This is a genomic window from Streptococcus sp. WB01_FAA12, assembly GCF_012843315.1.
Classification (GTDB): Bacteria; Bacillota; Bacilli; order Lactobacillales; family Streptococcaceae; genus Streptococcus.
On the sequence record NZ_JABAEX010000004.1, the window covers coordinates 54725 to 110412 of the forward strand.

The 55688-nt window shown below is 40.9% G+C and carries 74 protein-coding genes (2 of these 74 running past the window's edge); 69 read left to right on the plus strand and 5 right to left on the minus strand.

Going from position 1 to position 55688, the window contains the following annotated elements; all coding sequences use genetic code 11:
- The 3 genes from HF881_RS06360 to HF881_RS06370 all read right to left on the minus strand — a co-directional run.
- Nucleotides 1-179, minus strand: partial view of a site-specific integrase gene (locus tag HF881_RS06360; RefSeq protein WP_169446810.1) — the start only. The gene continues 967 nt to the left of window position 1, outside the view; 179 of the gene's 1146 nt are visible here — the first part of the coding sequence; the start codon lies at nt 177-179; the stop codon falls past the left edge of the window.
- Between the two features lie 351 nt (nt 180-530).
- Nucleotides 531-1304, minus strand: coding sequence for a hypothetical protein (locus tag HF881_RS06365; RefSeq protein ID WP_169446811.1), 774 nt, complete (start codon nt 1302-1304; stop codon nt 531-533).
- A 15-nt stretch (nt 1305-1319) separates the two neighbouring features.
- Nucleotides 1320-2075, minus strand: coding sequence for an XRE family transcriptional regulator (locus HF881_RS06370; protein ID WP_169446812.1), 756 nt, complete (start codon nt 2073-2075; stop codon nt 1320-1322).
- Nucleotides 2076-2249: 174 nt separating this feature from the next.
- Between HF881_RS06370 and HF881_RS06375 the strand changes: the two genes are divergently transcribed.
- The 46 genes from HF881_RS06375 (at nt 2250) to HF881_RS06595 (ending at nt 35256) form a co-directional block, all read left to right on the plus strand.
- A complete protein-coding gene (locus HF881_RS06375) occupies nt 2250-2456 on the plus strand; it encodes a helix-turn-helix transcriptional regulator (protein WP_169446813.1) in 207 nt (68 codons plus the stop codon).
- A gap of 81 nt (nt 2457-2537) precedes the next feature.
- Nucleotides 2538-2798: a hypothetical protein gene (locus HF881_RS06380; protein ID WP_169446814.1), complete on the plus strand. Its 261-nt coding sequence runs from the start codon at nt 2538-2540 to the stop codon at nt 2796-2798.
- A 47-nt stretch (nt 2799-2845) separates the two neighbouring features.
- Nucleotides 2846-3553 (plus strand): ORF6C domain-containing protein, encoded by a 708-nt coding sequence (locus HF881_RS06385; protein WP_169446815.1) that lies wholly within the window; start codon nt 2846-2848, stop codon nt 3551-3553.
- Nucleotides 3554-3651: 98 nt separating this feature from the next.
- Nucleotides 3652-3942 carry a hypothetical protein gene (locus tag HF881_RS06390; protein WP_169446816.1) on the plus strand — a complete coding sequence of 97 codons (291 nt, stop codon included), beginning with the start codon at nt 3652-3654 and terminating at the stop codon, nt 3940-3942.
- A 10-nt stretch (nt 3943-3952) separates the two neighbouring features.
- Nucleotides 3953-4381 (plus strand): hypothetical protein, encoded by a 429-nt coding sequence (locus HF881_RS06395; RefSeq protein ID WP_169446817.1) that lies wholly within the window; start codon nt 3953-3955, stop codon nt 4379-4381.
- Nucleotides 4378-4716: a hypothetical protein gene (locus tag HF881_RS06400; RefSeq protein ID WP_036756819.1), complete on the plus strand. Its 339-nt coding sequence runs from the start codon at nt 4378-4380 to the stop codon at nt 4714-4716. Before HF881_RS06395 ends, HF881_RS06400 begins: the two co-directional genes overlap by 4 nt.
- Nucleotides 4713-6047 (plus strand): replicative DNA helicase, encoded by a 1335-nt coding sequence (gene dnaB, locus HF881_RS06405; protein WP_169446818.1) that lies wholly within the window; start codon nt 4713-4715, stop codon nt 6045-6047. Before HF881_RS06400 ends, dnaB begins: the two co-directional genes overlap by 4 nt.
- A 3-nt stretch (nt 6048-6050) precedes the next feature.
- Nucleotides 6051-6788 (plus strand): conserved phage C-terminal domain-containing protein, encoded by a 738-nt coding sequence (locus tag HF881_RS06410; protein WP_169446819.1) that lies wholly within the window; start codon nt 6051-6053, stop codon nt 6786-6788.
- A complete protein-coding gene (locus HF881_RS06415; protein WP_169446820.1) occupies nt 6789-7610 on the plus strand; it encodes an ATP-binding protein in 822 nt (273 codons plus the stop codon).
- A complete protein-coding gene (locus HF881_RS06420; protein WP_143989128.1) occupies nt 7610-8284 on the plus strand; it encodes a DNA methyltransferase in 675 nt (224 codons plus the stop codon). Before HF881_RS06415 ends, HF881_RS06420 begins: the two co-directional genes overlap by 1 nt.
- A gap of 6 nt (nt 8285-8290) precedes the next feature.
- Nucleotides 8291-9082 (plus strand): DNA methyltransferase, encoded by a 792-nt coding sequence (locus HF881_RS06425; protein ID WP_169446821.1) that lies wholly within the window; start codon nt 8291-8293, stop codon nt 9080-9082.
- Nucleotides 9075-9302 (plus strand): hypothetical protein, encoded by a 228-nt coding sequence (locus tag HF881_RS10510; RefSeq protein ID WP_240956789.1) that lies wholly within the window; start codon nt 9075-9077, stop codon nt 9300-9302. The genes HF881_RS06425 and HF881_RS10510 overlap by 8 nt, the downstream gene beginning before the upstream one ends.
- A 220-nt stretch (nt 9303-9522) precedes the next feature.
- Entirely contained in the window at nt 9523-10044 is a 522-nt protein-coding gene (locus HF881_RS06430; RefSeq protein WP_169446822.1) for a DUF1642 domain-containing protein, read from the plus strand.
- Nucleotides 10045-10228: 184 nt separating this feature from the next.
- Nucleotides 10229-10567, plus strand: coding sequence for a hypothetical protein (locus HF881_RS06435; RefSeq protein WP_169446823.1), 339 nt, complete (start codon nt 10229-10231; stop codon nt 10565-10567).
- 150 nt (nt 10568-10717) lie between these two features.
- The gene (locus tag HF881_RS06440) at nt 10718-10855 is read left to right on the plus strand and encodes a hypothetical protein (RefSeq protein WP_006154920.1); all 138 of its coding nucleotides are present in this window, start codon (nt 10718-10720) and stop codon (nt 10853-10855) included.
- A gap of 17 nt (nt 10856-10872) precedes the next feature.
- Nucleotides 10873-11100, plus strand: a complete 228-nt coding sequence (locus HF881_RS06445) for a hypothetical protein (RefSeq protein WP_169446824.1) — start codon at nt 10873-10875, stop codon at nt 11098-11100.
- Nucleotides 11097-11501 carry a YopX family protein gene (locus tag HF881_RS06450; protein WP_169446825.1) on the plus strand — a complete coding sequence of 135 codons (405 nt, stop codon included), beginning with the start codon at nt 11097-11099 and terminating at the stop codon, nt 11499-11501. The genes HF881_RS06445 and HF881_RS06450 overlap by 4 nt, the downstream gene beginning before the upstream one ends.
- Nucleotides 11498-11746, plus strand: a complete 249-nt coding sequence (locus HF881_RS06455; protein WP_169446826.1) for a DUF1372 family protein — start codon at nt 11498-11500, stop codon at nt 11744-11746. Before HF881_RS06450 ends, HF881_RS06455 begins: the two co-directional genes overlap by 4 nt.
- Nucleotides 11743-12144 carry a hypothetical protein gene (locus HF881_RS06460; RefSeq protein ID WP_169446827.1) on the plus strand — a complete coding sequence of 134 codons (402 nt, stop codon included), beginning with the start codon at nt 11743-11745 and terminating at the stop codon, nt 12142-12144. Before HF881_RS06455 ends, HF881_RS06460 begins: the two co-directional genes overlap by 4 nt.
- A 9-nt stretch (nt 12145-12153) precedes the next feature.
- Nucleotides 12154-12660, plus strand: a complete 507-nt coding sequence (locus HF881_RS06465) for a MazG-like family protein (protein WP_169446828.1) — start codon at nt 12154-12156, stop codon at nt 12658-12660.
- Nucleotides 12644-13054 (plus strand): YopX family protein, encoded by a 411-nt coding sequence (locus HF881_RS10515; RefSeq protein ID WP_240956790.1) that lies wholly within the window; start codon nt 12644-12646, stop codon nt 13052-13054. The genes HF881_RS06465 and HF881_RS10515 overlap by 17 nt, the downstream gene beginning before the upstream one ends.
- On the plus strand, nt 13044-13208 hold the full coding sequence (locus tag HF881_RS06475) for a hypothetical protein (protein WP_169446829.1): 165 nt from the start codon (nt 13044-13046) through the stop codon (nt 13206-13208). The genes HF881_RS10515 and HF881_RS06475 overlap by 11 nt, the downstream gene beginning before the upstream one ends.
- A gap of 22 nt (nt 13209-13230) precedes the next feature.
- Nucleotides 13231-13584, plus strand: a complete 354-nt coding sequence (locus HF881_RS06480) for a helix-turn-helix transcriptional regulator (RefSeq protein ID WP_169446830.1) — start codon at nt 13231-13233, stop codon at nt 13582-13584.
- Nucleotides 13566-14030, plus strand: coding sequence for a hypothetical protein (locus HF881_RS06485; RefSeq protein WP_033585811.1), 465 nt, complete (start codon nt 13566-13568; stop codon nt 14028-14030). The genes HF881_RS06480 and HF881_RS06485 overlap by 19 nt, the downstream gene beginning before the upstream one ends.
- A gap of 115 nt (nt 14031-14145) precedes the next feature.
- The gene (locus HF881_RS06490; RefSeq protein ID WP_169446831.1) at nt 14146-14712 is read left to right on the plus strand and encodes a tyrosine-type recombinase/integrase; all 567 of its coding nucleotides are present in this window, start codon (nt 14146-14148) and stop codon (nt 14710-14712) included.
- Between the two features lie 341 nt (nt 14713-15053).
- Complete coding sequence (locus HF881_RS06495; RefSeq protein WP_169446832.1) at nt 15054-15371, plus strand: HNH endonuclease signature motif containing protein; 318 nt, start codon at nt 15054-15056, stop codon at nt 15369-15371.
- Between the two features lie 107 nt (nt 15372-15478).
- A complete protein-coding gene (locus HF881_RS06500) occupies nt 15479-15817 on the plus strand; it encodes a hypothetical protein (protein WP_007519093.1) in 339 nt (112 codons plus the stop codon).
- On the plus strand, nt 15814-17454 hold the full coding sequence (locus tag HF881_RS06505; RefSeq protein ID WP_169446833.1) for a terminase TerL endonuclease subunit: 1641 nt from the start codon (nt 15814-15816) through the stop codon (nt 17452-17454). The genes HF881_RS06500 and HF881_RS06505 overlap by 4 nt, the downstream gene beginning before the upstream one ends.
- Before the next feature lie 58 nt (nt 17455-17512).
- Entirely contained in the window at nt 17513-18664 is a 1152-nt protein-coding gene (locus HF881_RS06510) for a phage portal protein (RefSeq protein WP_169446834.1), read from the plus strand.
- Nucleotides 18645-19427, plus strand: a complete 783-nt coding sequence (locus HF881_RS06515) for a head maturation protease, ClpP-related (protein WP_169446835.1) — start codon at nt 18645-18647, stop codon at nt 19425-19427. Before HF881_RS06510 ends, HF881_RS06515 begins: the two co-directional genes overlap by 20 nt.
- 16 nt (nt 19428-19443) lie before the next feature.
- Nucleotides 19444-20565, plus strand: coding sequence for a phage major capsid protein (locus HF881_RS06520; RefSeq protein ID WP_169446836.1), 1122 nt, complete (start codon nt 19444-19446; stop codon nt 20563-20565).
- Between the two features lie 15 nt (nt 20566-20580).
- Nucleotides 20581-20871, plus strand: a complete 291-nt coding sequence (locus tag HF881_RS06525) for a phage gp6-like head-tail connector protein (RefSeq protein WP_169446837.1) — start codon at nt 20581-20583, stop codon at nt 20869-20871.
- On the plus strand, nt 20864-21040 hold the full coding sequence (locus HF881_RS06530) for a hypothetical protein (RefSeq protein WP_169446838.1): 177 nt from the start codon (nt 20864-20866) through the stop codon (nt 21038-21040). The genes HF881_RS06525 and HF881_RS06530 overlap by 8 nt, the downstream gene beginning before the upstream one ends.
- Nucleotides 21024-21416: a phage head-tail adapter protein gene (locus HF881_RS06535; protein WP_169446839.1), complete on the plus strand. Its 393-nt coding sequence runs from the start codon at nt 21024-21026 to the stop codon at nt 21414-21416. The genes HF881_RS06530 and HF881_RS06535 overlap by 17 nt, the downstream gene beginning before the upstream one ends.
- The gene (locus HF881_RS06540) at nt 21409-21810 is read left to right on the plus strand and encodes a hypothetical protein (RefSeq protein WP_169446840.1); all 402 of its coding nucleotides are present in this window, start codon (nt 21409-21411) and stop codon (nt 21808-21810) included. Before HF881_RS06535 ends, HF881_RS06540 begins: the two co-directional genes overlap by 8 nt.
- On the plus strand, nt 21811-22191 hold the full coding sequence (locus HF881_RS06545) for a hypothetical protein (protein WP_169446841.1): 381 nt from the start codon (nt 21811-21813) through the stop codon (nt 22189-22191).
- A 22-nt stretch (nt 22192-22213) separates the two neighbouring features.
- Nucleotides 22214-22798, plus strand: coding sequence for a major tail protein (locus HF881_RS06550; RefSeq protein WP_169446842.1), 585 nt, complete (start codon nt 22214-22216; stop codon nt 22796-22798).
- Between the two features lie 50 nt (nt 22799-22848).
- Nucleotides 22849-23142, plus strand: a complete 294-nt coding sequence (locus HF881_RS06555) for a hypothetical protein (RefSeq protein ID WP_007519106.1) — start codon at nt 22849-22851, stop codon at nt 23140-23142.
- 199 nt (nt 23143-23341) lie between these two features.
- Entirely contained in the window at nt 23342-27592 is a 4251-nt protein-coding gene (locus tag HF881_RS06560; protein ID WP_169446843.1) for a phage tail tape measure protein, read from the plus strand.
- The gene (locus HF881_RS06565) at nt 27592-28287 is read left to right on the plus strand and encodes a phage tail protein (protein WP_169446844.1); all 696 of its coding nucleotides are present in this window, start codon (nt 27592-27594) and stop codon (nt 28285-28287) included. The genes HF881_RS06560 and HF881_RS06565 overlap by 1 nt, the downstream gene beginning before the upstream one ends.
- Nucleotides 28284-32714, plus strand: coding sequence for a phage tail spike protein (locus tag HF881_RS06570; protein WP_169446845.1), 4431 nt, complete (start codon nt 28284-28286; stop codon nt 32712-32714). Before HF881_RS06565 ends, HF881_RS06570 begins: the two co-directional genes overlap by 4 nt.
- On the plus strand, nt 32711-32920 hold the full coding sequence (locus HF881_RS06575; RefSeq protein ID WP_169446846.1) for a hypothetical protein: 210 nt from the start codon (nt 32711-32713) through the stop codon (nt 32918-32920). Before HF881_RS06570 ends, HF881_RS06575 begins: the two co-directional genes overlap by 4 nt.
- A complete protein-coding gene (locus HF881_RS06580; RefSeq protein ID WP_169446847.1) occupies nt 32910-33557 on the plus strand; it encodes a hypothetical protein in 648 nt (215 codons plus the stop codon). The genes HF881_RS06575 and HF881_RS06580 overlap by 11 nt, the downstream gene beginning before the upstream one ends.
- Before the next feature lie 16 nt (nt 33558-33573).
- Nucleotides 33574-33990 carry a hypothetical protein gene (locus tag HF881_RS06585; protein WP_169446848.1) on the plus strand — a complete coding sequence of 139 codons (417 nt, stop codon included), beginning with the start codon at nt 33574-33576 and terminating at the stop codon, nt 33988-33990.
- A complete protein-coding gene (locus HF881_RS06590) occupies nt 33977-34309 on the plus strand; it encodes a phage holin (protein WP_169446849.1) in 333 nt (110 codons plus the stop codon). Before HF881_RS06585 ends, HF881_RS06590 begins: the two co-directional genes overlap by 14 nt.
- Before the next feature lie 2 nt (nt 34310-34311).
- On the plus strand, nt 34312-35256 hold the full coding sequence (locus HF881_RS06595) for an N-acetylmuramoyl-L-alanine amidase family protein (RefSeq protein ID WP_169446850.1): 945 nt from the start codon (nt 34312-34314) through the stop codon (nt 35254-35256).
- Nucleotides 35257-35361: 105 nt separating this feature from the next.
- Here the strand turns inward: HF881_RS06595 and HF881_RS06600 are convergent, their stop codons facing one another.
- Nucleotides 35362-35541 (minus strand): hypothetical protein, encoded by a 180-nt coding sequence (locus HF881_RS06600; RefSeq protein WP_169446851.1) that lies wholly within the window; start codon nt 35539-35541, stop codon nt 35362-35364.
- Between the two features lie 141 nt (nt 35542-35682).
- The gene (locus HF881_RS06605) at nt 35683-35832 is read right to left on the minus strand and encodes a hypothetical protein (RefSeq protein WP_169446852.1); all 150 of its coding nucleotides are present in this window, start codon (nt 35830-35832) and stop codon (nt 35683-35685) included.
- Between the two features lie 611 nt (nt 35833-36443).
- On the opposite strand from HF881_RS06605, the gene tgt reads away from it, so the two are divergent.
- The 23 genes from tgt to adhE form a co-directional block, all read left to right on the plus strand.
- Nucleotides 36444-37586 (plus strand): tRNA guanosine(34) transglycosylase Tgt, encoded by a 1143-nt coding sequence (tgt, locus tag HF881_RS06610; protein WP_169446853.1) that lies wholly within the window; start codon nt 36444-36446, stop codon nt 37584-37586.
- Nucleotides 37587-37685: 99 nt separating this feature from the next.
- Nucleotides 37686-39503: an acyltransferase family protein gene (locus HF881_RS06615; RefSeq protein ID WP_169446854.1), complete on the plus strand. Its 1818-nt coding sequence runs from the start codon at nt 37686-37688 to the stop codon at nt 39501-39503.
- Between the two features lie 140 nt (nt 39504-39643).
- Nucleotides 39644-40795, plus strand: coding sequence for an N-acetylglucosamine-6-phosphate deacetylase (gene nagA, locus HF881_RS06620; RefSeq protein ID WP_169446855.1), 1152 nt, complete (start codon nt 39644-39646; stop codon nt 40793-40795).
- Between the two features lie 148 nt (nt 40796-40943).
- Nucleotides 40944-41309 carry a DUF1033 family protein gene (locus HF881_RS06625; RefSeq protein ID WP_169446856.1) on the plus strand — a complete coding sequence of 122 codons (366 nt, stop codon included), beginning with the start codon at nt 40944-40946 and terminating at the stop codon, nt 41307-41309.
- Between the two features lie 62 nt (nt 41310-41371).
- Nucleotides 41372-42313: a competence type IV pilus ATPase ComGA gene (comGA, locus tag HF881_RS06630; protein WP_169446857.1), complete on the plus strand. Its 942-nt coding sequence runs from the start codon at nt 41372-41374 to the stop codon at nt 42311-42313.
- Complete coding sequence (comGB, locus tag HF881_RS06635; RefSeq protein ID WP_169446873.1) at nt 42261-43277, plus strand: competence type IV pilus assembly protein ComGB; 1017 nt, start codon at nt 42261-42263, stop codon at nt 43275-43277. The genes comGA and comGB overlap by 53 nt, the downstream gene beginning before the upstream one ends.
- 1 nt (nt 43278) lies before the next feature.
- Entirely contained in the window at nt 43279-43602 is a 324-nt protein-coding gene (gene comGC / locus HF881_RS06640) for a competence type IV pilus major pilin ComGC (RefSeq protein WP_169446858.1), read from the plus strand.
- Nucleotides 43565-43999 (plus strand): competence type IV pilus minor pilin ComGD, encoded by a 435-nt coding sequence (comGD, locus tag HF881_RS06645; protein WP_169446859.1) that lies wholly within the window; start codon nt 43565-43567, stop codon nt 43997-43999. The genes comGC and comGD overlap by 38 nt, the downstream gene beginning before the upstream one ends.
- The gene (comGE, locus tag HF881_RS06650) at nt 43962-44264 is read left to right on the plus strand and encodes a competence type IV pilus minor pilin ComGE (protein ID WP_169446860.1); all 303 of its coding nucleotides are present in this window, start codon (nt 43962-43964) and stop codon (nt 44262-44264) included. The genes comGD and comGE overlap by 38 nt, the downstream gene beginning before the upstream one ends.
- Nucleotides 44227-44688: a competence type IV pilus minor pilin ComGF gene (gene comGF, locus HF881_RS06655; RefSeq protein ID WP_169446861.1), complete on the plus strand. Its 462-nt coding sequence runs from the start codon at nt 44227-44229 to the stop codon at nt 44686-44688. Before comGE ends, comGF begins: the two co-directional genes overlap by 38 nt.
- A complete protein-coding gene (comGG, locus tag HF881_RS06660; RefSeq protein ID WP_169446862.1) occupies nt 44666-45079 on the plus strand; it encodes a competence type IV pilus minor pilin ComGG in 414 nt (137 codons plus the stop codon). Before comGF ends, comGG begins: the two co-directional genes overlap by 23 nt.
- A 32-nt stretch (nt 45080-45111) precedes the next feature.
- Nucleotides 45112-45702 carry a class I SAM-dependent methyltransferase gene (locus HF881_RS06665; RefSeq protein ID WP_169446863.1) on the plus strand — a complete coding sequence of 197 codons (591 nt, stop codon included), beginning with the start codon at nt 45112-45114 and terminating at the stop codon, nt 45700-45702.
- Nucleotides 45703-45760: 58 nt separating this feature from the next.
- On the plus strand, nt 45761-46714 hold the full coding sequence (locus HF881_RS06670) for a class I SAM-dependent methyltransferase (protein ID WP_093587061.1): 954 nt from the start codon (nt 45761-45763) through the stop codon (nt 46712-46714).
- Between the two features lie 50 nt (nt 46715-46764).
- Nucleotides 46765-47955, plus strand: a complete 1191-nt coding sequence (locus tag HF881_RS06675; RefSeq protein WP_093587063.1) for an acetate kinase — start codon at nt 46765-46767, stop codon at nt 47953-47955.
- Between the two features lie 159 nt (nt 47956-48114).
- Nucleotides 48115-48486: a ribonuclease P protein component gene (gene rnpA, locus HF881_RS06680; RefSeq protein WP_000748124.1), complete on the plus strand. Its 372-nt coding sequence runs from the start codon at nt 48115-48117 to the stop codon at nt 48484-48486.
- Nucleotides 48461-49273: a YidC/Oxa1 family membrane protein insertase gene (locus tag HF881_RS06685; RefSeq protein ID WP_169446864.1), complete on the plus strand. Its 813-nt coding sequence runs from the start codon at nt 48461-48463 to the stop codon at nt 49271-49273. Before rnpA ends, HF881_RS06685 begins: the two co-directional genes overlap by 26 nt.
- 17 nt (nt 49274-49290) lie before the next feature.
- The gene (gene jag / locus HF881_RS06690) at nt 49291-50280 is read left to right on the plus strand and encodes an RNA-binding cell elongation regulator Jag/EloR (protein ID WP_169446865.1); all 990 of its coding nucleotides are present in this window, start codon (nt 49291-49293) and stop codon (nt 50278-50280) included.
- A gap of 50 nt (nt 50281-50330) precedes the next feature.
- Complete coding sequence (locus tag HF881_RS06695) at nt 50331-50954, plus strand: ribonuclease P (RefSeq protein ID WP_169446866.1); 624 nt, start codon at nt 50331-50333, stop codon at nt 50952-50954.
- A 118-nt stretch (nt 50955-51072) separates the two neighbouring features.
- The gene (tkt, locus tag HF881_RS06700) at nt 51073-53049 is read left to right on the plus strand and encodes a transketolase (protein ID WP_169446867.1); all 1977 of its coding nucleotides are present in this window, start codon (nt 51073-51075) and stop codon (nt 53047-53049) included.
- 128 nt (nt 53050-53177) lie between these two features.
- Nucleotides 53178-53498, plus strand: a complete 321-nt coding sequence (gene yajC, locus HF881_RS06705; RefSeq protein ID WP_025168961.1) for a preprotein translocase subunit YajC — start codon at nt 53178-53180, stop codon at nt 53496-53498.
- Between the two features lie 47 nt (nt 53499-53545).
- The gene (locus HF881_RS06710; RefSeq protein WP_169446868.1) at nt 53546-53989 is read left to right on the plus strand and encodes a low molecular weight protein-tyrosine-phosphatase; all 444 of its coding nucleotides are present in this window, start codon (nt 53546-53548) and stop codon (nt 53987-53989) included.
- Nucleotides 53976-54389 (plus strand): MORN repeat-containing protein, encoded by a 414-nt coding sequence (locus tag HF881_RS06715; RefSeq protein ID WP_169446869.1) that lies wholly within the window; start codon nt 53976-53978, stop codon nt 54387-54389. The genes HF881_RS06710 and HF881_RS06715 overlap by 14 nt, the downstream gene beginning before the upstream one ends.
- 296 nt (nt 54390-54685) lie before the next feature.
- A protein-coding gene (gene adhE, locus HF881_RS06720; RefSeq protein ID WP_169446870.1) for a bifunctional acetaldehyde-CoA/alcohol dehydrogenase crosses the window boundary here: on the plus strand, nt 54686-55688 show its start. Its footprint extends 1649 nt past the window's final position; only the first 1003 of its 2652 coding nucleotides appear in the window; the start codon lies at nt 54686-54688; its stop codon lies beyond the right edge, outside the window.

Sequence of the window (55688 nt, forward strand, 5' to 3'; positions counted from 1 at the left end):
GAAAAACCATTCTCTTCGACGTCTAAGAGAAGGTCACGTTCGGCAACCTTGGCCTCTTTAATGGTTTTAAAACCACGTCTTGTTGTGCGTTTTTCTTTTCCAGTTGCAGGGTCTATACCCAGATATGTTTGAAAGAGGTATCTAGTCTCTCCTTTTTTTGTAATGTATTTTTTTATCATAAAATGTCCTTTCTTTTCGATTGCTTGCCCGCATAGTTGAAAAGGTGCAGAATTTATGATAAACTATAGCTGTATTTTTTTATCATCTTTTCCATTGCTTGCTAGATGGAAGGTTGAAACCTCACACTCAAAGTTTGGCGACGGCGAGTGTGAGGATTTTTTTATTTTTAATTCAACAAAAAACGGTAACTAAATTTATAGTTACCGTTTCTGCGTGGCAGCTTGTGCCAACCAGATTATTTGCACTAGGATTTCTCCTAGGTTAGTAACTATATATTATCAAATATATATCCTTTTGTCAAATAAGATAGCGCGCTTTGATTTCATCGCTTAAAATTTTCAGGGGATTATTTATTTTTTTAAGACTTTCAACTTAATTCGAATCTTGAATGAATCCTTAACTGTACGAAGTCTACCACTATCCGGATTAATATCTTTGTAATCACCGCCATAAATTTCAGCATTTTTGATAACTTCATTATTTGGATCTACGGTTAATCTTAATACCTTTCTATTTTTGGACTTAGTGACATAGCCTAAGTGATAACCTCGAACCACAATTTTAACTGCATTAGGGTCAAATTTATTATCAAATTCAGGGATAAACTCTACATCTGGAATTTTAAAAGGCAAGTATTTATAAAATCTTCCTCCAAAAATTAATTCCTCTTTAATTTCTTTAGAAGTATATCCTAAATAAGGGGTATCATCTGATTCTCTTATAAGTTCTTGACATAAATCTGAGAAAGCTTCTTGGCGATAAGATATTCCTTTCACTTTGAGAATAACATCATAAATAGTTCTCTCGTCAATCTCCTGTTTTTTTATTCTGTCTTCTATTTGAACAACCAATAGTTTATTCAGCTCTTCAATTTCATACTCTAGTTGATCAGTATTAGATTGCCTAGGAAAAACACCAATCAAAAAGAGAATAACTAAACTGCCGATAATAAAAGAGAAAATTGTTAGTAGTATATTTCCAACGATACCAAGCAGAAAAACAGATATTAAAGTCAGCAAAACCAAAAAGGCTATTAAAGACCTTTGATTTTCCAGTTTACTAATTGTTTTTCTGTGTTCGTCTATTAGTACTTTGATTTCCTTTTCAGTAAGAGTAGTAGACATATAAGCACCTTGACCTTAATTTTCAGATGGCATGAAGTTTCCGACAATTTTTCCAATAATTCTAGGATCTTCTTCAAATGGTGCGAACTTATCTTTATATTTTGGATTAAGGGAGACTAAACGCAATCCATCAGGTTCACGATAAACCTTTTTAATATACGTTTGACCGTCCCAATCAACGGCATAAACCGCTCCGTCATAATCAAAACCAGTCTCTTTTATGAGGACAACCTCTCCGTTTTGGAATTTAGGTTCCATTGAGTCTCCGAAAACCCAAGAAGCAAAATCGTGGTCTAGGTCTTTATCATAAAAAACAGTATCATAGTTCCCATCGTTGAAGTATGAAAAACCAGTACCAGCTGATAGTTTTTCAAAAACACGGTATTCAAAAAGCTTTTCCTCAATTGTGATTACTTTATTATTTTGCTCTTTCAATTGTTCGTTAGCGTAGTTAAGAACCTTTTGTTTTCTCGGAGTTGATAGCTTGACAACTTTTTCAGTGATTTTATGAATCAATGGGGATGTGGGGATTTTTAGCTCATTTACTTCCTGAGTTTTATCCTCTATCAAGTCTGATTTATTAACTCCAAAATAGTCCGCAAGTAATTCGATCTTTCCTATCCGAGGATAAGTTATGCCTTTTAACCAATCTCTTACAGTAGTGTACTTCAATCCGAGATCAGAACAGAGCTTATTTCTATCAATCCCTTTGCTACTCATCAAATTCTCTAAGTTCGCAGAAAAAATTTCTTTACTTTTATTATTGCTCATTTTTATCGCTCCTTTATATAGTATATATTACGGCAAAAACGCAAAAAAGTAAAGAAAAAAATAAAAAAATACGGCAAAAACGCAAAAAACACTTGACATTGCGGTTTAACCGCATTATAATGTAGTTATAGTTGAGCTAGTCAATTATAAAAAAATGATAGAAAGGACAGCAACATGCCAAAAATGACTCTTAAAACATTGCGAACTCTAAAGAACTGGCGACAAGTGGACGCAGCAGAGGCTATTGACGTCTCTGTTGACACTTGGGGAAATTGGGAGCGAGGAAAAACAGAACCTACTGTAACCCAAGCTTATCAAATCGCTACTACTTTTGATGTGTCTATTGATGACATTATTTTTTTACACGATATTGCGGTTTAACCGTAATATAAAAGGAGCACTATGAACAACGCAGTTAAACGATTGGTAGTTGGCAGTAATGTCCTAGAGTAGGAGAGGGATATGAGTAAACCATCAAAAAAATCACTACCAATTCAAAATTTAGAAATTAAGATAGATAGCGACTCTAGTATTCCACGAGTTATTTTGAACGGGATTGATTTTCAAGCAGAAGATATTGGTCTTCAAGGTATCAAGATAATTTGGGAGACAAAGAAAGATGAAGTACCAGAGACACTTATTCAGGTTGATTATATAAATAACCGTGAAGCATCTCATATAGTATCTGTCAAACAGTCGTTTAAAAATACTTTACTTAAATAGTTTTGGCGAGTTTTATTTACATTATATCAAATTTAGAAAGGAATATTATGAACGAAATTTTTAACTTTCACGGGCGGGAAGTCCGTACAGTGATGTTTGATGACGAGCCGTGGTTTGTCGGGAAAGATATAGCAGAGATTCTTGGATATGTAAATTCAAGAGATGCTCTGGCAAAACACGTTGATGAAGATGATAAGCTAACGTCGCAAATCGCGACGGCAGGTCAAATGAGAAATCAGACAGTTATCAACGAATCTGGTCTCTACTCTCTTATCTTATCCAGCAAGTTACCTCAAGCCAGAGAGTTCAAGCGTTGGGTAACATCTGAGGTCTTACCAGCTATTCGCAAACAGGGTGGATTTATCCGAGAGGATTTGGACGAGGATGCCTTTATTGCTCTATTCACTGGGCAGAAGAAGTTGCGTGAGCAACAGACTAGCATGCTGGAAGATATCGACTATCTCAAGAGTGAGCAACCGATTCATCCGAGCTATGCTCAATCGCTACTGAAGAAGCGCAAGGCTCGGGTCGTTGCTTGCTTAGGTGGTATTGACAGTCCTGCTTATGCTGATAAGATTTTTGCTCAATCAGTATTTAGACAAGCTGAGATTGATTTCAAGGACCACTTCAACATCAGTCGCTATGATTTGCTACCTAAAAAGTTTGCAGAAGCCGCATTGGCCTATTGGATGACTTGGGAACCAAGTACCAATACTAAGATGAAGATTATGGAACTGAACGCTTATGCATTGTAGAGCAAAAAAGCACCTGACAGCAATCAGGCGCATACTTAAATAATTAAAACCATTATATCACAAAAATGCTTGCCCGCATAGTTGAGAGGATGTAGAAAATGGAAGGAATAACGTTACAATTACGATTGGACGGCGAAAGTGCTGAATTGTTCACGAATCAATTATTGGCCTTTGCTAAAAAGCAGGTCAAGGAGCAGTTAGAGAATGATCGTATGCCAATCAATCAACAGGCTTTGATGAAGAAGTTTGGCTTTACTCATGGCTATATTAAGAAGTTAGAACGTAAAGGATTAAGATTTCGTAAGCAAGGGAAAGATATTATGTACGATGTCAATGATGTTTATGAGATTTTAGAGTTAGAAAAACAAGTACGAAAATTAAGAGCGTAAGGAGAACAAAATGACAGAACCAACTTTATCAAGCCAATTGCTTGGCTTAGCAGTGATTTTCATTGGGATGTTTATCCTAATGGTGCTTACGGCTAAAAATGAAAAATCGGATAAGCAAAATGTAGTGGTCATTATTGAAGAAACAGAAGATTTCAGGGAAGTTGCTCGAAGAAACCTGAGAATGTGTGACAGAAAGTCTACCTATGACACCCAACCACCTATAGGTCTTGCTTCATCGATTGAGGATGTACCACAAGTTTTTAGAGCATGCATCGAAGACTATGATAGACTTGCCTATGATTTTCAGGAAGAAGCAAGTAATAATGAACTTCTAAGAAAGCAAAATGCCGAGCTTTTAGTTGAAAATGGTCGCTTGCTTTATCAGGAAATGACTTTGGATTTCCGTAAGAAGCCAAGAAAATGGAGGGCAAAGATATGAGTGTTAGTCGTGAAATGAGTGAGATGGAAATCCGTGTGTTAAACATGATCATGAATTGCGCGACTTTCGACCTGCCAATCCAAGCCAGTGAAATTCGTTTAGAAACTGGGCTCTCAAAACGTAAGGTAGAAGAAATTATCGAAAGCCTGCGTGTCAATTTTGGGCATCCTATCGTAGCCAAGAAGATGAAGCCAAACGGATACTACTTGCCACGAAGTGAGGAGGAGCGACAAGCTGGTCTTGCTCCTTATCGCAGACAAATATTGACCGAGCAAAAGAACCTTGCTGCGGTGATGAATGTTGATCTAGAAAAATACTGGGGGAATAGCGCATGAATGAAGAATTTAGAATATTACCTCATGATTTAGCTGCTGAACAGTCTGTTCTTGGTTCAGTATTCATCTCTCCTGATTCACTTATATTTCTAGCGGATGAATTGGTTCCAGATGACTTTTACAAGCCGGCAAACAAAATTGTATTTAAGACCATGTTGTCCTTGCTTGAAAAAGGTGAGCCAATCGATGCTACGACTATGGGCTCTGCTCTCACGAATCAAGGAGATATTTCAAAAATCGGGGGTATCAACTATGTTGTCGAGCTAGTAAACTCCACTCCGACATCAAAGAATGTGGAGCACTATGCAAAGCTTGTGAAAGAAAAGGCTACGCTCAGAAAGATGATAGCAAACCTATCTGACTCCCTCTCGAGTGCTTATCAGGGTGATGTACCTGTTGGTGACATCATCGCAAGAACTGAAAAGTCTATGCTTGACATCAGTAATCAAAATGCAGGGACAGGATTTCGTAATGTGGCCGATATCCTTGATACACATATGCAGATGGTGGAGACTCGCTCTCAGACAGATGGAGTTGTGACAGGTCTATCGACTGGGTTCGTTGGACTGGATAAGATTACGACTGGTCTTCATGAGGACAATCTTATCATCCTTGCCGCTCGCCCTGCAATGGGGAAGACAGCGCTAGCTCTAAATATCGCTCAATATATCGCTGTAAAAGAGAAAAAGCCTGTTGCTATTTTCTCGCTTGAGATGGGGGCGGAGAGCTTGATTGAGCGGATGTTAGCATCTGAGGGCATGGTAGAAGGGTATCACCTAAAAACTGGGAATCTGAGTGTTGAGGAATGGAGTAGGCTAGTGCATGCGCAAGGGAATCTCTATGACGCTCCTATTTTTGTTGATGATACGGCTGGTATTCGTATCTCTGAGATACGGTCAAAAGCTCGAAAACTTGCCCAGGAGATGGGGGGTCTTGGAGTCATTATCATTGACTACTTGCAACTGATCACTGGCTCAAAAGGTGAGAATCGTCAGCAGGTAGTTTCTGAGATTTCTAGGGAATTGAAGATACTAGCTAAGGATTTGAAAGTACCTGTCATTGCCCTGTCACAACTAAGTCGTGCAGTTGAACAGAGACAAGAAAAACGTCCAATGATGTCAGATTTGCGAGAATCTGGCTCTATTGAGCAAGATGCTGATATTGTAGCCTTCTTGTATCGTGATGCCTACTATCAGAAGGAACAGACAGACAGTCAAGAAGCTAACAATGTAACCGAGCTGATCCTGGAAAAGAATCGGCATGGTAGTTTAGGGACGGTTAAACTATATTTTCACAAAGAATACACAAAATTCTCAAGTGTGGAGGAGTAGAAGATGGCACAACGAAGAATGTTTAGCAGGAAGATTACTGAAACAGACAGATTTCTTGAGATGCCTTTATCATCACAAGCTCTCTATTTTCATCTTAATATGGGGGCAGATGATGAAGGGTTCATTGACAAGGCTAAGACTACCCAGAGAACAATTGGGGCAAGTGATGATGACATGAGGTTACTTATCGCAAAAGGATTCTTGATTCCGTTTGAAAGTGGAGTGGTTGTTATCCGACACTGGAGAATCCACAATTATATCAGATCTGACAGATTTCAGTCTACTTTACATCAGGATGAAAAAAATCAACTAGAATATGACCACTCAAAAACAGCTGTGTTAAAACCTTTGGAAAATGTCATACCAAATGGATACCATTCGGATACACAGGATAGGGTAAGTAAGGTTAGCTTAGATGAGGATAGCTTAACTACCTACCCTAAAGAACCTGACAATATCCCTTACAAAGAAATTATCGATTATCTCAATTCAAAGACTGGGAAGAATTATAGAGATAATGTTCAGAAGAACAGATCTCTGATTAAGGCTAGATGGTCTGAAGGATATCGACTAGATGACTTTAAGCAGGTGATTGATAACATGGTTAAGGATTGGTCAGGTACGAAGTATGCGAAATACTTGAGACCAGAAACCCTCTTTGGAACGAAGTTCGACGGTTATTTGAATCAAGGAAATGTTGTTAAACGTGAAAAGAAAACAGACGAAAGGCTAGGGTTTTAGATGAAACAGTTTAAACAATTCAGAACTAGAACAGTTCTTGATGATGTCTGTGAAATCCATGGATGCAATCTTTGGTCTGTTAAGATTCCTGTCAAGGGCAAAGTTGAGGAAATCAGTCAATGTCCTGAGTGCGAGAAAGAGAACATTCGACGCTTTGAAAAGCAACTGAATATGGAATCCGAGGTCAAAAGTAAACTATCGGATACATACGAAGTCTTTGCTCGTGACAGTATCGTTTCAAGTAAGTTGGGCAGCAAGTCACTACATGATTATGAAATTCGAGTTGACATCGACGAAAATGCTATGAATTTTGTGAAACGTTTGGAACGTTGCTATGCCAAAGGTGAGACTGGGAATGCTATCATCACTGGTCCGTCTGGTGTTGGTAAGAGTCATCTGACATATGGTTTTGCTCGGTTTCTCAATGAGCAATTTAAGTCTTATGATGAACCGAAAAGCGTGCTCTTTGTTTCAGTTGTGACCTTGTTCGACAAGATTAGAGAAAGCTTTGAGTTTGACAATGGTTTCTCAGAAGCGAAGATGGTCAAGCTACTGTCTGAGGTTGATTTCCTCTTTTTGGATGACCTTGGGAAAGAGAGTCGTAAGGCTGACACGAAGCGGAACGAGTGGGCACATCAGATATTGTTCAAGATCCTGGATAATCGGACGAATACGATTATCAACACTAATCTATCTAGTGAAGAAATTAAGGAGCTTTACTCGGACGATTTTGGGAATGGTGCTTTATCAAGTCGTATCTTTGAGGGAGCAACTGGAAAGTGCTTTGTGTATCCAGCTGGGATGAAGGATAGGAGGTATTGATGAGAGAGTTTTTTAACAACGATTGTATGGACATCATGAAACAATATCCTGATGATTACTTCGACCTAGCTATTGTTGATCCACCTTATTTTTCTGGTCCAGAAAAAAGAGAATACTATGGTCGAAAAGTTAGTCCGATTGGTGTCAATAGACTGTATGGCAAAACCTCAGAGTGGCAAATTCCAAATAGAGATTATTTTGATGAACTTTTTAGGGTATCTAAAAATCAAATTATTTGGGGTGTGAACTACTTCGACTATTCTTTTGGTTCTGGCCGTATCGTTTGGGACAAAGTTAATGGTCATTCAAGTTTTTCAGATTGTGAGATAGCATACTGCAGCTTACATGATAGTACACGGCTGTTTCGCTATATGTGGAATGGTATGATGCAAGGCAAGTCAATATCTGAAGGCCATATTCAGCAAGGAAATAAGGTATTGAATGAGGTTAGAATCCATCCGACTCAAAAACCAATTAATCTTTATCTTTGGTTGCTACAAAACTATGCAAAAGACGGAGATAAGATTCTTGATACTCATGTCGGTTCAGCAAGTAGTTTGATCGCTTGTCAAGAATTAGGTTTTGAGTATGTAGGCTGTGAGTTAGACGGAGACATCTTCAACCTTGCTAAACAGAGGCTTGATGCTTATGAGAAGCAGTTGAAGTTATTTTAGGAGGTATTGATCATTAAAAAAATGACAGTTTGGGCGCTTTTTGATAGTGGAAATGGTTCTTATTTTAAGGGTGCTAACTCTCTGAATAGTTCGGGGGGGGGGGCGAATATTGAAATCTATTCAATCGGAATGGATATAGAAAACAAGAACAATCATTTCATAAATTTGAATCTTGCCGATTACAAACGCTTATTTGGAGACAACACACTTTTTGATACGCTTGACAAATTGCCACGCCCAGATTTAATCATAGCTAGCCCACCATGCGAATCATGGTCAAATGCTTCTGCCATGGAAAACGGGAATGCGTGTTGGAAACGCAATGATGTGTCTGATAGCTTGTTTGCTCCACAAGTAAGACCTTCACCGTTCACGATCAGGGCAAATAAGGATTACGAGTCAGCCTATATAAATTATCAGTACGACAGGCAATTTTTAAAAAGGGTCAATGGCGAGCTAACAGCTTTCAATACAATAGAAATCATAAAAAGATATAGACCACAATTTTGGGTTATTGAGAATCCAGCAGCTGACAGACTGTGGCCTTACATCGAGGACATTATTGGATTCAGAATTCCATACAAAAACCTAGCTAGATACAATAATTATGATTATCCTTTACAAAAACGGACAATTTTTGGAAGTAATATTGAACTTAATCTTAAAAATAAAATTATCAAGCAGGATATCGAGTGGAAAAACTTCTCAAAATCATACAACGAGAGATCTAATATACCTGAAAAATTGGTGTCAGAAATATTCAAAAAAATTTACAAGGAGTTTAGTAAAGATGATTGAACTCTATTTCATTTACAACGGTCACCGCAAGATACTCATTGGGAGTTTCGGCCACATACATAGCGCAATCAATGAACTAAAGAAACATCAGGCTAGTTATTCAGCAATCAGTCATCCACGATTTCGGAAAAGCATGAGTGGTGAGAACATCAGGATTGACTACGGAGCAGCTGATTGCTATTACTTAGCAACAAAATCAACGTGTCGCGAACCACGTTAAAAGCGAGCTAGAATATGCGTCAGACTTGGACGAATGACGTATAAAGAATTTGCTAGCTCTTGTGTCTTTGAGCCATGAGGGACAAGAGCTGGATTTTTAAAAAAAGAAATCAAAGCAGATGAGATATTGTCTGGTCTAATCACAGAAACCATCCAGAATCGAATCGAGATGCTAAAACAAGAACTTGTTGAATTGGGAGTAGAAATGGAGGACTTAGAAGATGAATAAAGAAAAAGTGTTTATAGAGGGATATGAAGTTGGTTTTCTAGTAGACACAACGGGGGCTAGGGAAAAGAAAATTCAAGTCGCTAGTGGAGAAATCGTGAGCATAGACGAGAGATTCATTTACAAATCAATTGAACTTGAGAAAGTCGCAATCCCGCAGTTTGTGGCGGATTATATAGAGTTTAAAAAGGCAAACGATTTTCATGTTTATGGGGCGATGAGAGTGATTGAAGATCATTACGATAAGAGAGTCCCTGAATGGTTTTACGAAAATAATATCGAAACATTCGCACTTGCTTGGATTCTAGGTTATGAGGTCGAGAAAGAGAAACGGTATATTGTAACTCTGAAATCAAGTGGACAAAAGTTGTACTATCACACTGAAAATGAGGATTATATTTTCTCTAGTTATGATGGAGTATTCTATTCAGGATATCATACTAAAACAGATCTAGAAGAAAATGACATGAGTTGGGTGTTTGATTGCCCAGGTATGGAAATTAAAGAGGTTGAGTGATGTCATGTAGTGAAAGTTTAAAAAAAGAAAAAGAATTGACTGCTATTATTTTAAATCTCAAGATAGAAGTCTTACAAAATGATGATAAATTGAGCAGTCAATCATTAAGCAACATCAAAAGGCAAACAAGGGATCTATATGAATGCCTAGTATGGTTGCAGTATAGTGCGGAGGAGTCGGATAGATGAGTTATGATTTGGAAATCTTGGGAAAAATAGAAAGCGGAGATTATATTTGCATAGATGAACCTGAAAATAGTTCTCCGACCTACAATCTTGGGGAAATGTTTAGGAATGCTATGAATTGGGATTTCAAACAAGGTACTATCTACAATGTTGCTCAGATTTTTGAAAACATTCAACGTGGCATCTCAGAACTGGAACAGTATCCTGAAAAGTATGTACAGTATGAACCTGAGAACAAATGGGGGACCGTCAGCAGTGCGTTAGAAGATTTGAGATCATTGAGAGATTGTATTTTAGAACAAGAGATTGATACAAAATATTTATATATGAGGTGGTAATATGACACGACCAAACAGATACCCGTACACACGAAGTCAATGGATTGAAGAAACCGATGATTATTATACATATGCAGACGATAAGTGTTTTCAAATTCGAGTTTTAAAAAATAGACTCACTAGAGAATTCAAGAGCAAGGAGGTGGAGTGATGGAAGAAGTTATTATGGCTACGTTACCTAACAAAGAATTAAATCGTTTAATTAAAATTGAAATTGCAGTTGAAAATTTAATTGAAAACGGAATACTTGATGAAGATGTCTTTAATGAGTATTTGAAGGAAGCGTAAATCGAGGAGGTAGAAGAATGAGTAGATTTGAAATTTCCCTGTCTAAAGATGACCTTGAACATATCGCTAACGGTTATGACATCAAAATCAAAATCAACGGTAAAAGATTTTCGGAAACAAATGAAATCATTTTGAAGCCTGCATTGACAAATGATGTTATGGCTCCAATATTGAATTATAGAAATAAAATAATCGATACTGAAAAGCAAAATATTGTTAATAATTTCATGGGAGGTGCAAGATGATACCAAAATTCAGAGGGTTATCCATTGACGAAAACAGCAAAGGAGAATGGCAATACGGACATTTGATTGAAGATAGAGGAAGAGCATTTATTATCAACGAAGTGGTAGAAGCTAATGAACAATACATTACTATAGGTTCTTGGTGTCCTGTAAGTATAGAATCAGTAGGACGTTTCACAGGGATGTTTGATAAAAATTTACGGGAGATATACGAGAAAGATATTTTAGGTACAAAAGATGGTTTGTTAAACGGATTTATCGAATATAGAGAAGATTTAGGAATGTTTGTGAATAGCTTGATTAGATACAACAATTTTGAACGATTATGTAATGTAGCTAATTCAAGAGAAATCATCGGCAATGTCTACGAAAATCAGGAGCTTTTGGAGGTTCCAGAATGAAACGCTTCTTAATTGGCTATACCTTACTTACTACTTGCTTATTATTTATGCAACGATCGATTATAGACGAGCAACAAAAACCCTTACTAGTCTATCATGCTGATAGCAAATATCAGATTACGGGCAAGGTTACGGAAAAACGAAAAATCGGAAGTCTTTTCACTATCACGGTTAATGGTAACGTTTTTGTGGTTAGTGAGCAGAAGTACAACAATACAGAAATTGGAAAAGAGGTAAAATTATGAAATACAAAACTAAAATCAATGGAAAAGAAATCGAATACGGTGCACTAGTTGAAAAATCACATTTTTCAGACGAAGAATGGTCTGCCATCTATGCAGAAATTGCAGAAGAAAATTACCCAGAAATTTTTAAAAAAAGAAAATCAGATACAGCATTTATTGACACGCTTGGTGCTTTGACTTCACTAGAAGAACGATATGAAGCATTACTAGAGCTACTGCCACAAGATCAATTCTCTCGCGCTGGCACTCATCCAAAATGGGTAGCTGATGCAGTAGCAGAAAACACTCTGAACAAAGTGGATACACAATACGATGTGTCTGTTTTAATTGAACGATGTGAAACTCTAGAGGAATTGAAGAGTGAGCTGACAGAATACTTTGATTTAGAAGAAATGTAGGGTAAAAATATGAACAACACAGAATTAGAAAAAAAAGTACAACAATGGTTTGTAGATAGAAATCTACATGAAGCGAATCCAGTCAAGCAATTCTTAAAGCTCATGGAAGAATCAGGTGAATTGTTTGAAGGTATCGCAAAGGATAAATCTGAACTGATCTATGATGCGCTTGGCGATATCCAGGTAGTATTGATTGGACTGGAGCAACAAATTAAGAATGGTGCTCAGTTCTCTGCTAGCCAACAGGAACTTGAATTGCTGCTGATGGTTTCAAGTCTGGGCAATATCGCGCAAAAGCTTTATGCTCACATTTGTCACAACGGAACTCAGACACCTCTTATTAAGTCTGATTTGATGTTTCTCGATAGTGTAGTTAGCACTGTTTCATTTTTAAACGGGACAGATGCAGAAAATTGCTTGCAGATTGCGTATGATGCTATCAAAGACCGAAAAGGGAAGATGATTGACGGGGTATTCGTAAAAGAGGAGGATTTACCAGATGTTACCAAGATTTAGAGCATGGTATGTGTTAGCAGAAGAAATGATTAATGAAATACTGATGATTTCATTTGTCAGAAAGGAAATCATAGGGAAGTTTAGCGATGGCTCTACATCGGTTCCGTTAAAATTTGAAGATAAGCGAAATGGAGAAGATGTTATCCTTATGCAGTCAACAGGTCTTTGTGACAAGGAAGGTACAGAAGTTTTTGAAGGCGATATCTTACATCATCAAATACAGAAAGAATATACCTTTATTGTCAAATATGACAAAGAGAAAGGTTGCTGGTACGGTGACGGTCTAAGTCGCACATATCGGATTAAAATCACAAAGGAATTTTTACCGTATTACAAAGTCATTGGAAATATCTATGAAAATAAAAACTTGCTGGAGGTTGAGAATGAGAATTAAAACTTCGAATGGCGCAATCGTCAACGTCAACAGCATGAAACGAAGCATCACAATCGAAGGAATCGAGCTCGGTTCAGATTGCCAAGCTTTAGTATCTAAGCATCAAGATGGTACAGGTACGATCACTTTAGTTTTTGATGGCAAGATTATTTGAAATACGTAAGGAGATTTGAAAGATGCAGCTAAGATTGAAAGAACTTAGAGAGGACCTGTGTCTCTCTGTAGTACAGATGGCAAAAGAAACAGGTGTTTCACAAAATACAATTCATTTGTATGAGCGAGGTGGATATCCATCTATTAAGCAAATTGAAACGATTGCTAAAACCTATGATGTAAACCCTGCATGGTTAGTTGGGTGGATAGATGATGAAACGATGCCTGCAATCCAGGTAGTCGAAAAAGTGGTCTATAAAGAAAGTCCAACAGCAAGACTGCCAGATTATCACAATAACAATAACGATGGCAAAATTATCAAATGGGTTAAATCCAAAAGATACATGGGAGGTAAGGTTTGGTCAAAAAGAACTTAACAAAAGCACGAAGGGATTATCTCGAGTTTGAACTCGATGATAAATATTTAAAGATTGACAAACTTATTGGCCAACGTAGACATGAGCTAGAACGTTTGTACGAAGTTAAGCATCTTACCGTTCCTGGTATTGATGATACTGGAGCAAGTGGCAGTGGGACATTCGTCAACAGGTCGGAGAATCTAGCGGTTGCTTATGCAAGCGATCCTATGATTTTAAGATTAGAAAATCTCCAAAACGCTATTTCCCAATTACTAGAGAATCTAGAACCAGATGACAAAAAAATCTTTTATCTTCGCTGGGGAGAACATACTGGATACGACTGGATTCAAGTTTGGCACATCATGGAAAATGGAGAAACTGGGTACTTGTATAGACACAGCAAGCAGATTTACAGAAGACGAGAAGTGATTCTCGATACACTTTCAAATCTGCTCTTTATGTAAAGTTGTCAAAAAAACATATAGAATTGACAAAAAGAATGTGGTAAATTAGTATCGTGAAGAATAGCAGAGAGGAAATCTCTGCTTTTTTTGTGCATTAAAAAGGAGGTGAAGATATGTGGTAGTTGTTGAACCAATCAGAAATAGAGATGATGTTCAGCTTATGATTAAATGGATGACGTTGCATAGTGCAGTCAAAGAGTCAGATAGACAACGGAACCTCATGCTCTTCCTTTCTGGTGTTAATTTGGGATTTCGTATTGGTGATATCGTTAAACTGAAAGTAAAGCACGTTAAAGGTTGGCATGTCCAGATCGTCGATGAAAAGACAGACAAACCAACTAAACGAAAGATGCCAAAGAAATTCAAGAATGCTATGAGGCAGTACATCAAAGATAAGAAAGATGAAGACTTCCTCTTTCCAAGCCGAAACGGAAAGCACCAGCATATAAAACCTAACACAGCTTACAAGATCATAAAGAAAGCTGCTGAAGAAGTCGGTCTAGAAAACATAGCTACTCACTCGATGAGGAAGACCTTTGGCTTATTCATGTACGAACAAACCAAGGATGTCGCTCTGATAATGGACCTACTGAACCACTCAAGCCAGAGTATTTCACTGAGATACATAGGCAAAAACCAAGATTCACAAGACCGAGCCATGACGAAGTTTCAGGGCTTTTAATTTTTTTATTTTACTATCAATTCATTGTTTTGAGGTTATGATGATTTCATTTCGCACTTGCAAGATAAACGCTTGATAAATCTGAATTAAAACTCATGTAGCGAATTCACTAGAATATGTAAAACAAGGAATTGAGAGAGTAAAAATAGCGAGGTTTACAAAAGTATGTTAGGTCTAATACGAGGATTGATTCTCAAGATAAAAGATAAAGATAACAGAGAATATTTTTTTGATTCTCAAATTGAAGAATCTATTATTCGATTTCAAAAACTAGCAAACCAAACTTTAATTAGCTCTGACAATTTTGCTGAATCACTTTTGGAAATCAAGAGGATAATCTTTTGAAAATAGAAGTAGGAACTAGAGCAGACCGAACAGAGTTTTATAATTCCAGCGAATGGAGAGAGCTTCGTAAGTTTGCACTTGAACGTGATCACTACGAATGTGTTTGGTGCAAAGACGAAGGCAAAGTCACGAGAGAGAACTTAGAGGTTGACCACATCAAGGAGCTTGAGTTCTATCCAGAGTTCGCTCTTGACTTAGACAATCTTAGAACTCTATGCAAAGAATGTCATAACAAACGTCACGGACGTTTCCAATTTCGAAAATCTAAAAAAATGATTGAGAAAAATTTCAGAACAGACGAATTTTGGGGATGATAACACCCCCCGGTCAAAAAAAATCCAGTATTTTTAAGGCTTTGGGAACCGGTGGGAGGGGTTAACTGTCCAAATTTTTAACAAAAAATTAAAGGGGGTGGGGGGTAATGGAAGAATACTCAGAAAAAAATATAAAAGAATTAGAAAATCAGCTACTTTCTAAAATCGGCTATTTTAGTCCTAGAAAAAAGGATGCGATCCAGTACGAAAAAGTGAATCGTTATCTTTATCTCGTCAGACTGCTCTATGAGCTGAAAGCCAAACTTCATGAAGACGGATTGGTCATCACTGTCCACAACGGCCAACAAAGATTCCAAAAAGCGAATTCTCTCATCAAGGAAATCAACACAACAAGCAATCAGCTTTTGGCGATTGAGCGCTCGTTTGATTTCGAGGTTGAAAATTCTCCTGTTGAGAAATCTACGTCTGGAAGTGATCTGTTATGATTTCTCATCCGCTAGTTGATGACTACATCAAAATGGCCGAGAGTGGAGAAATCGTCGTCAACAAGGAAAGAAAGCTGCTGTTTAAAATTATCAAGGAGAAAATCTATCCTCGTGATGATTTGTATTTTGATAATGACCTGATTGAGAAATTCATTCGGTTTACGGAAAAGAACTTTTTTCCTCTAGCGAAATACCAGCTTTTCTTGACCCCGTTCATTTTTCTTTTTAGGAAAGAGGATGGAGAGCCACACTTCGACGAGCATCTATATACTTTATCTCGTGGTGGTGGTAAGAATGGTTTTATGTCGGCAAGGTCAGCGTTCTTTATCAGCCCTATCTACCCTATCAGAGATTATGATGTGACCATCACTGCCAATTCTGAGAAGCAGGGCAAGGTTTCGTTTGAGGAGGTCTATGAGACTATCCAAAGGCGAGGTCTTGAGGACCATTTCTATCTAACTAAAATGTCTATTACAGGTCGAGCGAATAACTCGGTCTTTTCTTTTCGGACGAACAATCCGAAGACCATGGACTCAGCTCGTGATGGTTGTCTTGAGTTTGATGAGATTCACCAGTTTGAAGATGATAAGGCCGTGAAGGTTCAACGGTCTGGTCTTGGTAAGATTGCTCATGCTCGGACTTTCTACAACGGGACGAATGGATATGTGCGTGAGGGATTCTATGACAAGCTGATAGATAAGTCTATGCAAATCTTGAATGGAGAGGTTGACGATTTCAGGCTATTCCCTTTCATCTGCAAGCTAGACAATGCGGACGAAGTAGATGATATGAAGAACTGGCCAAAGGCAAATCCGATGTTGGATGAAAGCACTCCTTACGCTAAGAGGTTGCTTGCAAGAACCAAGGCTGACTATGATGACCTTGAGTTGGAACCGTCTGGCCGTCAGGAGTTCATGACAAAACGGATGAATCTTCCCGAAGCGGACCTTGAGAAAGATGTTACTTCTCGAGAAAAGTTAGTTGCTTGTTTACGGTCTCCTGGTATCGACTTGAAAGGTCGGTCATGTGTGGCTGGTTTTGACTATGCGAGCATCCGAGACTTTGCGAGCGTTGGTTTGCTATTTAAGAATGGTGATGAGTTCATCTGGAAGCAACATTCATTTGCACGGAAATCGTTTTTGAAAGCTTTCAAGCTAAAAGCACCTATTGAAGAATGGGCTGAAAAAGGCTTGTTTACAATCGTTGATGGTCCGAGTATTGATCCTCGGCTTTTGATTGCCAAGCTGGAAGAATGGAGAAATCTTTATCAGATTGAGCTTGTATGTGCTGATGGTTTCAGAATGGACTTGTTGAAGCCATTGCTAGAAGAGGCTGGGTTTGAATATGAGTTCTTGAGAAATCCTGGGGCGATTCAATCCAAGGTCGCACCAATCATCGAAGATGGATTTGCGAATGAGCGGTTTATCTTTGAAAATGACAACTCTATGATTTGGTATACAGATAATACCTATGTCAAAGAGGACAAGGATGGCAATAAGCGTTTCTTGAAGAAAGAGCCTGTCAGAAGAAAGACAGATGGGTTCCATGCTTTGATAGCTGCTCTCTACAAGCGTGAGCTTGTGCAAGAGTCGAATATTGGGGAATTCCTTGACATGATTGATAGTTGGGAGTTTTAATCTAAGCATAAATTTTGGGTGGGTGGTCGGCAGAAATTAAAAGAAAGGAGGAAGTGCATTGGGGTTACTGAATTTATTTAAGCGTGAAGTGCCAGAGGTTGGTTTTGAGTTCGAGGAACTTGAGCGGATGTTTGGGAATCTCCAACTTAAAAGTTTAGCGATTGATAAGTCAGCTGAGTTCATCGCTCGAATTTTCGCTAAGTCAGTGTTTAAGTATCAAGAAAATGGCAAGGTTAAGTCTTCTGATTGGGACTACTTGCTGAATGTAAGGCCTAACAAGAACGAATCTGCGTCAGATTTTTGGCAAAAGGTCGTCTATCGGTTGATCACTAAGAATGAGGTCCTAATCTTTCTTACAACTGATGACCAGTTGCTTGTTGCTGACTCTTATACACGGACAAAATATGCTGTTTATGATGATGTGTTTGAGTTTGTAACTTGTAGAGGATATACCTTTGAGAAGCGTTTTCGGATGAGTGAAGTCATTTTCTTACAGTACAACAATAACCGACTGCAAGATTATATTTCTGACTTATTTGCTGATTACGAGAAGTTGCACACTCGTTTGGTCGAGGCCTTGGCTAGGAATAATCAAATTAGAGGAACTCTGAAAACCAAAAATAATGGGAGTTTTGATCAGCAGATGCGTGATAAACTCCAATCATATGCTGATGGTCTTTTTAAATCATTTAGTACCAAGACGATTGCCATTGTTCCAGCTCAAGATGGAATGGAATATTCCGAGCATACGAATACAACAGGGACTTCAAATATTTCTGTTGATGAGTTGAAGAAACTTCGTCGGCAATTTGATGATGAGGTCGCGGACGTCTTAGGGATTCCAACAGCTTTAAGTCATGGCGATATGGCCAATCTTGAAAATAGCCAAAAGATGTTCAATAGTTATTGTTACCAATCACTCGTTAAGAAAATGAGTGATGGACTTAATTTCGCTTTAGTGTCAAGACGGCAATACGAGCGCAATAATCTATTTTTAATCATCGGCGAAGGTCAGAAAGATAAGTTTGCACTTGCTGAAAACATTGATAAGCTTATTTCTTCTGGGGCGATGACTCGAAACGAGGTGCGCTCTGAACTTGGCTTAGAATCTGTCCCTGGTGGCGATAAATTCCTCATCACCAAAAACTATCAACTTGGTGAACAGTTAGAGAAAGGAGGTGAGAAAGAAGATGAAAGTAATTCCGATTAAGGGTACGATTATTTCTAACGATGATCGCTGGATTTATGACTGGCTTGAGTGGGAAGCTACCGCTCCAAAAGATGTCGTCCTCCCTGAAAGTGGTGAACCGATTGAGGTTCATATCAATTCGGGCGGTGGAGATGTTTATGCTGGTAGTGAAATCTATACTGCTCTACGCTCGTATCCAGGTGATGTGACCGTGAAAATTGTCGGTATTGCAGCAAGCGCAGCAAGCGTGATTGCAATGGCAGGAGACACGGTTGAAATCAGTCCGACTGCCCAAATCATGATCCACAACGTTTCAACGCAAGTGAACGGAGACCATAATGCCTTGCTTCATGAGGCCGGTGTGCTAGAAGGGTTTAACAAGTCTATTGCTAGCGCTTATGTTCATAAGACTGGAAAGGCTCTTGATGACTTGCTTGACTTGATGAACAAGACTACCTGGTTTGATGCTGAATCAGCTTTGAATCATGGATTTGTAGACAAGATTATGTTTACAAACGAAGTCGCTCCGACTCTGGTAGCGAGTGAAACTCCTATGATCCCAAGTGATTTTATCGAAAAAATGAGGTCAGCAATGACACCAGATATCGATAAAATCGCAGAACTGGTAGCTAAAAAGCTAGAAGCTAAACTACCAGATATACAAATAGACAAAGAGGCTTTTGAAAATAGCGAATTTCTACAGAAGAAATTCAATTTTCCAGAAAGTCCAGAAAATAACACAGACAAGGCTGTTCCTAAAGGGTTCGGTCTTTTTATGTTTTAAGAAAGGAAAAAACAGAATGACAATGCAATTATCTAACCAATTTGAAAAACAACGTCAGGCATTTTTGGATGCCGTTGCAAATGGTGCACCTCAAGAAGAACAAGCGAAGCTATACAATGACATGATCGAGTCCATGACAAATGAAATGATGGCTCAAGCTCGTGATGCTGCCCGTGAAGAAGTTTCAACCTTAAATCCATACGATGCTAAGCTGACCGCTGAAGCTCGTGAGTTTTTCAATAACATTGAAAAAGCCGCACCTAAGGGAGTTGAAAAACTCTTCCCACAAGAAACAATCGACCGTATCTTTGAAGATATGGTTATGGCACGTCCACTCCTTCAGCATATCGGCCTTAAAAATGCTGGTATCCGTTTGAAATTCCTTAAATCAGAGCAAACTGGTCAAGCTGTTTGGGGCAAAATCAATTCAGAAATCGAAGGACAACTTAAACAAGAATTCAACGATGAAGAAGCAATTCAACACAAGTTGACTGCTTTCGTTGTGATTCCAAAAGATGCCGAAAAATTTGGTCCAGCTTGGTTGCAAAAATTTGTTTCTGCACAAATTACAGAAGCCTTTGCCGCTGCCCTTGAAGCTGCTTTCTTGAACGGCGATGGAGACAACAAACCTATCGGTCTTTCTCGTACTCTCTCAGGGACTGTTGAAAGCAATAAGACAACTTATGCTGAAAAAACAGCTCAAACTGCTAAGTTGACTTTTGCTGACTCAGCAACCGTAGTCAAAGAATTGACAAATGTTTACAAACATCACTCTGTAAAAGCGGACGGAACAACTCCAGTTGCAGTAGAAGGCAACCTTGTGATGGTTGTTAACCCAGCTGATGCTTGGGATGTAAAGAAACAATACACTTCATTGAATGCTCAAGGAGTTTATATCACTGCGATGCCATTTAACCTTATCTTGGTTGAATCCGTGGCGCAGACTGCTGGTAAAGTAACTACATTTGTCAAAGGTCGTTATGATGCCTTTGTCGGTGGCGGTATTTCATTCGGTCGCTACACAGAAACCTATGCTTTGGAAGATTTGGACCTCTACACTGCTAAGCAATTTGCTTATGGTAAGGCTCACGATGAAAAGACTGCAGCAGTCTGGACTCTACAACTTCCTCAAGCCTAATCTAGGAGTTGAGCCATGACTCCAGAAGAACAACTTCATCCGCTCCTAAAATCTTTCAAGGAGCGGATGAGGATTTTTCATAATGGGGAGGATGCAAACCTCTCCAAAATGTTGGAAAGTTCTGAGTCAGCCATTCTCAGTCTGGTCGGTAGTAAGGACTCTGCTAATCCACGAGTGAGAGAGCTTATTTTAGAACGTGCTCGATATGTCTACAATGATCAAGTTGAACTTTTCTACGGGAACTTTCAAGGGGATTTGATGGCATTATCACTAGAAAATTACAAATTGGAGGAAAAACATGATTAAGGTTTTAAAAGGATTTTATGACCTCAAAGAAGGGGTATATCGTTCTACTGGCCAAGAATTTGAAGCGACAAAAGAGCGCTTTGATGAAATCGACGGGGCGCTTCCTGGCTTTGTTGAATGGACAGAAAAACAACCAGAAGTAACAATTCCTGATGTCCTATCAGACTAATCGCCCTAGCTATCGATATAAAAAGCCTGAGGCTCAAAATGGAGACCTGAGAACCCCCTTGACTTTCTATACTTCTAAAGTCGAGGAGGGGCTTCATGGTCGTGATGTGAGTCACGAGAAGGCTTTTTTTACGATGGGCCAAGTTTACTCCCCTAGCTTTAAAGACATAGAGATTGCAACTGGTAAGTCTATGCAAGCTAAGATGACTTTGAAAATCCGAGATCCTTTGTCTGATTATCAGCCGAAGAATGAGCATTTTGTCGAAGTTGGCGACAACCGTCTCAGTGGTGAAAAATGGCAAATTATCGATGTTCGTCCTGATTTTGATAATCGGGATTTTTTGATAGTTATTATCGGTGGTGGTCAAGATGTCTAGTGGAGCAGAATTAAGAGGCTTTGATGATGTTCTTAGAAACCTTGAAGTTCATCTTGGCGATACTAAGGTCAAACGTGCTACTAGTCGTGCCTTGAAAGCAGTTGCAGATGAGACTCTAGAAGAGTTTAAAGGTGCTTTGCAAGTCTACAAAGATACTGGAGCAACTATTGAAAGTGCTACTGTTGGGCGTGTGACTGGTCTTGCTGCTGGCGTCCCTGTTGTGAAAATCGGTTTTGGTGAAGGCTCTCGTTGGCGCTTGGTTCACTTGAATGAGTTTGGATATAGCAAGAATCCACATCCGAGAGGTTTCGGTGTTATCAGACGCTTCTCAGAGGCCCATGCTAAAACATACAAATACAGGGTGGCTAGTCATTTGAAGATAGGAGGGTTTTAGATGGTCAAAGATAAATTCAATGAACTCTATGAGGCTTTGAAAAAAGATGAGACTTTAGCTGGAATCAGTATCAAATCTTTTAATCGTCCGGACTCGCTACCAAGCAATGAGACAAGCATCGTCATTAGACCTGTTGGTCCGCCGATGCAGGCGGTTCATGGTAGTAATACGAGTCTGGCTAAGACATTTCTCTATCAGGTCAATGTAGAGTCTATTGACTATACGGAGTGCAAAGTACTCCAAAGAAAAATTGAAAAGATTATGGAAGACCAGGGATTTTATCAAACTGTTGGTGGTTTGGATGAATGGATTCCAGAAATCAAACGATATGTAGATGCTCGGACCTACAAAGGGCAGAGCACTCTATACGAAGAATACTAAATTAAAGAAAGAGGTGCTATAAATGGCATTAGTTGGTTTTAAACGTATGACAATTCGTGTGTTGGATGGGAATGCTAATCCGACACTGGGAGAAAACCTTTTTGTAATTGAAGGACAAACTGGTAAAGGTGCGACTCGTACCGCTAAAATTTCTGGTCTTGCAAGTGATCCAGTAAAAACCTATGGTAGTGATGTCGCTTACCACGTATCCAATCGTGGTGTTGGCGATGTGAAGATGGAACTGACTGCTGTTGATATTCCTTCAACAGTACTCGCTAAAATCCTAGGACATCAAGTCAAAGATGAAATTATTGGTATTGGCGCTGATACAGTTTCTCCATACTGCGCTGTTATGCTTGAGTCTCAGACTGCAAATGGGACTCAGGCACAAGTCGGGTTCTTCAAAGGTCAGTTTTCAATGGATGCTGAAGAACTTGAAACGCTTAAAGATAAGCAAGAAGAACTTCCAGATGACAGCTTGAGTTTCGCTGCTATTGCAAGTGATGACACTGAAACAAATGGCCTTTACTATGTGAAATACATTGGTAAAGATGATGCTAAGCTCAAAAAATTCAAAGGGCAACTTAAAATGGTTGCTGCAGGGTAGGAAGAGGGCGTAAGCTCTCTTTTTATCTTTTTTTCTAGAAAGGAAAGTAAATGGCTAAGGTTAAATTTTTAATTAAAAATGAAAAGGGTCAAGATGTTCAAAAGACCAGTAAGGAAATTACTACCAAGGACTATCGCGACTACTTGATTCTCAATGAAGCACTATCATCTGATGTGTCAGAGGTAGAGAAATTAGACAAGCAATTGGAATTTATCGCCTCACTGTTTGAAGATTTGGAAGTGGAAGAACTTTTGAAATTCACGGATATGGCAGATATTTTTGCGGTATTTGCAGACATCTACTCTCATCTGGTGGGTGATGTTGACCCAAAGGAGAAAAAATAAAGCCAAGTGAAGCACTAAAACGGTTTTATGGGTTTGTCAAACAAGCTACTGAAGGACCGTACGGCATGAGTATCCGTGATGTTATGGATACGAGCTGGGAGGACCTGATGGGTGTTCTTGTTGAAACCGAATCTGCTAAAACTGAGGAAGTCATGGATCTTGCTGACTTTCTAGAAATGATTTAAAAAGGAGGATTTGAATGGCAGGTGGAACGCCGTTAGGTCAAATGTATATCGAGCTAGGGCTGGACGTGTCGAAGTTCAATCCTACCCTAAATGGTGCTAAGAATGCGGTTAAATACTTTCAAAGCAATGTAAAGGCGCTAGACAGCTCCCTTAAAAACAATGGGAAAAACACAGACTTGCTTCAAGCTAAGTACAAGACACTTGGTCAAGCTATTGAAGCGCAAAGAAAAGTCTTGGACCAGATGAAGAAAAGTTTTGATACTCTCGAACCTGGTACAGCTAAATTTGATAAGGCCGCTGCTGAGATTGAACGTGAGAATGCTAAGTTGGCAGTCATGGAAGGTCAACTCCGTAACGTGCAACAAGCTTTGATTGCAGTTGGTAAGGAGAATAGCTTTGCGAACCGTATCAATAAATTTGGAGACGGCCTTATCAAAAGTGGCGATAAAATCAAGACTTTTGGCGATAGTGTTTCAAGTCTGGGAGGAAAACTAACTACTGGTTTGACTCTGCCTTTGGTTGCTAGTGTTGGTATGGTTACGAAAGCAGCTGTTGACTATGAATCTGCTTTTGCAGGTGTTAAGAAAACAGTAGATGAAACAGCTACTGTATCTTACCAAAAATTGTCGGACGGCATTCGTCAGATGGCTAAAGAATTGCCAGCCAGTGCGGTAGAAATTGCTAATGTAGCCGAGGTAGCAGGTCAGCTAGGAATCAAAACCGAAGATATTCTCTCATTTTCTCGAACCATGATTGACATGGGCGAATCAACGAACTTGAGCGCCGAAGAAGCTGCGACAGCCATTGCCAAGATTGCGAATATTCTCGGTCTAACATCGGACGAATATGGACGGTTTGGGGCATCTGTTGTTGACTTGGGTAACAACTTTGCAACAACTGAGCGTGACATCGTTGAGATGACAAATCGTTTGGCGGCTGGTGGTAAGCTGGCTGGTCTAACTGCTCCAGATATCCTTGGTCTTGCTACTGCGATGAGTTCGGTTGGTATTGAGGCTGAGGCTGGTGGTACCGCTATGACTCAAACTTTGACGGCTATTGGTAATGCTGTTTCATTGACAGGTAAGGGCGCAGCAGATGACTTGAACCTCATCTCCAAAACTGCTGGAATGACCTCAGAGGAATTCCAACAGGCTTGGAAAGAGAAACCAGTCGTTGCTTTGCAATCATTTATCAAAGGGCTCAAGGATGCACAAGAAAAAGGCGTAAACATGAACGCTATCTTGGCACAACTTGGAATGACTGGTATTCGACAAAGCAACATGCTGAAATCCTTAGCTCTAGCATCTGATAAAATGGGCGATGCTGTTGATCGTTCAAACAAGGCCTGGAAAGAGAATACTGCTCTGACCAATGAAGCCAATAAACGATATGAAACCACAGAATCTCAATTGAAGATATTCAAGAACCAGGTAACTGACTTGGCTATTGAGTTTGGTGGGCCACTTCTAAAGGCTCTCCGTGACGGTCTAAAAGCTGGGAAACCTTGGATTGACATGCTAGCTGAAATGGCTAAGCATTTCAGTTCCATGTCTGAAGAGGAGCAAAGAAATGTTCTAAAATGGGCAGCGTTAACCGCAGGAGCTGGTCCAGCGTTAACACTTTTTGGAAAAGGTATTGGAATCGTAGGAGGCTTGACAAAAGGAATTGGCTGGCTTACTAAAGGGACTGGTAAAGCGGTCGGTGGCATGAATTTAATGCACAAAACTTTCCAAGCTTTTAGAACAACCGGGAATCTATCCTCTGCTTTTAAATTGGCATCTGGTGGAGCGGTAGCGCTTGGGAATGCAACAGCATCAGCTTCGACGTCTACTGGTCTCTTGACAACTGCAATGAGTGCCCTCTCAAATCCTTTAGGATTGACAGTCGCTGGTCTTGCCATTGCGACAGCTGCTGCTGTTCATTTTGGCAACGAAAAAGACAAGGCTCGTATCAAGACAGAAGAATTTGGCTCTCAGTTGAGCGATACTGCTCGTGGAGAATTGCGAAGCTTTCAAAAGACTGTTGATGAAACAAGCACAGCTGTCGCAAACTTCGGTACTCATGCTGGAGATGCCGAAAAGGTCTCTGGAGCCTTTAAAAAACTCTATGAAGAAATAGCTACTGCTGCCGATAAGACCAACAAACGAATGGAAGAGTTGGGCGCCAAGTGGGGCCTTAGTGAGGACGACATTGCCAAAGCCAAGGAAAGAAATGGCCGGGTTGTCTCTAATACTGAGGCTATGATGAATCAAATCAATGAGATCTATCAACGTCATAATGGAGATGCGAGCAAGTTCTCTCAAGAGGAGAAAGAAATCATCCTGAATAATCAGAATGAGATGATCAAGGCTAAGTTAAAGTTGATGAGTTTGTCGGAAGAACAACAAACAGCAGCACTTCAAGCCTTAAATGGTAAAATCAGCTCACTCAACGAAACACAGTTAAAACATACTAGAGATGTTTTAAAACAGGCTATGGATGAAGAAAAGAAACTCTACGAGAACTCAAAGAGTGAGTGGAAAGAGTTACTTGACGGAAAAGCAATAGATCAAGAAACTTACAACAAGAAAATGCAAGAGCTTGAAGCTAACCATACTCAAACGATGGAAGCTCTGGGAAGTAAGTATTACCAGGTCATGCGAAATCTTGACGATAAGGTGAAAGCTCGAACTGGCCAAAGTTGGAACTATTGGGAAGAAGCTAAGAAAGTTCTAGAAGAATACGGCCTGTCCTATGAAGAAATCGGAAAGAAAGCTGCGGAAGCCTCTCAAAAGGTAGGTAATTCACACAGCATTCTTGCCAATTACACCAGTGAGATGAGCAAGGAAGTGAAAGAGGCTAACGATGCCTGGTCCTTGCTGGTTGGGAATATCAATGAAAATGGTAATTTTGAAGTTAAATCAAATGTTAAGGAAGTGATCGGAGAGGCTGCCAAATCTGCTGAAGGTTGGGAACAATTGCAGTTTATCGCTAAAACTGCGGAAATCAACTCAAATGCTCGTGCTACTATTGCAGAGGCTCTTGTCGAATCTGGTAAATGGAAAGACATGACCCTCGAAGAGAAACAAGTGATTGTCAAGAATCAAGCTGGTCTACAAGCTATCTTTGATAGTGAAACTCACTTAAAAATTTGGAATAGTATGCCAGCGGAAGTCAAAGAACTTCTCATGAAGAATACAGACATCATGAACAAGGCGGAGGAAGCTTCAAAGGCTCTGTCTAACTATGAAGCTCTGAAACCAAAACAGAAGGAGTTGCTGGCCAATGATGAAAGTGTCCGACAAGCAGTCGCTCGCTCAACTGATACTCTGACGACCTGGAATGCGACCACACCGTTTACAAAAGATTTGAAAGCTGATCCTACGAATGTTTTGAACAATGGCCAGTTATCTATCGATAAGATTACGGCTTGGAATTTTGCATCTGCTGAGACGAAATCTTTGGATGCGGTAGATAATACGAGCGCAGCTGTCGGAAGTGCGATTTTGAGTGTTAATTCACCTAAGCAAGAAACTCCCATCAATTTGTTTGCTGCTGACCAAACGGGCGGTGTGCGAAATGAGACGAGCGGTGCTATCAATGCGATTAAGCAGTATGACCCTATTAGTATTTTGGCTCAAAATAATACTCAAGGAACTGTTAACCAGGTACAAAGTGGGGTTGATTCTATTCGTGATAAAACTGTAACAATTAACGCCCAAGACAATGCTTCTGGTGTACTTTCAGGGATTCGAAGCTGGATAAATAGTGTAACAGGTAACTTCTTCACAAATATTTTTGCAAGCAGACACGCCCACGGGACCAACTACCACCCTGGTGGTTTAGCTATCGTCAATGACCAACGAAACAGTAACTATAAAGAAATGGTTACCCTGCCGGATGGCAGGAGTTTCATTCCTGAAGGCAGAGATGTCTTGCTCCCTCTTCCTAAAGGGTCTAAAGTCTTGAGAGCGGATAAAACTAAACGCTTGATGCGTGAGATGGGGATTCCCAAATACGCGACAGGAATTGGTATTCCTAGCGATGCGAAATTCTTAAAAGAAATAGAGCAAGCTCAACGTAAAATAGTTGTTCAACATCAAAATAGTAACAATGGTCAAGATTCAGATAAAGTCATTGCTGAGATGAGGATTCTGAGAGCAAGTATGGAGAGGATCCTTACTGCTATCCTTGAAAAATCGTCAGATGTCTACCTAGACAATGACATTATCTCACGCAAAACCTATGAACAACATGGAGCCATCTATGCAAGGGAGGGAATTTAATGTTTTACATGATTATTAATGGTTTTAATACGTCTACTATCCCTCACTGTGTTGTGACGGATTTTGGAGAAATTGAGGCTGCCAAACCTCATGCAGAATCAGTAGATGTATATGGTTTGAACGGAAGCTATCGAGTGCTAGATGGCTCTTATGAAAGCTACGAACGAACGATATCCTTTTATGTACCAAAACTTGTAGATATTTCAACAATTGTAGATAAATTCCAGCTCAAAGAAAATGTAATAGAATTCAGTTATCAACTTGGATCATATTTCTATGCAGACTTTTCAGGAGCAACCTACAATCGTAACGGAATGCATGCCTGGAAGATAGATGTCAAGCTAGTCATGTACCCTTTCCGATACCAAAAGAATATGGATCCTATGGTTCTTACGGCATCTGGTACAGTCAACAACCCTGGCACGGTTTACTCTGAACCAATCATTGAAATTGAGGGGGACGGTGATGTCTCTCTCACGATTGGGCGTAAGACCATGTATCTTGCGATTAAGACCAAGGCTACGATTGATTGTAGGCAAGGCAAGCAGAACATCTACAACGCTACTGGTGCAGTCCAGAACACACTTCGGAAGCGTGGAGGGTTCTTGGAAATACCGACTGGCAAGGTTGGTGTTTCGTTTACTGGGAATGTTCGTAAGATTACTATTCGACCGAATTGGAGGTATAAGATTTGATTTATTTAACAAATGGGAATATGCCTCTGAACGCTGCCTATGCTGATGAAATTGTTCAAGAGGATAACAGCACCTATCAATTGACCTTCCGATTTCCGACATCCGATCCATTGTGGGAGAAGTTGAAGGAAGAGACTTTCTTAACGGCTGATGACCTACACGGTGAGCAGGATTTTGTGATTTTTGAAGTTGAGAAGAAGCACGGTTATATTCAAGTCTATGCGAACCAGGTGTTCACCCTCTTGAATAACTATGTGGTCAATCCTATCTCTTTGGATAGAGCGACTGGCTCAACTGCTCTCAGTCGTTTTGCTGGAGCGATCACTCGTAACAATCCATTCTCATTCTTCTCTGATATTGAAGACAGACACACCTTCAATATCGGCTCTAAGAATGCCATGGAAGCCTTCGCGAAAGATAAGCACTCTATTATTGGCCAATGGGGTGGTGACCTTGTACGGCATGGCTACCAGGTTCGACTTTTAAAAAATGGCGGTTCAGAAAATGAATCGCTTTTTATGTATAAGAAAAACCTGTCTAGCTATCAGCATAAGACATCTACTAAATCTTTGAAGACTAGAATCACCTTCAAGACTACCGTCAAAGGTGAGGGAGAAAAGGCGCCTGACCGCAAGTTTTCCGTGGTCGTGGATAGTCCGCTCATTAACAAGTACAGTCAAATCTACGAAGATGTGATTGAGGTTAATGATGAGGACGTGAAAGATGAAGCGAGCTTGCGAAAATATGGCGAGCAGTATTTCAAGACATCGCTCTGTGACATGATGGAAGATAGCCTTGAGCTTGAGGTCGTTGGCCAGAGTGACGTGCCTGTCCAGATATATGACATTGTGAGCCTGTTTTATGAGATCTACAATCTGGATGTGCGCAAGAAAATCACCAAGTACACCTATTCGCCGATGGCCAAGAAGCTGAAATCTATTGGATTCGGTCAATTCCAGTCAGGTCTTGCGAATGCAATTGGCAACGCAGTGAATGATGCCGTCAAGGGTGAAGCCCAACAACTTCAAGATGATTTTGAAAGGCAGTTAGCCAGAGAACTCAAGAATGCTGATCTTGCATTTGATAGGCAGAAAGAAGAGTTGGTCAATCAATTCACAGACGGTCTCAACGCTGCCAAAGCCAGAGCCGAAGAAGTCAAGAGAGAACTCTCTGATACGATTGACCAGCGTTTCAATAGCTTTAATAATGGCCCACTACAAGAGGTCAAGCGTAGAACTGAAGAAGCATTGAAAAATTCTGGGGCCAGCAGTCTACTCGCTCAAGAAGCGAAGCGGATTGGTCTGGATTCTGTTGCTAGACTTGAAGCGTTTAAGTCACAGGCTACGAGCGCTCAGACGGCTCTATCGGGTGAGTTGGACTCCCTGAAGCGAACCATCGCGAACGATATTCGACCGAAGCAAGCACAGGCTGAAGCTGAGATTGCCAAGCAGGTTGAAGCGCTTATCCAGACCAAAAAAGAACTGGCTGGTGTGAAGTCAGCGCAAGCGACGTATGAAGAGACAACGACTCGCAGACTGTCAGAGCTGACCAATCTAGCCAATGGTAAAGCCAGCAAGTCAGAGCTCACGCAGACAGCCGAGGAGCTGGCCAGTAAGATAGCGAGTGTGCAGGTCGGGGGTACAAACCTTTATGCATTGAGTAGAAATAAGGATATCCTTCGAAGTAGCCATTTAACAGATTTGAAATTTGATATTTCATCTGGTGAAATTTCATTTAAAGCAACTGGATTAGATCCGTATTTTGGTGAAGCAACGACTCACCCAAAGACAGTAAGTAGTAGAAATGGCGTTCGTATTCCTGTCATTGCAGGCAAATCAATCTATGTGACGATTTCGAATCCTGTCTTTGCCAAGAATTTTATTTCGTATTTCGACGAAAGGGGTAATACGGTAAAACGTTATCAGTATTACGGTGCTAATTCTTTCGCGGTTCCTCCGAGAGATTTGCAAGGAGTGAGTTTTATTACTCTACGTTTTGGTTGTGGTGGTTCGAACTTTGAAATTGGTGATGTACTCAAAACCAAAATCAAAGTCGAATATGGCACGATACCGACCGATTGGAGCCCTGCCCCTGAAGACCAAGACGAGCGTGTCTCAGCGGTTGAGTCAACCTTTAAACAAAAGGCTGACTCACTAGAGGCTGGTGTGAACCGTCTGACTGAAGGTCTCAGAACCAAAGCGGATATCAGTTCACTCAACGTGACTGCTGAGAATATCAGACAGTCGGTGAAGCAGCTTGAGACAAACACGCAGAACAAGCTAGATCAGAAGTTGAGTCTGGCTGAATTTGAGGTGAGGGCTGGTTCTATCCGTCAGGAAATCCTGAACGTAACCAAAGAAAAGGCAGATAAGACTCTGGTCACAACTGAAGCTGGGAAGCTGCGTGAGGAGTTTGCGAGTCTTAGGGTCGGTGGGCGGAATCTGTTGAAGGGCTCAAAAGGGCCGTTTAAGCCAGACAAAAACCCTGCGAACTTTGATAACCAAGTGCTATATTACAACGAGACGTCAATGCATCTCGTCCAAAATGAGAGATACAGGATTTCCGCAAAAACAGACGGAATGTTTACAGCCACACACGAACCCAACAAAGAGAGTGATAATGTCGTTTTATGGTTAATGGATAAAACTGTCACAAATTATCAGATTGTGTCTAGTTTAAAAACGGGTACAACTGGCACAGAATTTGTCTGGAGCTGTCCGACTGGCACTTACCATCTGCGGGTCAATACCTATCGCAAAGATCCGGAAAAGCTGAAAAGTGTTTGGGAGGTCAAAGTAGAGCAAGGCTCGTTTAAGACCGACTGGTCACCAGCCCCAGAAGATACTGAGGGCCTCATCACTGAGGCTAAGGCTACCTTTGAGCGGACGGCTCTGGGGTTGCGAACTGACTTATCAGCTATTCAGGAATATGTCAATAAAGACGGGCAGCGACAAGAAACCTTGCAGCGTTACACTCGTGAAGAGAGCGCAAAGCAAGCGACAGCTGTACGTGAGTTGGTCAATCGTGATTTTGTCGGAAAGGCAAGCTATCAGGAAGACGTGCGAGGCATTGAACGCAAGTTTGAAGCTATCACCAACCCTCAAAATGGCTCGATAGCGACTCAGATAGCGACCTACAAAACAGCAGTAGATGGCCGATTTGCTGAAATCACGTCAATGATTTCTGGTAAAGCCAACCAGGCTGACTTCCAGCGTGTCCGAGAGACAAGCCAGCTCTATGAGCGAATTTTAGGCAATACTGAAAATGGAATTGCGGATAAGGTTGCTCGCATGGCTATGACCAGCCAGCTGTTCCAGGTTGAGGTATCTAAGAATGAGGGCCTGAAAACAGTTCAAAGTCAGCTTGCTGGTTCATGGGGAGTCCATAATAAAAACAGCGTCAATGAAATCATCGCTGGTTTTAACCTAGCTGGCAAAAATGCAGGCATTAAAGCTGAGACGATCAGACTTGAAGGTCGAACCTTGCTTGATGAATTAACCGCTATTCAGGGTTACTTCAAACGATTGTTCGTAGGTGAAGGTACGTTTGCGACTTTGAACACGGATATTTTACGAGCTAACTCTATTACAGCTGACAAGTTAGTCATGGATATAGCTATGGCAAGACGCTTCGTCTCGAGCGACATCTTCACAGATACGCTTGCTGCTAAAGAAGCCTTCATCAACAAGCTTCGCTCTGTCGTAGTCACTGCGACTTTGCTCGAAGGTTATAAAGGTCGCATTGGTGGATTCCAGATTGGTACGCATGAGAAAGATTCATCGGTGTACTGGATCACTGGTCAAAACCAATTTTCAGTTGGTATGAGTAACGGGACTGGCCAGTGGTCACAGACGGCTTTGTGGGTCAATTGGGGCAACAATTGGGGGTATCCTGGAGACTATGCGTGGTACGTGAAAAATAACGGCAAAATGTATTGCTATAATACGGCCGAATTTTGGAACACGCCTGTTATCCATGGGGATCTCCGTGTTACTGGTCACATTTTCTACAACAATAAAGATTCAGGAAAATCTGGTTACTGGATTCATTCGTCTAAATACTCAAATTTTGAGCCTTCGGATAACTATCTGTATATGTATTACAGCGGTTCAGGTTACGACTGGATTCCGATGAATAAAGAAATCTCAGACCGTCGATATAAGCACAATATCGAAGACAGTACAGTCTCTGGCCTCGATGTTATCCAGAAGCTTAAAACGTACAGCTATCGCAAAGAATACGATGGAAAAATAGAAGATATCGCTTGTGGTATCATAGCGCAGGATGTCCAGAAGTACGCTCCTGAAGCATTTTTTGAAAATCCTGATGGCGCATACTCTTACAACACATTTGCTCTTGTGCCTTATCTTATTAAGGCCATTCAAGAGCTTAATCATAAAATAGAAAAATTGGAGGAAACAGCATGAATGAACAAGACAAACAAATCAGCAGTCTGGCGATTAAATCGTTAGGTGAAAAAGTCAGTAATGAGGCTACTCAATCAGCTACGCTAGAAGCCCTCTATACAGTAACTGCTATGGAGCTTGAGCAAATGAAACGAATCATCGAGTCAGACGAAGAGCTTAAAGCAAAATTTGAAGAAGTGAAAGGAAAAATGACAAATGGCAATTAGTAATTATGAACTAGCGACCAAACCTTATACTCGTGGTTTTGGAGACAAAGTTACAACCGTTGTAGAAATCCGTTTGCAAGACGGGAATCGTTATAGCACTAACCAGCGGGAATTGGCTGGTGATCGTACACAAGACCAAGAAGACGTTCTTGTTCAAGCGGTGCTGGATATCCTAAAAGCCGAGCTAGATCCAGGCAGTGCCATTGTCAAAACACAGGCGCAGCTTGAACAGGCTAATCAGAAGATTGCGCAGAATGAGAACGAGCAAAATCGTCTCTCTGCGCTTGCAAATAAAATCGACAAAGTAGTGCGTGTCATGGCTCAAGATTCTATCATGGGTGAGAAAATCGCCTACGGAACAACCTACAAGGAGCTTGTCGAACTCTTCCCGTTCGCCGAGGAAGGTAAAGTCTATCAACCAGGCGATATGTTTGTGATTGAAAATCCTGAACATGTCGAATTAAACGGTGAGGGCAAGCGTGTCTTGATTCAGACAAATCAGGCTTTCACCTACAAAGGCGAATCTCTCAAGTATCTTGAAGGCGTACCATCTCAAAATGGTATTCTTGCAATCTGGAAGTGGGAAGGGCAAAAAAACGAAAGTGATCTTGGGACCACTCGAGTTCCTGCACAGTAGATTGGAAGTGATCTGATTGGAATTACTAGCATTTTTGGATAAATTGAGTCCGATTCTAATCGTGATTATTCCTAGCTATTTCTCTTTTAAAAGCACGCAGAATACAAAAGAGACTGACAAGCAAATCAGTCTCTTATCTGACCAAATTAGTGCTATTAAAAAGACAGTCTCGAATGTTGAGACTATCGGCAAAGATAATAGCAAAGGATTGAGCGTTATTGGAAAAGGTCTTCAAAGATTACAGCGTTTTCGATTGCAAGAAAACCTAAAAAAAGCAATTAGACGAGGCAATACCAATCAGCATGAGATTGAGGAATTGTCTCGTCTTTATGAAAGTTATGTCGAACTTGGTGGAAATGGAGCCATCAAGGTACTGTATGAAAAATTTCTAGCATTGGAAATTGTGGAGGAAAATATAAATGCAACAGATTAACGAAATTATTATTGCTTTTGTTACAGGATTTGTAGCAGTAGCGACAGGCAGTATCGTCAAAGCAGTCAAAGACTATCTTGTTCAAAAAGGCGGAGAGAAGACTATCAAAATTGTTGAAATCTTGGCCAAAAACGCAGTCAATGCCGTGGAACAGGTAGCTTCAGAAACTGGCTATAAAGGTGAAGAGAAGCTGGAACAAGCCCGCACTAAAATCCGTGCAGAATTGTCAAAATATAACATTAGTATGACCGACCGTGACCTCGATACATTTGTCGAGTCAGCGGTCAAGCAGATGAATGATGTGTGGAAGGAGTGGTAAGAATGGATATTGATAAAAGCAGATTGAGAAGTGGATTACCTCAGGTCGGTGTGCAGCCCTATCGTCAAGTACATGCCCACTCAACAGGAAATCGAAACTCAACCGCACAAAACGAAGCGGATTACCACTATCGCAAAGACCCCGAACTAGGATTCTTCTCTCACGTTGTAGGAAATGGTCGTGTGATGCAAGTAGGACCTGTAAACAATGGTTCATGGGATGTAGGTGGTGGTTGGAATGCTGAGAGTTACGCAGCAGTCGAATTGATTGAAAGCCATGGCTCAAAAGAAGAGTTCATGCGTGATTACAAGCTCTATATTGAACTTTTGCGAAATCTTGCAGACGAAGCTGGTATTCCTAAAACGCTTGACTCTGATAGCCTTGCAGGCATCAAAACGCATCAGTATTGCACTAACAATCAACCTAATAACCACTCAGACCACGTTGACCCGTATCCTTATCTGGCAAAATGGGGAATCAGTCGCGAGCAATTCAAGAAAGATATTGAAGGCGGTTTATCTGAAGCTGGCTGGAAACGCAATGAAACTGGTTGGTGGTGGGAAGAGTCGGATGGTTCTTATCCGACAGACCGCTGGAAGAAAATCACTGGTGAGTGGTTCCGATTTGATAATCGTGGCTATTGCCTAATCAATCGTTGGTTTAATGATGGTAAAGACTGGTTCTATCTTGACAAGCGTGGCGCAATGGTTACAGGCTGGATGTATATCAATAACCGCTGGTATTACTTCAAGTCAGATGGGCGCATGGCCAAAGGTTGGGTGAAATATCGTGAGACCTGGTACTATCTCGACGAAAAGGACGGAGATATGAAATCCAATCAATTCGTTAAATATGGTAACGGCTGGTATTATCTCAAACCAGATGGATCCATGGCAGACAAGCCAGAATTTACAGTTGAGCCTGATGGGCTTATCACTACTAAATAAATTTAAAAAAAGAAAGGAGATTCTATTTTTCTTCTTAATGACCCGCAGGCAATAGCTTGCGGGCTTTTTTTGTTTGCAATGCAATAATAAAAGCAGTGACCGAAATCACTGCTTATCAGCTGTAGCAAATTCATAAAGTTTTTCCGCTGTGAGAAGGGCCATTTTGTCCATGTTTGTTTTTCCTTTTCTGAGGTCAGAAACGGTAGTCCATGGCACACCAGCACCTTGTGAAATAGCAGATGTAGAAATAGAACTGTTAAGTAATTCTTGAATAACTTTTCTCATATTATTTGTCCTTTTTATTTTTTAGATAGATATATACATTGATCACAATTATAAAAATAGCTATTGCACTAACCATTGCTTTTCCTCTTTTCATTTGATAAAATAGAGGTGTGAGGGGCTTTCGCCCCCACCTCTTAGCGTTTACCTTTTTCTTTTGCGGGAGTTGGGTTTACGCTTTTTGTTTTGCCTTGCGACTGTTATTGCAGTCACCAGACTTGCTATAGCAGTTACCGTTTCAGGGATATTATCTATCGCCTTTTCAAGTAACCTAAGCCAATCTTCTTTGTTCAACTTCCTCACCTCCTTTCCTTATCTTGATTATATTATATCACGGTAAACCGAGAAAGTCAAGCGTTTTGATGAAATTTTTTTAAATTTTTTCAAAAAAAATAGACCTTGTCCAGAGGTCGGGGAGTTGGAGGGGGCACCCTCCAAAAGCATTGATTTAATAAGATTTTATTTTACCTTTTTCATAATAATCTCCCTAAAGAAGTCACCCAATCAGGTGGCTTTTTTGTCAGTTTGTAAGTCATATTTAGGTGTCTTCCTGAAAGTAGTATTCCTTTTAAGACAAAGAAAAAAATAGTGATATTACTCACTGATTCTTTTGTAAACTATTAGAACTAAATTGCAGCCTTCTCAACTATACGGGCAAAGGTGAGTATGAAAATGAATACGAAGATGAATACGATTTAAAAAAATGACGAAAATTAACGGAAATGATTTTTAAATAAAAATAAGCGAAAACTCAACTATTGATAAGCGACAGAAAGCATTGGTAAACATTTGTCACTTATACCATAGTTCGTGACAGTTCCAGTTTTTTTTGATAAAATCATACAGTATGCCTTTGGGCGCAAAGTATGAACTGGGACTGTCTTTCCCAGCTTCGGAGGTAGAAAATGTCAGATTCACCAATCAAATACCGTTTGATTAAGAAAGAAAAACATACAGGAGCTCGTCTGGGAGAAATCATCACTCCGCACGGTACCTTCCCGACACCTATGTTTATGCCAGTTGGGACCCAAGCTACTGTCAAGACCCAGTCGCCAGAGGAGTTGAAGGAGATGGGATCAGGAATTATCCTCTCTAATACTTATCATCTATGGCTTCGCCCAGGGGATGAACTCATTGCACGCGCAGGTGGTCTCCACAAATTTATGAACTGGGACCAGCCGATTTTGACAGATAGCGGTGGTTTCCAGGTCTATTCCCTAGCAGATAGCCGCAATATCACCGAGGAAGGGGTAACTTTTAAAAACCATCTCAATGGTTCCAAGATGTTCCTATCGCCAGAAAAGGCCATCTCTATCCAGAACAATCTGGGCTCAGATATCATGATGTCCTTTGACGAATGTCCTCAGTTTTACCAACCCTATGATTACGTTAAGAAATCCATCGAACGTACCAGCCGTTGGGCTGAACGTGGTTTGAAGGCTCATAGTCGTCCGCATGACCAAGGCTTGTTTGGGATTGTACAGGGAGCGGGCTTTGAAGACCTTCGCCGTCAGTCAGCTCACGACCTTGTCAGCATGGACTTCCCAGGTTACTCTATCGGTGGTTTGGCAGTAGGAGAAACGCACGAGGAAATGAATGCAGTCTTGGACTTCACAACCCAACTTCTTCCTGAAAACAAACCTCGCTATTTGATGGGTGTGGGAGCGCCAGATAGCTTGATTGATGGGGTCATTCGTGGTGTGGATATGTTTGACTGTGTCTTGCCGACTCGTATCGCTCGTAACGGTACCTGTATTACCAGTCAGGGACGTTTGGTTGTCAAAAATGCTCAGTTTGCTGAGGATTTTACGCCACTAGATCCCGAGTGTGATTGCTATACATGTAAGAACTATACACGCGCCTACCTTCGTCACTTGCTCAAGGCTGATGAAACCTTCGGTATCCGCTTGACTAGCTACCATAATCTTTACTTCTTGCTTAACCTGATGAAGCAGGTCCGTCAAGCTATCATGGATGACAATCTCTTGGAATTCCGTGAGTATTTTGTGGAAAAATATGGCTACAACAAGTCAGGACGCAATTTCTAAAGTGTAAAAATAGAATGCCAGAATCCTAAGTTTTCTCTTAGGATTTTTCTTCTTTTTTTGATAGAATAAAGTGTATAACGAAAGGGAGAATAGACTCGTATGCGTATTAAATGGTTTTCCTTGATTAGGATTACAGGTTTACTTTTGGTGCTTTTGTACCACTTCTTTCAGACCATCTTTCCTGGAGGATTTTTCGGGGTAGATGTCTTTTTCACATTTTCGGGATTCTTGATTACCTCCCTCCTTTTAGAAGAGTTTGGAAAGAAAAGCCAGATTGATTTGCTGGGCTTTTTTAAGAGACGGTTTTACCGCATCGTGCCACCTGTGGTGCTGATGGTTTTGGTGACCATGCCTTTTACTTTTTTGGTTCGTCAAGACTATGTTGCTGGAATTGGTGGCCAGATAGCTGGAGTTCTTGGTTTTATGACCAACTTCTACGAAATGTTAACAGGGGGAAGTTACGAATCCCAGTTCATTCCGCATCTCTTTGTTCATAACTGGAGTCTAGCTGTTGAGGTTCACTACTATATCCTTTGGGGCTTAGCGGTTTGGTTCTTATCCAAACGCTCAAAATCTAGTAGTCAATTGAGAGGGATGGTCTTTCTCCTTTCTGCGGGAGCTTTCATCATTAGCTTTTTCTCCATGTTTATTGGCAGTCTAATAGCTAGTTCCTATTCATCTGTCTACTTTTCAAGTTTAACCCATGTCTATCCCTTCTTTTTAGGAAGCATTTTGGCGACGGTTGTGGGTGTTCGTCAGACGAGCGATTTAGTCAAGCAGTTTGATCGGACGTGGGATCTTCGTCAAAATCTCCTGGTGTTCGCTGCAGGTCTCTTGGTATTGTTGCTCCTGACCTTCTTTGTCAAGTTCACTTACCTGTTTGCGTACTTATTTGGCTTCTTGCTGGCAAGTTTAGCGGCAGTGACCATGATTTTTGCTGCGCGTGTCTTGCATGAGAAAACGCCTGAGATACAAGAACCTCGGATAATTACATTTTTAGCGGATACCAGCTACGCGGTTTATCTCTTCCACTGGCCTTTTTATATTATCTTTTCTCAGTTGATGAGCAATCTGCCCGCTGTTATTTTAACAGTTATCTTTTCTTATTTCTTTGCTATTTTATCTTTCTATATTATTGAGCCATTGATTGCTGGTAAGACTAATCCTTTAATACGGAAGATTAGTCGATTACCTCATATTAAACCGATTAGTGCTAGTGGTGTTGCCATTCTTACTTTGATTACCTTGGTTATCATAACTGTGGCTCCCCAAGTTGGAGCTTTTGAGACAGACTTGATGGTCAATGGTTTCAAGCAAGCACAGACCAATATAGGACAAACAAAGACTCTTGCTGAACAAGCTGAACTGAGTCGCCTGGGAATTTCTGAGGGAACGAGTCTGATTGGAGATTCGGTAGCCTTGCGTGCTAATACAGCCTTACAAGAGGCACTTCCTGAAGCAAATATTAATGCTCAGGTTAGTCGGACGACCAAGCAAGCCAATGACATTATGCTTCTTAACAGCCAGAACAAGGCACTGCTAAAAACAGTTGTCATTGCAACAGGGGTCAATAATCCTGAAGGCTACAAGAATGATTTGGATAGCATCGTTAGCAATCTACCGAAAGGACACCATCTCATTCTTGTTACACCTTATGAGGGAGATAAGAGCAAGGATACTTATACATCAGTGGAGCAGTATGCGGCTTATGCGCGGGAATTAGCAGAAAAGACTCCTTACGTGAGCATTGCTGATTGGAATAAGGTTTCTAAGGAACATCCTGAAATCTGGGCTGGAACCGACCAAGTTCACTTTGGGAATGACAATAGCAAGCTCGAAGAAGGTGCTAAGCTATACGCAGAAACGATTGCAGCTGCTGTTAAAGCCTCTCAAGAACTACCTGTGAAATCAAAATAAAATCAAAGAGTTGGAGATATCCAGCTCTTTTAAAATATCTCCAGAAAAGAGGTCTATACCATTTACAAATGAAAAAGAAAGGTTTATAATGTAATTGACATAATAAGTTCTAGAAACAATCTATCAAGGAGGTTATCATTATGCCTAATTATATTAAAGCGGATCAGTTTTTCTACCCACACGGAGTTCGTCGTGGCGGTTACTTGGAACTTGTGGATGGCAAGTTTGGAAAGCATGTAGAACAGATTCCTGAAGTTGCTGATGTCATTGACTATACAGGCTACAGCATTGCTCCAGGACTTGTGGATACCCACATTCATGGATTTGGTGGTGTGGATGTGATGGATAATAATATCGAAGGAACTCTTCATACTATGAGTGAAGGGCTCCTCAGCATGGGAGTCACAAGCTTCTTGCCAACGACGTTGACTTCCTCTTATGAGCAGTTGCTTGCAGTAACTGAAAACATCGGTGCTCGTTATCAGGAAGCAAGTGGAGCGAAAATTCGTGGTATCTACTTTGAAGGTCCGTATTTCACAGAGAAATACAAGGGAGCTCAAAACCCTGCCTACATGAAAGATCCTCGTATGGATGAGTTTCGTGCTTGGCAAAAAGCAGCCAATGGCTTGCTCAATAAAATTGCCCTTGCGCCAGAACGTGAAGGTGTAGAAGACTTTGTTCGTACGATTACGGGTGAAGGAGTGACTGTTGCTCTTGGACACTCAAATGCGACTTTTGATGAAGCTAAAAAAGCAGTCGATGCTGGAGCGAGCGTTTGGGTACATGCCTACAATGGGATGCGTGGGTTGACTCACCGTGAACTCGGTATGGTTGGAGCCATGTATGAGTTGCCACATACTTACGCTGAATTGATTTGTGATGGACACCATGTGGATCCAAAGGCCTGTGATATTTTGCTCAAGCAAAAGGGAACTGAAAATATTGCCCTTATCACAGACTGTATGACAGCTGGTGGCTTGGAAGATGGAGACTACATGTTGGGAGAGTTCCCGGTAGTGGTTGCCAATGGAACTGCACGCCTCAAATCGACAGGCAATTTGGCAGGTTCTATCCTCAAACTCAAAGATGGTTTGAAAAATGTGGTCGAATGGGGCATTGCGAATCCGCATGAAGCAGTCATGATGGCCAGCCTCAACCCAGCAAAATCTGTTCACATCGATGATGTCTGTGGCCAAATCCGTGAAGGTTACGATGCTGACTTTATCGTACTAGATAAGGATTTGGAATTAGTTGCAACCTATCTAGATGGTGTGAAACGTTATCAAGCATAGTAAAAAGCAGAGGCTGTGATGACTCAGTCTTTGCTTTTCTATTTAGAGGTATCTTCAGAAAGCTAGAAGATTGTTCTATAATGAAGCAAAATCCTTTCATTGTTCTAGAAAATTCGTTATAATATACGGTACAAAGGAAGTAGTGAAAATGTATCGTGTTATAGAAATGTATGGGGACTTTGAACCGTGGTGGTTCATAGAAGGTTGGGAAGAAGATGTCATCATGAGCCGCTCTTTTAACAAGTATTATGATGCTCTAAAATATTATAAGTTATGCTGGTTTGAGCTGGAAAAGAAGAATCCTCTTTATAAGAGTCGGAGCGATTTGATGACTATTTTTTGGGATCCTGCTGACCAACGCTGGTGTGATGAGTGCGATGAGTATTTGCAGCAGTACCATTCTTTGGCACTTTTACAGGATGAGCAAGTCATCCCCGATGAAAAGCTACGTCCAGGCTACGAAAAACAAACAGGTCAAGAAAAACACCGTTCTTGCCGCATGAAATGGAGATAAAAAAGTAACTTTTTAAGTTGCTTTTTTTATTTTTTTGCGAATAGTTAGATAAGGAGGGCGGTATGGTACAAGAAATTGCACAGAAAATTATTGCTACTGCGAAAGAAAAGAAGGCTCAGGATATCTATTTTATCCCCAAGGAAAAGTCCTATGAGCTTCACATGCGGGTTGGAGACGAGCGGTGTCTAGTTGACTCCTATGATTTTGAGGTATTAGCTGCTGTGATTAGTCATTTTAAGTTTGTAGCTGGGATGAATGTAGGAGAAAAGCGTCGCAGTCAGCTGGGCTCTTGCGACTACCAGCATGGGGAGAAGGTGTCTTCTCTGCGTTTGTCTACCGTGGGAGATTATCGGGGACATGAGAGTTTGGTTATTCGTTTGTTGCACGATGAGGAACAGGACCTGCATTTCTGGTTTCAGGATATTGGAGAACTGGGCAAGCAGTACAGGCAAAGAGGACTCTATCTATTTGCAGGTCCAGTCGGAAGTGGCAAGACGACGCTGATGCACGAATTGGCCAAATCCCTTTTTAAGGGACAGCAGGTTATGTCCATCGAAGACCCTGTCGAGATCAAGCAGGAAGAGATGTTGCAGTTGCAGTTGAATGAGGCGATTGGACTGACCTATGAAAATCTGATCAAACTGTCTCTCCGGCATCGTCCAGACCTCTTGATTATCGGTGAAATTCGGGATAGCGAGACGGCACGTGCGGTTGTCAGAGCCAGTTTGACCGGTGCGACAGTCTTTTCAACCATTCATGCTAAGAGTATCCGAGGTGTTTATGAACGCCTTCTGGAGTTGGGTGTGACGGAGGAGGAATTAGCAGTTGTTCTGCAAGGAGTCTGCTACCAGAGATTAATCGGGGGAGGAGGAATCGTTGACTTTGCAAACCAAGACTATCAAGAACATCAGCCAAACAGGTGGAATGCGCAGATTGACCAGCTTCTTAAAGATGGACATATCACAAGTCTTCAGGCTGAAACGGAAAAAATTAGCTACAGCTAAGCAGAAGAAAATCATCACCTTGTTTAACAACCTCTTCTCCAGTGGCTTTCATTTGGTGGAAATTATTTCTTTCTTGGGGAGAAGCGCCTTGCTGGAAAGGGACTATGTGGCCCAGATGCACCAAGGCTTGTCCCAGGGGAAATCCTTTTCAGAGATGATGGACAGCTTGGGTTTTTCAAGTGCTATTGTGACCCAATTATCCCTAGCTGAGGTGCACGGGAATCTTCACCTGAGTTTGGGAAAGATAGAAGAATATTTGGATAATTTGGCCAAGGTTAAGAAAAAGTTAATTGAAGTGGCGACTTATCCTTTGATTTTGCTGGGATTTCTCCTGCTAATCATGCTGGGGTTGAGGAATTATTTGCTACCTCAACTGGACAGTAGCAATATCGCCACCCAAATCATCGGCAATCTGCCACAAATTTTTCTGGGACTAGTGCTGGTTTGCTCTCTGTCTCTACTTTTAGCTCTCACTTTCTACAAAAGAAGTTCCAAGATGCGGGTATTCTCGATGTTAGCACGGATTCCCTTTCTAGGAATCTTTGTCCAGACTTATCTGACGGCCTATTATGCGCGTGAATGGGGCAATATGATTTCGCAGGGGATGGAGTTGACGCAGATTTTTCAGATCATGCAGGAACAAGGTTCTCAGCTCTTTAAAGAAATCGGTCAAGATTTGGCTCAAGCCCTGCAAAATGGCCGCGAATTTTCTCAAACCATAGCAACCTATCCTTTCTTTAAAAAGGAGTTGAGTCTCATCATCGAGTATGGGGAAGTCAAGTCCAAGCTGGGGAGTGAGTTGGAAATCTATGCAGAAAAGACTTGGGAAGCCTTTTTTACCCGAATCAACCGCACCATGAACTTAGTACAGCCACTGGTTTTTATCTTTGTGGCCCTGATTATCGTTTTACTTTATGCGGCAATGCTCATGCCCATGTATCAAAATATGGAGGTAAATTTTTAAAATGAAAAAACTCATGACAAAATTAAAAAAAGCCAAGGTTCAAGCTTTCACTCTGGTAGAGATGTTGGTGGTCCTTCTGATTATCAGCGTTCTTCTCTTGCTCTTTGTACCCAATTTGACCAAGCAAAAGGATGCGGTTAATGATAAAGGAAAAGCTGCCGTTGTCAAGGTGGTGGAAAGCCAGGCAGAACTTTATCGTCTGGACAAGAATGAAGATGCTAGCCTAAGTAAATTACAGGCGGACGGTCGTATCACAGCTGAGCAAGCCAAAGCTTATAAAGACTACCATGCAAAACAAAAAACGAGTCAAACTGTTGCAGATTAAGGCCTTTACTATGTTTGAAAGTCTCTTAGTTTTGGGACTTGTGAGTATCATTGCTTTGGCTTTATCTGGCTCAGTCCAGTCTAGTTTTGCAGCGGTGGAAGAGCAGATATTTTTCATGGAATTTGAAGAACTATACCGTGAAACTCAAAAGCATAGTGTAGCTAGTCAACAAAAGACCAGTCTAAACTTAGATGGGCAGACGATTAGTAATGGCAGTCAAAAATTGACTGTTCCCAAAGGGATTCAGGCACCATCTGGGCAGACAATTCATTTTGACCGAGCTGGGGGCAATTCGTCCCTGGTTAAGGTTGAATTTCAGACCAGTAAAGGAGCGATTCGCTATCAATTATATCTAGGAAATGGAAAAATTAAACGCATTAAGGAAACAAAAAATTAAGGCAGTAATCTTACTAGAAGCAGTAGTAGCGCTAGCCATATTTGCCAGTATTGCAACCCTCCTCTTGGGACAAATTCAGAAAAATAGACAAGAAGAGGCAGAAATCTTGCAAAAGGAGGAAGTCTTACGTGTGGCTAAGATGGCTCTGCAAACAGGTCAAAATCAGGTAAAGGTAAATGGAGTTGAAATCCAGGTGTTTGCTAGTGAAAAGGGATTGGAGGTCTACCATGGTTCAGAGAAGTTGCTCGACCTTAAAGAGCAGTAAGGTAAGAGCTTTCACTCTTCTAGAATCTCTGATTGCCCTTATCGTCATCAGTGGAAGCTTGCTCCTCTTTCAAGCCATGAGTCAGCTCCTCATTTCAGAAGTTCGTTACCAGCAACAAAGCGAGCAAAAGGAGTGGCTCTTGTTTGTGGATCAGCTGGAGGCGGAGTTAGAGCGTTCGCAGTTTAAAAAGGTGGAGGGCAATCGCCTCTATGTGAAGCAAGATGGCAAGGATATCGCTATGGGTAAGTCCAAATCGGATGATTTTCGAAAAACGGATACCAGCGGACGGGGCTATCAGCCTATGGTTTATGGACTCAAATCAGCTCAAATTACAGAGGAAAATCAATTGGTTCGCTTTCGTTTCCAATTTCAAAAGGGCTTAGAAAGGGAGTTCATCTATCGTGTGGAAAAATCAAAAAGTTAAGGCAGGTGTTCTCTTATATGCAGTTACTATGGCATCCATCTTTAGTCTATTGCTACAGTTTTATTTGAATCGACAAGTTGCCCATCACAAAGACTTTGCCTTAAATAAAGAAAAGTTGGTCGCTTTTGCTATGGCCAAGCGAAGTAAAGATAAGGCTGAGCAAGAAAGTGGTGAACGAGTCTTTAACTTAGGAAAAGTCACGTATCACAATACGAAAACAGGTTTTGCAACAAGTATTCGTATGAATAAGGGCAACTATGAATTTCTCTTTCCTTCGATGAAACCCAAGGAAAAGAAAACGGATAAAAAGCAACAGGTAGCGACTGATTTAAGTCAAGAACCAAATCAGACAAAAACAGAAAATAAGGCAGATAAGAAAGACAATTCCTAGTCAATTCAACTACTTTGTGTTAAACTAAAAGCATGAAACACGATTTTAATCACAAAGCAGAAACCTTTGATTCGCCCAAAAATATCTTTCTTGCAAACTTGGTTTGTCAAGCAGTTGAAAAACAGATTGATCTTCTATCAGACAAGGAAATACTGGATTTCGGTGGTGGGACAGGCCTATTAGCCTTGCCTCTAGCCAAGCAGGCCAAGTCGGTTACCCTTGTGGACATCTCGGAGAAAATGCTGGAGCAAGCCCGTTTGAAAGCGGACCAGCAAGATATCAAGAATATCCAGTTTTTGGAGCAGGATTTACTTGCAAATCCTTTGGAGCAGCAATTTGACCTGATTGTTGTCAGTCGAGTTCTTCATCACATACCTGATCTAGATGCGACTCTTGCCATGTTTCACCATCACCTTAGGGAGAATGGACAAGTCCTCATTGCTGACTTTGTCAAGACAGATACCAACCATCACGGCTTTGAATTAGCTGAACTGGAAAACAAGCTCGCCCAGTTTGGTTTTTCGAGCATTGACAGTCAGATTCTTTACAGTGCTGAAGATCTTTTCCTAGGAAATTACGCAGAGCTCTTTTTAACTGTAGCCCAAAAATCACTTGCTGACTAAAGCAGTGATTTTTTCTCTTCAGATGGAAAAAAGGAGGGAAATTTGATAAGATAGGAATATGGATTTTGAAAAAATAGAACAAGCTTATACGTATTTACTAGAGAATGTCCAAGTCATCCAAAGTGATTTGGCGACCAACTTTTATGACGCCTTGGTAGAGCAAAACAGCATCTATCTGGATGGCGAAACTGAGCTAGAGAAGGTAAAGGAAAACAATCAAGCCCTTAAGCGCTTAGCACTTCGCAAGGAAGAGTGGCTCAAGACCTACCAGTTTCTCTTGATGAAGGCAGGACAAACTGAGCCTTTGCAAGCCAATCACCAGTTTACGCCGGATGCCATTGCTCTCCTCTTGGTACTTATTGTGGAAGAGTTGCTTGATAAAGAGGAAATTAGCATCCTCGAAATAGGTTCTGGAGTGGGAATTCTGGGGGCTACTTTCTTGATATCTCTTGCTAAAAAAGTAGATTACTTGGGAATTGAAGTGGATGACTTGCTGATTGATTTGGCGGCTAGCATGGCAGATGTGATTGGTTTGCAGGCAGGATTTGTCCAAGGTGATGCCGTTCGTCCGCAAATGCTTAAAGAAAGCGATGTGGTCATTAGCGACTTGCCTGTCGGCTATTACCCAGACGATGCCATCGCTTCACGCTATCAAGTGGCTTCTAGCCAAGAACATACCTATGCCCATCATTTGCTGATGGAGCAAGGCCTCAAGTACCTCAAGTCAGACGGATACGCTATTTTTCTAGCTCCGAGCGACTTGTTGACCAGTCCTCAAAGTGATTTGTTAAAAGGTTGGCTCAAAGACGAAGTGAGTCTGGCTGCTATCATCGCTCTGCCAGAGGATATTTTCTCAACTGCAAGCCAAGCTAAAAGTATTTTTGTCTTACAGAAGAAAAGAGACAAGGAAATAGAACCATTTGTCTATCCTTTGACCAGTCTGCAAGATCCAGCTGCATTAATGAAATTCAAAGAAAATTTTCAAAAATGGAGCAAAGGTACTGAAATGTAAGGTAAATTTTGTTATAATAGTTGAAAACGCTTAAAAAGGGGTATCATGTTATGACTAAAACAATTGCAATCAATGCAGGAAGCTCGAGTTTGAAATGGCAACTTTACCAAATGCCAGAAGAAATAGTATTAGCGAAAGGCTTGATTGAACGTATTGGCTTGAAGGACTCTATCTCAACTGTAAAATTCGACGGCCGTTCTGAACAACAAATTCTTGATATTGAAGATCACACACAAGCTGTTAAAATTTTATTGGATGATTTGATTCGTTTCGATATCATCAAATCTTATGATGAGATTACAGGTGTTGGGCACCGTGTTGTGGCTGGTGGCGAATATTTCAAAGAGTCAACCTTGGTAGAGGGTGATGTTTTGGAAAAGGTTGAAGAGTTGGGACTTTTAGCTCCTCTTCACAACCCAGCCAACGCAGCAGGAATTCGCGCATTTAAGGAATTGCTTCCAGATATTACCAGCGTTGTTGTTTTTGATACATCATTCCATACAACAATGCCAGAGAAAGCCTATCGTTACCCTCTTCCAAACAAATACTATACTGAAAATAAAGTTCGTAAGTATGGAGCCCACGGGACAAGTCATCAGTTTGTAGCAGGAGAAGCAGCTAAAATTTTAGGTCGCCCTCTAGAAGAGTTGAAATTGATTACCTGCCATATTGGTAATGGTGCTTCTATTACAGCTGTCAAAGGCGGTCAGTCTGTTGATACATCCATGGGCTTCACTCCACTTGGTGGTATTATGATGGGGACTCGTACAGGTGATATTGATCCGGCAATTATCCCCTATTTAATGCAACATACAGATGACTTTAATACACCAGAGGATATCAGTCGAATTCTCAATCGTGAGTCAGGACTTTTGGGTGTTTCTGAGAGATCAAGCGATATGCGTGATATTCACGAAGCTATGCGTGCGGGTGATGAGAAAGCGCAGCTGGCAAATGAGATTTTTGTGGATCGTATCCAAAAGTATATTGGTCAGTATTTGGCAGTTTTGAACGGTGCAGATGCCATTATCTTTACAGCTGGAATTGGAGAAAATTCTGTAACGATTCGTCAGATGGTTATTGAAGGCATTTCTTGGTTTGGCTGTGATGTAGATCCTGAAAAGAATGTCTTTGGAGCGACAGGTGATATCTCAACAGAAGCTGCTAAAGTTCGTGTCTTGGTTATCCCAACTGATGAAGAATTGGTTATCGCTCGTGATGTTGAACGCTTGAAAAAGTAACATGAACTGAATAAAATTACAAGATAAGATACAATAAAAAGGAGTTGGGAGATAAATTTTCCCAACTTTTTGTTGTTAAAACAGTCTAAAACCTTGTCATTATTGGCTTTTTTGAAATTTATGGTATAATAGTAGTAATTTAATAGATGGAGTGGAGTTTTGAAGAAAAGCTTTCGTGTAAAAAGAGAGAAAGATTTTAAGGCTATTTTCACGGATGGAACAAGTTTTGCTAATCGTAAATTTGTTGTCTACCAATTGGAAAATCAGAAAAGTCATTTTCGAGTAGGGCTGTCCGTCAGTAAGAAATTAGGGAATGCAGTTACCAGAAATCAAATTAAAAGACGGATTCGACACATTTTGCTAAGTGTAAGGGAGCAGTTAGCTGATAACGTTGATTTTGTCGTGATTGCTCGAAAAGGGGTTGAAGGCTTGGATTATGCAGAAATGGAGAAAAATCTACTCCACGTATTAAAGTTATCAAAGATTTATCGGGAAGGAATTAGGAGTGAAAAAGAAACTACAGTTGACTAGTTTGCTGGGCTTGTCCTTATTTTTCATGACAGCCTGTGGGACAAGCGATGTTGCAGCAGATTCTACAGATATATGGAGTAAATTTGTCTATTTTTTTGCTGAAATCATCCGCTTCTTGTCCTTTGACATTAGTATCGGAGTGGGGATTATCCTCTTCACAATCTTGATCCGGACGATTTTATTGCCAGTCTTTCAGACTCAGATGGTGGCCTCAAGAAAAATGCAAGAGGCTCAACCACGCATCAAGGCTCTGCAAGAACAATATCCAGGTCGTGATATGGAAAGTAGAACCAAGCTGGATCAGGAGATGCGGAAGGTCTATAAAGAATTAGGGGTCAAACACTCTTCTTCTCTCTGGCCGATTTTGATTCAAATGCCGGTTCTCTTGGCTCTCTTCCAAGCCTTGACTCGAGTGGACTTTTTGAAAACAGGGCATTTTTTGTGGGTGAACCTTGGGGGAGTAGACACAAGCTTTATCCTTCCGATTTTGGCAGCAGTCTTTACCTTCTTAAGCAGTTGGTTATCGAATAAGGCTTTGCCTGAAAGAAGTGGAGCTATGACAGGGATGATGTACGGAATGCCTGTACTGATCTTTATCTTTGCCATCTCTTCACCTAGTGGCGTAGCCTTGTACTGGGCAGTATCCAATGCTTATCAAGTTTTGCAAACCTACTTCTTAAATAATCCTTTTAAGATTATTGCAGCGCGTGAGGCGGAAGTACAAGCTAAAAAAGATTTGGAAAATAGAAAAAGAAAAGCCAAGAAAAAGGCTCAGAAAACGAAATAATAAGGAGGAATCTGATAATGGTATTATTTACAGGTTCAACTGTTGAAGAAGCAATCCAGAAAGGATTGAAAGAGTTAGGTATTCCGAGAATGAAGACTCACATCAAGGTCGTGTCCAAAGAGAAGAAAGGTTTTTTAGGCTTATTTGGGAAAAAACCAGCTCAAGTTGATATTGAGGCGATTAGTGAGACGACTGTGATTAAGGCCAATCAACAAGCTGTAAAAGGTGTTCCGAAAGAGATCAATGAACAAAACGAACCTGTTAAGACAGTAACAGAGGCGACAGTTGATCTTGGTCATGTTGTTGAGGCGATCAAAAAAATAGAAGAGGAAGGTCAGGGTGTTTCTGATGAAATCAAGGCTGAAATCTTGAAAAATGAGAAACATGCTAGCACGATTTTAGAAGAAACAGGTCACATCGCAATTTTAAATGAATTGCAGACAGGAGATGCTGGAGTGGAAGACCCAGCAGAGTGTGAAGAATTTGTATCTATGTCAGAATCGGTAGAAAGCCAGTCTTTGGAAGATCTAGGTTTGAAGGTGGAGCCGAGTTATGACATCGAACAAGTAGCAACTCAAGTGGCTAACTATGTCCAAACCATTGTGGATGATATGGATGTTGAAGGGACGATTTCAAGCGACTACAATCGTCGCACGATTAATCTTCAAATCGATACCAATGAGCCTGGTCGCATTATCGGCTATCATGGGAAAGTATTGAAAGCACTTCAGCTTTTGGCGCAAAACTACCTCTACAATCGTTATTCAAGAACTTTTTATATTACAATCAACGTCAATGATTACGTTGAACATCGTGCAGAAGTGTTGCAAACCTACGCTCAAAAATTAGCGACTCGCGTTTTGGAGGAAGGTCGTAGCCAGCAAACAGATCCAATGTCGAATAGCGAACGCAAGATTATCCATCGCATTATTTCACGCATAGATGGGGTGACCAGCTATTCTGAGGGCGATGAGCCAAATCGCTATGTTGTCGTAGATGCAGAATAAACAAAATCAGGCTTGTCCTGATTTTTTGTTAGAAAAGGGAGAAGAAACAGATGATGGAAGCAATCAAGAACTATCTATCTTATGCGGGAATCCAGTACCGTAATCCAGATAAGGCTGGAGATGAGCGAGAGAAGATGCTAGAATTGCGCCACAAAGGGCAGGAGGCTCGCAAGGCTTTTACGAACTTAGCTAAGGCCTTCCAAGAAAAGCATCCAGAATGGCAACTGCAACAGACTAGTCAGTGGATGAATCAAGCGCAACGCTTGCGACCGCATTTCTGGGTCTATCTACAGAGGAATGGACAAGTGACAGAACCTATGATGGCTCTTCGTTTGTATGGAACACCTGCTGACTTTGGGATTTCTTTGGAAGTTAGTTTCATCGAGCGAAAGAAAGATGAACAGACCTTAGACAAGCAAGCCAAGGTTTTAGAGCTTCCAGCGGTAGAAGGAATTTATTATCTAGTCTACTCAAATGGGGAAGGTCATAAGGTGGAGGCTACTGAGGAGAATCGCCGTACTTTACGCGAGAAGGTGAGCAGTCAGGAAGCCCGAAAAGTCTTAGTCAAGTCAGATGTTTCCTTCATTGAAAATCAGTCAGTAGAAGCGATATTGGAGGAGCTAGAAGACGCTTATACTCGTTTGCTCCCGTACTATGAAGTGACGAGGGGATAGACAAATCAAATGTGTTAGATGAACGCAAATTGTTTTATTGCTATTCTATGCATTTTTTCATATAATAGAAAAATAGGATGTGTGATTCATTAATCACCTCAAAGAGAAAGGAAATTCTATGTCAAATCTATCTGTTAATGCAATTCGTTTTCTAGGTATTGACGCCATTAACAAAGCAAACTCAGGTCACCCAGGGGTGGTTATGGGGGCTGCTCCAATGGCCTATAGCCTCTTTACAAAGCAACTTCGTATCAATCCAGCTCAACCAAACTGGATTAACCGCGATCGCTTTATTCTTTCAGCAGGACACGGATCTATGCTTCTCTATGCCCTTCTTCACCTTTCTGGTTTTGAAGATGTCAGCATGGATGAAGTCAAGAACTTCCGCCAATGGGGTTCCAAAACACCAGGTCACCCAGAATTTGGGCATACTGCAGGGGTTGACGCTACGACAGGTCCTCTAGGGCAAGGGATTTCAACTGCTACTGGTTTTGCCCAAGCAGAACGTTTCCTTGCAGCGAAGTATAACCGTGAAGGCTTCAATATCTTTGACCACTATACTTATGTGATCTGTGGAGACGGAGACTTGATGGAAGGTGTCTCAAGTGAGGCAGCTTCATACGCAGGTTTGCAAAAACTTGACAAGTTGGTGGTTCTGTATGATTCAAATGACATCAACTTGGATGGTGAGACAAAGGATTCCTTTACAGAAAGTGTTCGTGACCGTTACAATGCCTACGGTTGGCATACAGCCTTGGTTGAAGATGGAACAGACTTGGAAGCAATCCATGCGGCTATCGAAGCTGCTAAAGCTTCAGGCAAACCATCTTTGATTGAAGTGAAGACTGTTATTGGATACGGTTCTCCAAACAAACAAGGAACCAATGCTGTACACGGTGCTCCTCTTGGAGCCGACGAAACTGCAGCAACTCGTCAAGCCCTCGGTTGGAACTATGAACCATTTGAAATTCCAGAGCAAGTTTATGCTGATTTTAAAGAAAATGTTGCAGACCGTGGTGCATCAGCTTATCAAGCTTGGACAAAACTAGTTGCTGATTATAAAGAAGCGCATCCAGAACTTGCTGCAGAAGTAGAAGCCATTATCGACGGCCGTGATCCAGTTAAAGTGACTCCAGCAGACTTCCCAGCCTTAGAAAATGGCTTCTCTCAAGCAACTCGTAATTCAAGTCAAGATGCTTTGAACGTTGTAGCTGCTAAATTGCCAACTTTCTTAGGTGGTTCAGCTGACCTTGCTCACTCAAACATGACTTACATCAAAACGGATGGACTTCAAGATGATGCCAATCGCTTGAACCGCAACATTCAGTTTGGTGTTCGTGAATTTGCAATGGGAACGATTTTGAACGGGATGGCTCTTCATGGTGGACTTCGTGTTTACGGTGGTACTTTCTTTGTCTTCTCTGACTATGTGAAAGCAGCTGTCCGTTTGTCAGCCTTGCAAGGACTTCCTGTGACTTATGTCTTCACCCACGATTCTATTGCAGTTGGTGAAGATGGTCCAACTCACGAACCAGTTGAACACTTAGCTGGTCTCCGTGCTATGCCAAATCTGAATGTTTTCCGCCCAGCAGATGCGCGTGAAACTCAAGCGGCTTGGTACCTTGCAGTGACAAGCGAAAAAACACCAACTGCCCTTGTCTTGACACGTCAAAACTTGACTGTCGAAGAGGGAACAGACTTTGACAAGGTTGCAAAAGGTGCCTATGTTGTCTATGAAAATGCAGCAGACTTTGATACTATCTTGATTGCAACAGGTTCAGAGGTGAATTTGGCTGTCGCAGCTGCCAAAGAATTGGCTAGTCAAAGCGCAAAAGTCCGTGTAGTTAGCATGCCATCTACAGATGTCTTTGACGCACAAGATGCAGCTTACAAGGAAGAAATCCTTCCAAGTGCAATCCGCCGTCGTGTTGCAGTTGAAATGGGTGCAACTCAAAACTGGTACAAATATGTCGGTCTTGATGGTGCAGTTCTCGGTATTGATACCTTCGGAGCATCTGCCCCAGCACCAAAAGTCTTGGCAGAGCATGGATTTACGGTAGAAAATCTAGTCAAAGTTGTCCAAAACTTGAAATAATCGTAGAAATCAGAGTGAAAGCTCTGATTTTTTATAATCATAAAAACAAGGCACAATCTTGTAAAAGTAGCTGAAATTTGATATAGTAGTCCTATGTAAAATACAAAGGAGAAAATACTATGGAAAATATTAGTCCAAATTTAACATTTGTGATCATGCTTGTAGGTATGTTTGCCTTGATGTTCTTTATGCAACGTTCTCAAAAGAAACAAGCACAAAAGCGTATGGAAAGCTTGAACAAGCTTCAAAAAGGCTATGAAGTGATTACAATCGGTGGCCTTTACGGAACAGTGGATGAAGTAGATACTGAGAAAGGTACAATCGTACTGGATGTAGATGGCGTTTATTTGACTTTTGAATTGGCTGCGATTAAGACTGTTTTGCCACTCAAAGAAGCTGTGACACCAGAAGGAACAGTTGTTGACGAAGGCGGAGCAATCGAAGAATAAAACGGGACCTGTCACTCCCGTTTTTCTATGAGACGAGAGGAAAAGGGATGAAAAAAATAGTATTTGTTTGCTTAGGAAATATTTGCCGAAGTCCCATGGCAGAGTTTGTGATGAAGTCCATAACGAGCGATTACCACGTCGAAAGCCGGGCAACGTCATCATGGGAACATGGCAATCCGATTCATAGGGGAACGCAAGGGATTTTCCAGCAATATCGGATCCCGTATGACAAAGACAAAACATCACTCCAGATTCGTAGAGAAGATTTTGAGTTATTTGATTACATTATCGGTATGGATGCTTCAAACGTTTCAGATCTGCGTCAAATGTGTCCTCAGGAATTGCAGCATAAGATCTACCCTTTTGCATCTGAAAGTGTTCCAGATCCTTGGTATACAGGAGATTTTGAGGAAACCTATGCGCGTATCACAAGTGGATGCCAAAACTGGCTAGATCGTTTAGAAAATGAGAGTGACAATGGAAAAGCTTAAAGAAATCTTCGAAAAATATCGAGTTTACCTAACTCGCCCACGTATAGAGATTGCAACTGTCCTTCTAATCGCTATCTGCGCCGTGTCAGTTTTTCTACTAAACACACCTAAAAAAGGTGTCCTGACACTTGATGGTGGTGCACTTGTTTATGATGGAACCTTGGTAAGAGGAAAGATGAATGGTCAAGGAACCCTGACCTTTGAAAATGGAGACCAATATACAGGTGATTTCAATAATGGAGCCTTTAATGGAAAAGGGACTTTCCAATCAAAAGATGGCTGGAAATATGAAGGTGATTTTGTAAATGGCCAGGCTGAAGGTCAAGGGAAGTTGACTACCGAGCAGGAAGTTGTCTATGAAGGCAGCTTTAAACAAGGCGTCTTTCAACAAAAACAATAGTCTCCAGATTAGGGGACTATTCTCAAAAGCAAAAAAGAAAGCGCTTTCTAGAAATGGAGTCGATATCTGATTATCAACGAGAAAAAACTTTGTGAAATAAAAAAATATTTTTCATAATTTCACAATCGTCCAGACAAAACTCTATTGTGCAGGTGCATTGAGAAAAAAATCACAATTCCACAAAATTTCTTTGTGAAATGCTTATGAAACGGTTTACAAAGTCTTGAAAAAGAGTTATAATAAAATTGTGAAAAAATTAACAAAGGATTAAATCCTTGAAGGCTATGGAGGACAATATGGCTGATAAAAAAACGTTAACACCTGAGGAAAAACAACTCGCTGCTGAAAAGCATGTCGACGGGTTAGTGAAAAAGGCCTTGGTTGCGCTTGATGAAATGCGCAAGTTGAATCAAGAGCAAGTTGACTACATCGTAGCGAAAGCTTCAGTTGCAGCTCTTGATGCGCACGGAATTCTTGCTCAACATGCAGTTGAAGAAACTGGTCGTGGTGTATTTGAAGACAAGGCTACAAAAAACCTTTTTGCCTGTGAGCACGTTGTGAATAATATGCGTGGTGTTAAAACTGTTGGAGTTATCGAAGATGATCCAGTTACAGGCTTGACTAAAATTGCAGAACCTGTCGGTGTAGTGTGTGGTGTCACTCCAACAACGAACCCAACATCAACAGCTATTTTCAAATCATTGATTGCTTTGAAAACACGTAATCCAATCGTGTTTGCTTTCCACCCATCAGCTCAAGAATCTTCTGCTCACGCAGCACAAATCGTTCGTGATGCAGCTATCGCAGCTGGAGCACCTGAAAACTGTGTTCAATGGATTACAGAACCATCTATGGAAGCAACTGGAGCGCTTATGAACCACGAAGGTGTTGCAACTATCCTTGCAACTGGTGGTAATGCTATGGTTAAGGCGGCTTACTCATGTGGGAAACCAGCTCTTGGGGTAGGTGCCGGAAACGTTCCTGCTTATGTAGAAAAATCTGCTGACCTCCGTCAAGCTGCTCACGACATCGTTATGTCTAAATCATTTGATAATGGTATGGTCTGTGCATCAGAGCAAGCTGTTATCATTGATAAAGAAGTGTATGACGAATTTGTAGAAGAATTCAAATCATACCATACTTACTTTGTAAACAAAAAAGAAAAAGCCCTTCTTGAAGAATTCTGTTTCGGTGTGAAAGCCAACAGCAAGAACTGTGCAGGTGCTAAACTAAATGCAAACATCGTTGGTAAACCAGCGGCATGGATTGCTGAACAAGCAGGATTTAGTGTTCCAGAAG

Bases quoted from the DNA above. Each gene is read 5' to 3' on its own strand.
- HF881_RS06625 (WP_169446856.1), top strand. From the start codon at position 40,944: ATGTATCGTGTTATAGAAATGTATGGGGACTTTGAACCGTGGTGGTTC.
- comGB (WP_169446873.1), top strand. From the start codon at position 42,261: ATGGACATATCACAAGTCTTCAGGCTGAAACGGAAAAAATTAGCTACA.
- jag (WP_169446865.1), top strand. From the start codon at position 49,291: ATGGTATTATTTACAGGTTCAACTGTTGAAGAAGCAATCCAGAAAGGA.
- HF881_RS06370 (WP_169446812.1), bottom strand. From the start codon at position 2,075: ATGAGCAATAATAAAAGTAAAGAAATTTTTTCTGCGAACTTAGAGAAT.
- HF881_RS06565 (WP_169446844.1), top strand. From the start codon at position 27,592: ATGTTTTACATGATTATTAATGGTTTTAATACGTCTACTATCCCTCAC.
- HF881_RS06550 (WP_169446842.1), top strand. From the start codon at position 22,214: ATGGCATTAGTTGGTTTTAAACGTATGACAATTCGTGTGTTGGATGGG.
- HF881_RS06465 (WP_169446828.1), top strand. From the start codon at position 12,154: ATGAACAACACAGAATTAGAAAAAAAAGTACAACAATGGTTTGTAGAT.
- HF881_RS10510 (WP_240956789.1), top strand. From the start codon at position 9,075: ATGATTGAACTCTATTTCATTTACAACGGTCACCGCAAGATACTCATT.
- HF881_RS06540 (WP_169446840.1), top strand. From the start codon at position 21,409: ATGTCTAGTGGAGCAGAATTAAGAGGCTTTGATGATGTTCTTAGAAAC.
- HF881_RS10515 (WP_240956790.1), top strand. From the start codon at position 12,644: ATGTTACCAAGATTTAGAGCATGGTATGTGTTAGCAGAAGAAATGATT.
- dnaB (WP_169446818.1), top strand. From the start codon at position 4,713: ATGAATGAAGAATTTAGAATATTACCTCATGATTTAGCTGCTGAACAG.
- HF881_RS06520 (WP_169446836.1), top strand. From the start codon at position 19,444: ATGACAATGCAATTATCTAACCAATTTGAAAAACAACGTCAGGCATTT.
- HF881_RS06365 (WP_169446811.1), bottom strand. From the start codon at position 1,304: ATGTCTACTACTCTTACTGAAAAGGAAATCAAAGTACTAATAGACGAA.
- HF881_RS06420 (WP_143989128.1), top strand. From the start codon at position 7,610: ATGAGAGAGTTTTTTAACAACGATTGTATGGACATCATGAAACAATAT.
- HF881_RS06475 (WP_169446829.1), top strand. From the start codon at position 13,044: ATGAGAATTAAAACTTCGAATGGCGCAATCGTCAACGTCAACAGCATG.
- HF881_RS06460 (WP_169446827.1), top strand. From the start codon at position 11,743: ATGAAATACAAAACTAAAATCAATGGAAAAGAAATCGAATACGGTGCA.
- comGC (WP_169446858.1), top strand. From the start codon at position 43,279: ATGAAAAAACTCATGACAAAATTAAAAAAAGCCAAGGTTCAAGCTTTC.
- HF881_RS06380 (WP_169446814.1), top strand. From the start codon at position 2,538: ATGAGTAAACCATCAAAAAAATCACTACCAATTCAAAATTTAGAAATT.
- HF881_RS06515 (WP_169446835.1), top strand. From the start codon at position 18,645: ATGAAAGTAATTCCGATTAAGGGTACGATTATTTCTAACGATGATCGC.
- HF881_RS06575 (WP_169446846.1), top strand. From the start codon at position 32,711: ATGAATGAACAAGACAAACAAATCAGCAGTCTGGCGATTAAATCGTTA.
- HF881_RS06665 (WP_169446863.1), top strand. From the start codon at position 45,112: ATGAAACACGATTTTAATCACAAAGCAGAAACCTTTGATTCGCCCAAA.
- HF881_RS06430 (WP_169446822.1), top strand. From the start codon at position 9,523: ATGAATAAAGAAAAAGTGTTTATAGAGGGATATGAAGTTGGTTTTCTA.
- HF881_RS06715 (WP_169446869.1), top strand. From the start codon at position 53,976: ATGGAAAAGCTTAAAGAAATCTTCGAAAAATATCGAGTTTACCTAACT.
- HF881_RS06710 (WP_169446868.1), top strand. From the start codon at position 53,546: ATGAAAAAAATAGTATTTGTTTGCTTAGGAAATATTTGCCGAAGTCCC.
- HF881_RS06695 (WP_169446866.1), top strand. From the start codon at position 50,331: ATGATGGAAGCAATCAAGAACTATCTATCTTATGCGGGAATCCAGTAC.
- HF881_RS06435 (WP_169446823.1), top strand. From the start codon at position 10,229: ATGAGTTATGATTTGGAAATCTTGGGAAAAATAGAAAGCGGAGATTAT.
- HF881_RS06560 (WP_169446843.1), top strand. From the start codon at position 23,342: ATGGCAGGTGGAACGCCGTTAGGTCAAATGTATATCGAGCTAGGGCTG.
- HF881_RS06440 (WP_006154920.1), top strand. From the start codon at position 10,718: ATGGAAGAAGTTATTATGGCTACGTTACCTAACAAAGAATTAAATCGT.
- HF881_RS06450 (WP_169446825.1), top strand. From the start codon at position 11,097: ATGATACCAAAATTCAGAGGGTTATCCATTGACGAAAACAGCAAAGGA.
- HF881_RS06615 (WP_169446854.1), top strand. From the start codon at position 37,686: ATGCGTATTAAATGGTTTTCCTTGATTAGGATTACAGGTTTACTTTTG.
- HF881_RS06600 (WP_169446851.1), bottom strand. From the start codon at position 35,541: ATGAGAAAAGTTATTCAAGAATTACTTAACAGTTCTATTTCTACATCT.
- HF881_RS06525 (WP_169446837.1), top strand. From the start codon at position 20,581: ATGACTCCAGAAGAACAACTTCATCCGCTCCTAAAATCTTTCAAGGAG.
- HF881_RS06590 (WP_169446849.1), top strand. From the start codon at position 33,977: ATGCAACAGATTAACGAAATTATTATTGCTTTTGTTACAGGATTTGTA.
- HF881_RS06555 (WP_007519106.1), top strand. From the start codon at position 22,849: ATGGCTAAGGTTAAATTTTTAATTAAAAATGAAAAGGGTCAAGATGTT.
- HF881_RS06455 (WP_169446826.1), top strand. From the start codon at position 11,498: ATGAAACGCTTCTTAATTGGCTATACCTTACTTACTACTTGCTTATTA.
- HF881_RS06480 (WP_169446830.1), top strand. From the start codon at position 13,231: ATGCAGCTAAGATTGAAAGAACTTAGAGAGGACCTGTGTCTCTCTGTA.
- HF881_RS06400 (WP_036756819.1), top strand. From the start codon at position 4,378: ATGAGTGTTAGTCGTGAAATGAGTGAGATGGAAATCCGTGTGTTAAAC.
- tkt (WP_169446867.1), top strand. From the start codon at position 51,073: ATGTCAAATCTATCTGTTAATGCAATTCGTTTTCTAGGTATTGACGCC.
- HF881_RS06675 (WP_093587063.1), top strand. From the start codon at position 46,765: ATGACTAAAACAATTGCAATCAATGCAGGAAGCTCGAGTTTGAAATGG.
- comGE (WP_169446860.1), top strand. From the start codon at position 43,962: ATGGAAAAATTAAACGCATTAAGGAAACAAAAAATTAAGGCAGTAATC.
- HF881_RS06505 (WP_169446833.1), top strand. From the start codon at position 15,814: ATGATTTCTCATCCGCTAGTTGATGACTACATCAAAATGGCCGAGAGT.
- HF881_RS06445 (WP_169446824.1), top strand. From the start codon at position 10,873: ATGAGTAGATTTGAAATTTCCCTGTCTAAAGATGACCTTGAACATATC.
- HF881_RS06595 (WP_169446850.1), top strand. From the start codon at position 34,312: ATGGATATTGATAAAAGCAGATTGAGAAGTGGATTACCTCAGGTCGGT.
- HF881_RS06545 (WP_169446841.1), top strand. From the start codon at position 21,811: ATGGTCAAAGATAAATTCAATGAACTCTATGAGGCTTTGAAAAAAGAT.
- HF881_RS06375 (WP_169446813.1), top strand. From the start codon at position 2,250: ATGCCAAAAATGACTCTTAAAACATTGCGAACTCTAAAGAACTGGCGA.
- HF881_RS06385 (WP_169446815.1), top strand. From the start codon at position 2,846: ATGAACGAAATTTTTAACTTTCACGGGCGGGAAGTCCGTACAGTGATG.
- HF881_RS06410 (WP_169446819.1), top strand. From the start codon at position 6,051: ATGGCACAACGAAGAATGTTTAGCAGGAAGATTACTGAAACAGACAGA.
- tgt (WP_169446853.1), top strand. From the start codon at position 36,444: ATGTCAGATTCACCAATCAAATACCGTTTGATTAAGAAAGAAAAACAT.
- HF881_RS06390 (WP_169446816.1), top strand. From the start codon at position 3,652: ATGGAAGGAATAACGTTACAATTACGATTGGACGGCGAAAGTGCTGAA.
- nagA (WP_169446855.1), top strand. From the start codon at position 39,644: ATGCCTAATTATATTAAAGCGGATCAGTTTTTCTACCCACACGGAGTT.
- HF881_RS06415 (WP_169446820.1), top strand. From the start codon at position 6,789: ATGAAACAGTTTAAACAATTCAGAACTAGAACAGTTCTTGATGATGTC.
- comGD (WP_169446859.1), top strand. From the start codon at position 43,565: ATGCAAAACAAAAAACGAGTCAAACTGTTGCAGATTAAGGCCTTTACT.
- HF881_RS06580 (WP_169446847.1), top strand. From the start codon at position 32,910: ATGGCAATTAGTAATTATGAACTAGCGACCAAACCTTATACTCGTGGT.
- HF881_RS06535 (WP_169446839.1), top strand. From the start codon at position 21,024: ATGTCCTATCAGACTAATCGCCCTAGCTATCGATATAAAAAGCCTGAG.
- HF881_RS06530 (WP_169446838.1), top strand. From the start codon at position 20,864: ATGATTAAGGTTTTAAAAGGATTTTATGACCTCAAAGAAGGGGTATAT.
- HF881_RS06395 (WP_169446817.1), top strand. From the start codon at position 3,953: ATGACAGAACCAACTTTATCAAGCCAATTGCTTGGCTTAGCAGTGATT.
- HF881_RS06500 (WP_007519093.1), top strand. From the start codon at position 15,479: ATGGAAGAATACTCAGAAAAAAATATAAAAGAATTAGAAAATCAGCTA.
- comGF (WP_169446861.1), top strand. From the start codon at position 44,227: ATGGTTCAGAGAAGTTGCTCGACCTTAAAGAGCAGTAAGGTAAGAGCT.
- comGA (WP_169446857.1), top strand. From the start codon at position 41,372: ATGGTACAAGAAATTGCACAGAAAATTATTGCTACTGCGAAAGAAAAG.
- HF881_RS06670 (WP_093587061.1), top strand. From the start codon at position 45,761: ATGGATTTTGAAAAAATAGAACAAGCTTATACGTATTTACTAGAGAAT.